The organism is Phytohabitans aurantiacus (assembly GCF_027923225.1).
Classification (GTDB): Bacteria; Actinomycetota; Actinomycetes; order Mycobacteriales; family Micromonosporaceae; genus Phytohabitans; species Phytohabitans aurantiacus.
Window position 1 is genome coordinate 206,840 of the sequence record NZ_BSDI01000001.1, and the last position, 56,149, is coordinate 262,988.

Genomic DNA, 56,149 nt, shown 5'->3' on the forward strand with positions numbered 1-56,149 from the left:
TACCGCCCACGCCGCGTCACGGAGTCGGCGGCTGGCGGCGAGCGAGATCACGAGCGGCCCGGCGAAGCTGATGGTGACCGTCACACCCAGCGGTACCCGCTGGAGCGCGCTGTAGAAGGCGAGGTTCATCCCGGCCATCGCGATGCCGAACGCCCCGATGTAACCGGCGGTACGCCAGCCGAGCCGAAGCGCCGGTCGGGCGAGAGCGATCAGCACGAGCGCCCCGAAGCTCAAGCGGAGGGCGGTCGCCCCGCCCACGCTGGCCGCGCCGAAGAGCTCCTTCGCGGTCGCGGCTCCGACCTGGGTCGACACCATGCCGACCAGCATCAGCAGCGGTGGCGGTACAGCGTCCGGGCCGGCCAGGGCGCGGAGGCGCGCGACGTGCGGGTACATGGCCGACATGATCACCACCGCCTGGCGATGAGACCAGTGGATTCCTGGGTTTTGGGCACATCAGGTACCAGCGGCCTGCATGATCCCTCTGTCGGGGTTTACCCATGAATGGGGGATTCATGAACCTTAGTCGTGTTGTCCCGGTCGGTCTTCTAGCCGCTGCCGTTCTGGTAGCTGGGGCGCCCGCTGCGGCCGCCGCCTCCGAGAACAAGCCCACGGTCAGCGTCGTCGCCCGCAAGCTCAACAACCCGCGCGGCATCGCCGTCGGCGACCACGGCGTGCTCTACGTCGCCGAGGCGGGCAAGGGCGGTCATGGCCCGTGCATAGCCTCGCCGGAAGAGCCGGATGCGGAGGTCTGCCTCGGAAAGACCAGCGCGGTCACGGCCGTCTACGCGAAGTGGCACAAGGGCAAGCCGCACTGGAAGCAGAAGCGCGTCGTCACCGGCCTGCCGTCGGTCGCGGAGGAGGACGGGTCCTTCGCGCTCGGCCTGCACGACATCTCGCCGACACACCACGGCGCGCTGATCGGCACCATCGGCGGCGCCGGCACGGTCGAGGCCCGCAACCAGCTGGGTCACGGCGCCCGCCTGCTCGGGCACGTGGTGGGGCTGTGGCCGCACCACCGGCACGGCAAGGTCAAGGCCATCGCTGACCTCAACCAGTACGAGAAGGACCACAACCCGGACGGCGGCGAGATCGACTCCAACCCGTACGGCGTCCTCGCGACCCCGCACGGCGCGCTGGCGACCGACGCGGGCGGCAACGACCTGCTCGCGATCGACAAGAAGGGCGCGGTCTCGACCGTCGATACGTTCGGATCGCGGCTGGTGCCCGCGCCGCCTGGCATCCCGAACCTGCCGCCGCAGATCCCGATGCAGGCGGTGCCCACCACGGTCACCAAGGGCCCGGATGGCGCCTACTACGTCGGTGAGCTGACCGGCTTCCCGTTCCAGCCGGGCGCGGCGCGAATCTGGCGAATCGTCCCGGGCCAGGCGAAGACGGTGTACGCAACCGGGTTCACGAACATCATCGACATCGCGTTCGACCGCAAGGGCCGGCTGCTGGTGCTCCAGATCACCAAGGACGGCCTGCTCAGCGGCAACGAGGCCGGCGCGCTCTACCGGGTCGAAAACGGTACGAAGACCGAGATCGCCGCGGGCAAGCTCACGATGCCGGGCGGCGTCGCGGTTGGGCACGACGGCGCACTGTACGTGACGAACAAGGCGGTATCTCCCGGCGGCGGCGAGGTGCTGCGTATCTGGGCCTGACCTGCAGCTGAGCAAGTAACCCGGGGCGTCCTTCAAGGAATTTGAGGGGCGCCCCCATTATTGAACCTGTGCGTGGGGTCACACGGGACCGCACTGTTCTGGTAAAAACATTTCACTTAGTGTTGAAATGCGTGAACCGTGGATGAACGCTCGGTGGGGGACGGCGATGGCAGTCACGGAAGGACTCTCGCGGGTCGTTGTCGACCCGCGGCCAACGGCAAGGCCGCCAGAACGGAGGCCGCGCCGCAACCGAGCCACCCATATTCGAGAACTGGTCATCGAGGTGTTGCTGATCGCCTCGATGATGATTGTGTACCAAGGGGTCCGCCACCTCGCCGACGGCCAGGTAGGTCTGGCGTTCCGGCACGCGAATTGGGTCTGGGATTTCGAGCGCACACTGCACCTGCCCGACGAGGCCCTGATCCAGCACTGGGCACTCGCCTGGCCGTCGACCGCCCGCATCGCCAACCTTTATTACGTCGGCGTGCACTTCCCCGGCACGCTGCTGGCGATGGTCTGGCTCTGGATCAGGCACCGCCCCGACTACCTGCGGATGCGCACCGAGATGGCGGTCCTCACCGCCGCCGCGCTGGCGCTCCACGTGGTCTTCCCGCTCGCGCCGCCGCGCCTCGTCTCGTCGTTCGGCATGGTCGACACGATGCTCGCCACCGGCCCTTCGGCGTACCCGGACAGCAGCACCGACGGCGTGGCCAACCAGTTCGCGGCGATGCCGTCGCTGCACGTCGGGTGGGCGTTGCTGGTCGCGATCGCGGTGATCCGAGTCACCTCCAGCCGGTGGCGCTGGCTGGCGCTGCTGCACCCGGCGGTGACCATCAGCGTCGTCGTGATCACCGCCAACCACTACTGGCTGGACGGCATCGTGGCGGCAGCCCTGCTCTTCGCGGCAATCAAGCTGGTGAAGTCCTGGTCCCGCCTATCGATCCCCAACCCCTTACCAGTCTTCTCCCGCAACATGCTCTAACCCCCGCGCTCCGCGCCCTCCGCACCACGCCCCCCGTTGCGCGCCCGCGCCGCGCTCCCCCGCCCGCCGCGCGCCCTCGCGCCGCACTCCCCCGCCCGCCGCGCACTCCCCGCGCCGCGCTCCCCGCGCTCTCCCCCGCCGTGCGCTCTCCCCCGCGCGCCCTCCGCGCGCTGCGCGCTCTCCCCCGCGATCAAGGGCGAATGCACGTGGTTGGATCTCTTCTCCGCGCGCGTCCACCCCCAGGCCGGCCCGGCACGGCGTGTCGCCACGCCCGACGCGCCGATCAAGGGCAAACGCACGCGGTTGGATCTCTTTCCGCGTGCATTCGCCCATGATCGATGCGATTCTCCTTGATCGACGGCGCCTTACGGCGCCGTCTTGTTCGATCGCCGCCGGGCCCGTCGTCCGCAACTCATGCCGAGACCGCTCCCTGGCGTCGGGACCTGGCCGCGCGTGATCAAAATCGAGCTTTGAGCTGCCGCGGCGTCCGTCGCGCTCCATACCGTCGCTCCCGCGGCCGCACCCTCCGCGGCAACACACCCCCAGCCCTCCTCGCGCTGCCCCGCGGCACACATCTTGACAGTGACAAGACGACCTGGCACTGTGGAAGGTGAGCGAAGGAGGGAAACTCATGGCAAACCAGGTTGAACGAGTCGGAACGGTCGAGCGAGAGACCGCGGTCGCATTGCTCGGCGACGCGCTCGCGGGTGGCTACCTGGAGGCGGACGAGTTCACGGAGCGGTCCGCGGTGGCATATGCCGCGCGCACCCGGGGCGAGTTGGAGGCGCTGGTCGCCGACCTGCCGCAGGGGTTCATGCGCGCGCGTGCCCGCGAGCGGCGCCGACTACGGGCGGCACGGGGCGCCCGGCTCGGCATGTGGGCGCACGTAGCTTCGTACGTCGGCGGGTCGCTCCTGATGATCGGCATCTGGGCGGCGGTCGGGCTCGGCACAGGTGCGTGGTACTTCTGGCCGGTCTGGCCGATCCTGGGCTGGGGCGTCGGCCTGCTGGGGCACGTCATCCCGGTGCGCGCGGTCCTGTCCCGCCACACGCCACGCACGCAGCTCTAGAGCTTTCGCGGTGCGGGTCTGTCCGTCCACATAGGCGACCGACTGGCTGGATCAGTGTCCATGCGGTGCTGGTGGAGCGAGGTCGGCGGCGTCTGTGGCGATGCCAGGCCGGTGAACTGGTTGTGTGGCCGCGGAGGGTGAGGCCGCGGGAGCAACGGGCATGGAGCACGACGAGCGTCGCGGTAGCTCGTAATCCTTTCCCTCGGCTAGGTGTTTGCCAACGGCACCGCGAAGCGGCATCACGTCGGGACGCGTGGCCGCGGACGCTGGTGGCACTTCGCGCCGTGCGCGGATTTCCGTCACAGCGTCGACGACGACCCGTTGGTCGCCGCTTCGCCAGACCGGCACGCTCACCGCTGGCATCTCGCGCTGGCCGCCGCCGTCCAGCAGCGGCGTGGCCGCGTGCAGCGGCGTGGCCGGGCGGCCATGTGCGCGGCCGGCGGCCGCCGATCAAGGGCATTCGCATGGATCAAGGGCAAACGCACGCGGAAAGAGATCCAACCGCGTGCGTTTGCCCTTGATCGGCGCGTCGGGCGTGGCGACACGCCGTGCCGGGCCGGCCTGGGGGCGGGCGCGCGCGGAGAAGAGATCCAACCACGTGCGTTCGCCCTTGATCGGCGGGCAGAGGGCGCACCCGCGCGGCGCGCGGCGCATCCGCGCGCGGCGCATGGCGCGGACAGCGCGGCGCGGGGGCGCATCCGCGCGCGGCGCATGGCGCGAGAGCGCGGCGCGGCGCGGACAGCGCGGCGCGCGCGGGGGGCCGCATCCGCGCGGTTCGTGGCGCGTTTGCGGCGGGTGGGTGCAGCTGTTAGCGGTTCCGGGGGCGGCGGGGGGTGGTGGCTCGGCGGCGGTCTCGGAGGCCGAGGAGGACGCCGATCTGGGCGCCCACGAGGCTGGCTGCGGCCAGGACGGCCGATACCGCGAGCGGGACGTTCAGCCGTTCGCGCTGGCCGGGGCGGGCGCTCGCACCCACGCCGCCGGTGTCACCGCCCTCGCCGCGCTCGACCACCCGCGCGGGCGGCAGCGGCGGCACCTCCGGCTCCTGCTCGACCACTGGCGGGGCCTCAGGTCGGGGGGCGGGCGGGGGTTCGGCGTGTGTGCGCGTGGACGGGGGTGTCGCCACGAGGCCGGTCGCGTGTGAGCGGATGCCCTCGTCGCGGGCGGTGGCGGGCAGGTGCAGCTTCTGGCCGGGCCGGATCACGTCGGGGTCGCGGATCTTGTTGAGCTTGGCCAGCTCCGGGTACCGGTCGAAGTCTCCCAGGTACCGGTCGGCGATGTGGCCAAGGTAGTCGCCCTTTTCCACCCGGTAGACCGGCCGCTCGACGGGCTCCTCGACGATCGCTGCCACGGGCATCGGCGCGGCCATCACCGCGGGCGCGGTTGCGGGGTACGGCGCTGACATCTCGGCAGCTGATGCCACCGCCGGGCTCGCCGCGATGATCAGCGCGACCGAGCCGACCAGGGTCGCCGCGGCACGCTGCTGGCGGCGCATGCCGGGCAGCCTGGGAGCCGGTAGACGTAGGACGCGAGCCGGGATCTCCACCAGTACCGACAGCGCGAACGTGGCCCAGCCCAGCCAGCCGACCACGGCCAGCACGCGTAGGAAGAGCTGACCGTCGTCGGGGCTGGTCAGCGCGTCGGTGACTTCGGACAGTGCGGGTACATGGTCGGGCAGCGGGTTGCCGGCCAGGGCGAAGAGCGCGATCGGGGCGCCGACCACCAGTCCAATGAGGACGACGAGCGCGCCAACGCCGGTACAGAACTGTCGGAAACGCATGGCGCAACTCCTTCCTAGGAGTCCGAAGTGGTGAGGAGTGTCGCGGTGGCCGTACCGGTCACCGTGGTGGTGTCCGCGAACCCGAAGACGTCGAGGAACACGTTGTCGTACGTGAGGGTCACCTGGACCTCGATGAGCTGCTCACCGTTGGGCCCGGTGGAGAACGTGGGCGGTGGACCGGTCACGCCGGCTGCCGCCCGGTACGCGTCGACGGCCGCGCTCGCGGCGGGACGGTCGATCTGCTTACCGCCGCCCTCGATGGCCTGCGCCACATCGATCGCCTGACCGCCGGCGCGAGCCGCCTCGGACGCCAGGTTGTGCGCGCGCTGGAGCGACCGCAGGTGCCCGGCGCCGTCATACGCCAGGCCAATGATCATCAGTATCCCGGCGAGCGCAATCGCCAGGAAGATGCTCACCCGCCCGCGGTCGTTCATCCACGACTCCGGTACTGGTCGAGGGGCGAGACGAAGGTGGCCTCGACGGTGGTGCCGCCCGGTACGCCCGGCATGACGAGGTCGGCGAAGGTGACGTGGCAGGTCACGGTGACGGCGACGTTGGCCGGCTGCCCCACCGGCACGGTGAACCCACCGGTCTCGATGTGCACTGCCGGCGTACCCGTGCAGTTCAGACCCTGGTCGGCGAGTGTGGCGCCGGCGGTGGCCGCGCCCTGCGTCTGTGCCGTGCCCGCGGTGCGCGCGAGCGACGCGGTCCGTGCCGCGTCGTGCGCGGCCAGATCGACGGCGTTCTGCGCAATGGCGGTGCGCCCGGCGATCCCGGCGAGCACGACGAGCATCAGGAAGGCGGGCGCCAGGATCGCCACCTCCACCGAGACAGAGCCGCGATCTCTCAAGGCCCCTCCTCGGTGAAGCGCTCGACGGGGCCCTGCGCGGTCTGACTGACCGACCAGTTCACGCCGGGGATCACGGATACGACCGTGCCGGTCACGGTGGCGGTGACCTGCTCCGGGCCCTGGTCGACCTGGATGTTCCAGCCCACCAGCCAGCCGCCCGTGTCGGCGATGAAGCTGCTGGCCTGGGCCTCACCGGCCGCCGGCGACACCCCGTTCAATGTGCGGGTGGAGCTGACCGCCACCTGTGCGGCGTTGAGCGCCACGGCCCGCGCCAGGAACCAGGCGCCCACCTGCACCGACGCGAACGTCAGGAGCAGGATCGCGGGGAAGACGATGGCCAGTTCGACCGGCGTGGCACCCCGGTCGCGGCCGGCCGGATGCGCGCACCGGCGCCGGACCGCGGCGGCGGTCCGTTGGCAGAGGCCCAGTGCGCTGCGAAGCATCGGTCAGGGAGCGATCTTCGACATCCAGCCGTTGGCGAGGGTCGCCGCGGTGGCGGTGACCGCGATGGCGGCGGCCGCGAGCCCGGCGATGATGATCGCGGTCGGCACCGGGCCGTCGCCGCGGTCCCGCTCCGCCTGTGTACGCAGGTGGTCGAGGCGTTCCTTGACGACGCTGTGCAGGTAGTAGACGACGGACATGGCGGTTCCTTCCGGTTGGGGCTCAGATGCGGGCCAGGAACGGGAACATGACGAAGCCAACGAGGACGAAGACCAACATCGCCCCGGGTACGTCGAGCCGGCTGGTGATCGCCTCGGCGCGGGTCAGGTTGTCGGTGCGGATCTGGTCGCGCAGCGAGTCGGCGCGCATCCGCAGCGTCTCGTGCACCTGCGCGCCCTCGGTGCCGGACGCCTGCACGATCGCGCCGACGTCGCCCAACTCGGGCACGCCGATCTGCTCCGACAGGTCGCGCAGCTCGTCCCAGGGCGCGTGCATCTGCATCTGCGCGATCCGCAACGCCTCGCGCAGCCGCTCGAACACCCAGCCGTCACACACCTCGGCCGCGCGTTCCAGCGACTGCACCGGGCCGTGCGCCGCCGAGAGCTGGAGCGCCACCAGGTCTAGGTACGTGCAGACGGCCTGCGTGAACTCGCGGCGCGCCTTTTCGGCCTTGGCCAGTACGTCACGGTGCGCGACGAACATGAAGACGAAGGCCAGGCCGAGGCCGGTCACGGTCGGCAGCACGAACGGCAGGGACAAACCCAAAAGCGAGAGCGCCGCCGTGAGCACGGGCGGGATCGCGAGTCCGATCAGCCCCGACAGCACGAGCGAGAGGGTGTACTGCTCAGGCGTCCGACCGAGCAGCGCCAGCTCCTTGTGTGGCGGCCGGAGGTACCGGGACAGGCCGGTCAGCCAGTCGAGCCCGCCGGTACCCGCGCGCGCGGCGGCCGGGCTCTGGTGCAGCCGGTGCAGCGCGGGGGCGAGCGCGGGCGTGGCCGGTATCGCCTCGCGGATCAGCAGGAACGCGCCGAGGCCGACCAGTGCTCCGGAAACGACCGCGATCACGAGAAACGGGCTGACACTCACGGCTCCACCTCCTCGCCGGTGGGAATGGCGAGGAAGCGCACGGGTGGCGGCGGCAGGCTCATCGACCGGGTCCAGGCGAGCAGCCCGATGAACAGGCTCCCCAGGACGATCAGCACCACCTGCCCGGTAGCGGTGCCGTACGGCTCCATGTACTCCGGGTTCAGCAACCCGTACGCCAGCGTCAGCAGCGTCATCCCGGTCAGGAAGCGCACCGCGAACCGTGGCTGGGTGCGCTTGGCCTCGACCTCGCGCCGCGTCGCGACCTCGGCCGCGGCGGCGGTCGCGATGGATCCGAGCACATCGCCAAGGCGCTCGCCACGGTCGCTGAGGTGCAGGATGAGCGCGGCTACGACCTGGTCGCACACCGGGTCGCCGATCTGCCCGGCGAACGCGAGCAGCGCGTCCTTTCCATGCCAGCCTGCCTGGAGGCGGGACGCCAGCAGCTCGATTTCCGGGCCGATCTCCTCCGGTGCGGTGGCCACGGTCGCGACGATGGCCTGCTGCAGCCCTTGCCCGGTGCCGGAGACGTCGCGCAGCCGGCGGGTCCACTCGCCGACCGCCTCGATCCGGGTGATCGCCCGCTGCTCGGCATGCCCGACCGTGAAGAGCCACGGGGTGCCCGGCACCGCGATGCCGACCAGCAGGCCCACGAGCGGTACCCCGGTCACCAGCCAGGCCAGCGCACCGGCCAGAAACGCCACCACGAACAGGACGCGGTGCCGGCGGCGCTCGCGCTCGTTGAGTCCGGCGCCCGTGAACATCCGCAGGCGCTGGCTCGTCGGGGACGGTGGCCGGGACGGCCGGTCGGTGCCGACGATCGCGACGACGGCCATGATCAGGCCGCCTACACACATGGCGCCGGAGACGACCGCGATCAGCTCAATGTTCGCCGGCAACCTCATGAGCGCCGCCGCAGTTGAGAGCGCCTCGGGCGGCGCCAGGCCCCGGTCTTCGCCTCGATGTACCGGCTGAGAATGCGCGCGTCGTAGCCGACCCGTAGGAGTTGGTCGCGTACCCGCTCCGGCAGGTGCATTGGGACCGCCCGGCCGTCCGCCCCCGGGCCGAAGATGCTGGTGGTGGAGATCCGGGCGCCGTCGCCCACACCCACGATCTCCTCGACGTGCGAGACGAACCGGTGCTTCCGGCCGCCGATCGCGGTCTCGTCTTCGACCGTCACGTACACGATCAGGTCGAGCGCGTTGCCCGCCATCCGCCGGGCCTGCTCGACGGTCATCTCCTTGCCGTGCGACAGCGCCAGCTCGATGATGCGCTCGCTGACGCCGCCCGGGCTGCGGGCGTGGATGGTGCACATCGAGCCGCGGCTCGTGGTCATCGCCTGGAGCATCGGCACGATCTCCCGCGACCGCACCTCGCCGACGATGATCCGAAGCGCGCCCATCCGCAGCGACACCGGGATCAGGTCGGCGATCGTCACCTCACCGGCCGGACGCCCGTCGGGTCCCCGCTCGCCGTGGCCCTCCCGCGACTCGAAGCTCATGACCGCCCGGTGCCGCTCGCCGCGCCGGGCGGGCAGCAGCTCGCGGCTCTCTTCGAGCAGCACGTACGGCTCGTCGGGCGGGATCTCGTTCATCATCGCCCGGATCACCGTGGTCTTACCGGCGCCTGCCAGCCCAGCAACCATGATGTTGAGGCCGGCGCGCATCGCCGCCCGCAGGAAGTCGCGGATCAGCCCGTCCAGCATCTCGTCGAGGTCGGCGCGACTACCGGAGATGTCGTCGAGCGTCACGTCGAGCGTGTTGTGCCGGCGGATCACGGCGTACGGGCGGTGGCTGACCAGGTACACGGCGGCGAGGCGGCTGCCGTCGGGCAACTGGAGGTCGAGGGTGGGCTTCGACGTCGACAGCGAGCGTTCGGTGGCTCCGGCCCGGCGGGCGGCCGCCTGCAGGATCTCGACCAGTTCCTCGTCGCTGTCGGCGATCGGCTCGGCCCACTCGATGCCGCCGCCGTGGCGGGCGATCCGCACGTGGTCGCAGCCGAGCACGTGCACCTCTTCGATCGAGTCGTCGACCAGCAGCGTCTGCAGCCGCCCGAGACCCACCAGTTCGGCGGTGACCTGGTCGAGCAGCATCCGCTCCTCGGCCGCCGGCATCGGCGTACCGGACCGGCGCACCGTGTCGGCGTACTCGGCAACCACGGCGACCGCCAGCCGCTCGCGCTCGGCGTCTTCCTCCCCCGGGGTGAAGTCGCGCCCGCGCTGCCACCGGGTCAGCCGCTCACTGAGCTGGCGTCGCAGGTCGCGTACCACCGCGAAGTCGACCCGGGGCCGGGCCGGTGCGGTCGGAGTGGAGCCGTTCGCATGATGCCGTCCATTGTGGACAGACGGCGGCACCGGGATGGCGGTTGGGAGGGCTGGTTGCTGCGGGACCCGGGGGTCCTGGTACACCGGCTCAAACCGCATTCGGCACCTCCGTCAGCGCTGGACGCCAGCTCAGCCGGGCACGCCGGCGGTCGAGGATGGCGTTGATCGGTACTTCCAGCGCATCGGCCGCCCGCATCAGGGGGCGGTTGGCCTTGATGGTGCCGCCGTAGCTCAGCACCTTGGCCGTGTGAGGGTCGTCGGGTATCCGCGCGATCACCGGCAACTCCAACGCCTTGCTGATCTCGCCGGTGCCGTGGCCCTCGCCCACCAGCAACAGCCGTACCGATCCCGGCGCGACCCGGTGCTCCCGGAAGTCGCGCTGGATCGCGGCGACGGCCGCGCGAGCGCTCGACAGGTCGGGCAGGTGGGCCGTGGTCACCACGAGAACGACCGCGGCGGCGCGCAGCACCGGCCACGGCGGGTTGCTCACGTACAGCCGTCCACAGTCGACAATCACGTCGTACGCCGGCTCGCCCTTCTCCAGACCCGTGAAGAAGTCGGCGAACCGCTGCCACAGCGGCGCGACCGTGCCTGCCTGGGTGGGGTCGACCACGCCCGGCAGCAGCAGTCGCTCGCGTTTCGGGGCGTCCAGGTCGATGAGCTGCGACCAGAAGCTCTCCTCCAGCTTGCCCTCGCGCAGCTCCGCCACGGCGAGCTCGCCGATCCCGCGCGGCCCCGGTACGGCGCCGCCGAGGTAGCCAGCCATGATCGAGCCGCCGGCCGGGTCGCACTCGGCCAGCAAGAGCCTGCGGTGCCAGGAGAGGGTGCACGCCAGCGCCGTCGTGGTCACACCGGGCGACCCCTTCGGCGATACCAGCGCGATGATCGCCATCTCTAGGCCGACCCCGTGAGGATGACGGCGAGCCGGTCCTGGGCGGCGAGCGTGACCACGGCGACGGCGTCGCGGACGGCGACCGCCACGTACACGATCGTCGTGCCGCGGTCGGCTTCGTCTTCGTCGGGGACCGTCGTGTCGACCACGATCCCGTCGTACCGGGTGCTCTGGGGCGCCCGCTCGTTGCTGCCCAAGTTCGGCGGCGGGGTGCTGACCAGCAGGATCTCGTCGCCGGGGCGGAGCTCCTTGGCCGGTACCTGGCTCGCCTTGAGGCCGATCGCCACCTGCTGCTTGCCGGGGCCGAGCAGCGGGGTGTTGGTGAGCTGGTCCATGGTGAGCAGCGTGCCCGGCACCAGCGTCACCGCCGCCCGCTTGCCAACCACCTTGTCGATGTCACCGGCAGGCACCGGCGACAGCCCCTGGCCCCCGGCTACCTGCACGGCCACGACGTCACTGGCGGTCAGCTCGGCGCCGACCGACACCTCCCGCGAGATCGCGAGGTACGAGCCGGTGGCCCGCACCGACGTGACCGCGAACGCGGCACCCAGTCCACCGAGCGCCACCAGCAGGATGGCGAGGCCGAGCAGGCCGGGACGCATGCGGCGCTGGCGCACCACCTTGGGTGGCTCGACGGGCGCGGCGACCGGGCCGCCGCCCACCTTGTGGTTGGTCGCGAGGCTCACCTGGTCACCACCTGCAACTCGTCGATCTGTATGTCGCCGGTCGCGACGCGGGTCGGGTTCTCGTCCAATGTGCCGGAGCCGCCCGCGCTGCTCTCCCAGTCGACGGTCCACGAGGTGGTCGCCTCGATCGTGTACTCGCCCGCTTTGTCGTACAGGTGGCCGCAGTCGGGCGAAGGACCCTTGGCGCCCTTCGGGTACGGCGTGCCGCCGGTCGGGCACTCGATCGTCTTGCCGTTGCCCAGGTCGAAGCTGAGCCTGGTCACGCGCGCGGTGATTTCCACGGTGAGCCCACTGTCTGATGCGGAGTTCCGGATGGGGCCCCAAGTGTTCGGTGATCTCCCGACCCAGAGCCACACCGGGAGTCCGACAAGTCCCGGTCCTTGATCCGGCTTGATGTTGATGTCCGGCACGGCCAGCGTGATGGCGGCCAGCGCGCGGCGCGCAAGCGTCACAGGGCTCGGCGGCGTGCCGCCCGGCGGGTCGGGGAACCAGTCTGGCTCGCCGACTCCCGCCAGGCAGGTGGGCGTGTACCAAGCGCCGTCCGGCGAATCGTCCTTCGGTGGCAGCTGCGGCTCAGTGAGCTTGTAGTAGCAGCCGTCATCCCGGTTGAACCACCCGAAGATCGGGTCGTAGCAGGGCACTTCTTCCTCGCCGCGGAAGCACTTGTCGTTGCCCCCGCTGGAGCCGCCGCCATTGTTACCGCCACCGTTGTTGCCACCACCGCCCGGCGTCTCGTCGACGATCTGGCAGTCGGTCTGGCCCGGCGGGCACTCGACGTCGGGCGGGGCGGCGACCGCGGCCGGCGCCGCGAGGAGCGTCGCGAAAAGAGCGAGTATCGGCAGCAGGCGGCGGGTCAGCATGGCTGGTCCTCGTGAGTCGCGCCGTCGCTGATCAGCCAACGGCCATCCGGGTACCTGGTCGCCGTCGCGGTGGCCACATAACGGCCGCCAGCCGCGCCGGGCACGGGCTTTTTCGAGTTGGCGTAGACCATCTTGTATCCCGTGGAGTCGATGCAGTCCTGAATGGACACTGTGGGCGGCTTGGCGGCCAGGTCGACGGTGGTCACCTGCGGATCGGAAACGAGCTTTCCGGTGCGCATAGCGCCATGCACTTTCAAATCACGAACAGCGTCACGCACCCGCGTCAATAGCGGGTCGGCGACGTATTTCGTCAGGTCGGGGTGTTTGGGGTCTGGCTCGAGCGACGCCGCCCGAGATGCGGTTAAATACCCCGTGTATGCGGCCATTGCGGCCTTGGACGCTTTTGCCGCCTCGACATCGTTTGAGGCGGACGCCGCGGGGGCCGCGGCAGCGGAGTTTGACGACTTACCAGAGGTTGAACAGGCGGTCGCCCCGCCAACGAGTATTACGGCGACGAGGACCGTTGAGGCTCGGCCCAGGTGCTGCATGCGCAACTGTGCACCCTCCCCTGCACTTGCGTCCGGCGCCTCCAGCCGGCCATAGCCATCCCCCCGGGCAGTGTCGAATCGGCTCTCGGCGGTGCGGAAACACCGAGAAGTGCACCCAGATGGGCAGCATAGGCTGACTGCCGCCGATGCAACAGAGGCAATCGAAACGATCACGGTACGTAGCGGGAGCTGAGTGGATGACGATCAATGCGGACGGGGTGCTCATCGTGGTGGCCCTGCTGGCTGGTGCGGCCCTCGGCCCACTCCTGCGTGCGCAGATCCTCCACTTCGCGGTACCCAGTGAAGAAAGCTGGCGACGTGACTGCCCGCAATGCGGCGCGGCCCTGCTTCCGACCGCATGGCGCGCCCTGCCACCCACCGGGCGTTGCCCGCGGTGCCGGCAGCGGATCGGACCGGCGCCCGGCCTCGTGGAGGCCGTGGCCGCCGCGACGCTCGCACTCCTCGCATGGCGGGTTTCCGCGCCGCTGCCGCTCGCGGCGCTGTGCTGGGCGGCGGTGTTCGGCGTCGTGCTGGCGTTCGTCGACGTGGCCGTGCACCGCCTGCCCGACCGCCTGACGCTGCCGGCGGCCGGCGGCACCGCTGTCCTGTTAGGACTGTCGGCGGCGGTGGACGGCGAGCCCCGCCGCTACGTGGTCGCCCTCGCGAGCGCGCTGGGGCTGGCCGCGTTCTACCTGATCCTGGCGCTGATCGCGCCCGCCGGCATGGGGCTCGGCGACGTGAAACTCGCGTTGTGCGTGGGCCTGGCGGCGGGCTGGTTCGGCTGGCCAGCGACGGTGATGGCGGCGATGGCCGGCTTCCTGCTCGCCGGCTTTTACGCGGTGGCCCTCCTGGTCACAGGCAAGGTGGGCCGCAAGGATCACATCCCTCACGGCCCATTCATGCTGCTCGGCGCCCTGGTCGCGGTGACCCTCGCCGCGGTGTAGGGCTCATGGCGAGCCCCACCCGCGGCGAGTGAGATCAACCGCCGGCTACGGCCGTGCCTACCTGGGTACCGGAGACAGTGCCGCCCATGTACAGGCCACCCACGGGAGTACCGGAGACGGTGCCGCCGGTGTAGATCCGGTACGTCTGGCCGCGGACGATCTGGCTCGACGAGAGGAGCACGCCGCGGAAGACCTTGCCGGACCGGTACGCGGCGATCTGGGTACCGGAGGAGTTGACCAGGTGCACGATCGTGCCGGCCGGCTGGTTCGCGCCGAAGGTGTACGACACCCAGCCCTGCCCGGTGGTGGGCAGCCGGGACGTCGAGGCGGTGATGCCGGTCGCCAGCACGGTACCGCCGGTGAAGGTCAGGGCGCCGTTGGAGTCGAGGCCGCCCTCGCCACCGCCCCGGGTGGGCGAGCCGGCGGTGACGACGGTGCCGCCGGAGATGGTGAGCGTGCCGTTGGAGTCGATGCCGTCGGTGCCGCCGCTGACCACGACCTGGCCGCCGGTGATGGTGATGAAGGCGTTCGGCGCCACCTGGGACTCGTTCACACCCTCCTCGGAGGCGTTGAGGGCGTCGTCGGTGGAGGTCGCGTTGACCGAGCCGCCGCTGATCGTCAGCTTGAGCGCCTCCAGCCCTTCGTAGGACCGGGTCACCGTCACGCTGCCGGCCACGACGTTCAGCGTGGTCTCGGCGTGCACGCCGTCGTCGGCGGTGGCCACCGTGTGCGTACCGCCGTCGACGACAATCGCGGCGTCGGAGTGGATGCCGTCGTCCGAGGAGTCCACCGTGGTCTGGCCGTCGCTGAGCGCGAGCAGGACGCCGGCCTTGAGGCCCTTCGACGAGCCGTCGGCCGGTGGCGGCACGGTGCTGCCACCGCCGGTGCGGGCGGAGACGGTACCGCCGGACACCACCACGTCGGTGGTCGCGCTGACGCCGTCGCCGGCCGCGGTGACCGACAGCGAGCCGCCCGCCACGTGGACGTACCCGCGGGTGGCGTCCGCGTCATCGTTGGACTTCACGCCGTCGCCGCCCGACGAGGTGGCGGTCACCGTACCGCTGTTGAGCACCACGTAGTCCTGGCCGCGGACGGCGTCGTCGACCGCGTTGACCGTCAGGTTGACGGAGTCGATGACCAGGCCGTCCTCGCTGGCGATACCGTCCACCGCGTTGCCCTGCACGGTGAGTGACCCGGTGCCGGTGATGGTGAGGTTGTCCTCGCTGAACAGGGCGGCGGTCGAGGTGTCGGTGGTCGCGCGGGTACTGGCATCGGTGAGGCGGTTCGTCGTGCCCGCGTTGACCACCACCATGACCTCGCTCGCGGCGGCGACGTGCAGCGCGGAGGTGGTGGAGTTGGCGATCGTGACGCCGTTCAGCAGGATCCGGACGATCCCGGTGCCGGTGCTGTTCACCACGATCCGGCCGTTGGTCAGCGAGCCGGTGAACTGGTAGGTGCCGGCCGCGGTCACGGTCACGGTGCTGCCGCTGACCGTCACACCGGTGGCGGTGGTGGTGGCACCGCTGCCGGTGAGCTGTACGGCCCGGACGTCGGCGCTGTTCCAGGCGTGGTCGGCGGCGGAGTCGTGATGGGCGGCGTTCGCGGCCATCGCCTGCCCGGCCGCCGGCCCGGCCGCGAGAACGGCCGTGGGGGTACCGGCGACAGCCACGCCGGCGGTGGTGATGGCTGCCGCCGCGGTGAGCATCGCGATTCGTGGGGAGCGTCGCATGTGGTCGGTGTCCTAACTGTCTGGGGTGGACGGTTGGAAGTACCTGCGGAGGGTGCGGCGCCACCGGTTCGATGGCAGGTGCGGGCGCAGCGCGACCAGACCGGTCGCGTACTTGGAGATGGACGTCGGGCGGTGCCCGCGGGCCCAGAGGAGGCGGTCGACGCGGCACGCCGCCGACCCGGTCTTTGTCTCGACCACCGCCATGTCCGGCAGGCACAGCGTGTGGCCGGCGTCGTCCCAGCCCAGATCGACGTCGATGGTGACCCGGCTCGCGGACGCCGGCAGATAGAGCGTGCCGCGCCGGTAGCGGGTGACGAGGGTGGGGCCGAACACCAGCCCCGCGCCGGTGATCGCGCTGCCGGCGAGCACGGTGTCGACGAACGCGCGGCCCGGCGCGACGGTGGTGTGGTCGTCCGGCCGGTACGGGAGCCGGCTCTTGACCGTACCGCCGCGTGCCCCCTCGGTCTTCACCTCGAGCCAGCACGTTGCCGAGTCGAGGTAGCTTCTGGTTCTCACCTTGAATCGGCGGCGGCGCCGGTGTGCGGCGAGCCGGAAACAGGTGAGGTCCGGGGTGTCGAAGTAGACCGACTCGTAGCGGAAGACGCGCGCGCCGCCGATCTCCAGTACCTGGGTGTCCGGGGCGACGTGGGGCAGCAGGGCGGCCAACTCGCCGACCGGGAGCACGTACTTGCGGTCCATCCGGGTCTGCAACTCGGCGCGCTCGGTCAGCTCGGGCAGGTCGATCGGCGCCAGTTGATCCAGAGTGGACAGAGCGGTGTGGACGGTGGCCGCGGTCACCGGGACAGTCCCACCTCGGCCAGCCGCTGGGTGCCGACACCCGCGCGGTGCGAGTACCGCACTTCCACCACTGTGGTCTCGTTGACGAGGTCGACACGGTCCACAGTGGCGGTGTGCACCCGCGCGCCGAGAAGCTGCTCCAGTTGGGCGACGAGCGCCACGTGGTCGGTGACGGCGGAGTCGAGCACCACGACCTGGCGCCGGTAGTTGCGCAGGAGCCGGGGGTGGTCGCCCAGGTACATGACCACGAGGATCAGGGCCATCAGCGCCGGTGCGAGCCACGCTGATCCGCCGCTCAGCGGGCCGAGGATGCCCATGGCCAGGGCCGAGAAGTAGTACGCCACCTCGTGCTGGTCCAGCTCGGTGGAGCGCAGCCGGATGATGGACAGTACGCCGAACAGGCCCAGGCCGAGCCCGGCGCCGACGTCACCGGAGCTCAGCGAGCCGGCGACCGCGAGGACCCCGACGTTGACGCCGAGATACGCGACGACCAGGTCACGCCGGCGGTGGCGGGGGAAGTAGAGGCCGAAGACGAGTACACAGACCGCGACCAGATCGATCGCGAAGAGTGCCAGTCGCGTCATAGGATGAGCCCTCCAAGGTGTCCGCCTGGTGAACGGCCGTCGCCCCCGCGATGAATGATCGATGGAGATCAATAGACTAAGGGACGATGGCGCGGCTCAACCTCAGAGTTACCTCAAAGTTTCGCGGCTCAGGTGACGCCGATTCGGGGGAATGGCGCGGTGGAGAAGATGACTTCCACGGGGACCTCGAAGTATTCGGCCAGGCGCAGGGCCAGGTGGAGGCTCGGGCTGAACTCGCCTCGCTCCAGATAGCCCACCGTCTGGTAGTGCACGCCCAGTGCCTCGGCGAGTTGGCGGCGCGAGATACCGCGCTCCGCGCGCAGCATCGCGATGCGGTTGTAGATCACCTCGCTCATCGGCACCGCCTCACGTTATCCGCTGCATTGCCTTTTCCCGGCGGGCCGCCACGCTGGAACCGGACTCCCGCCGGGCCATGCGCCGCAGCACGATCGGTGCCAGGATCAGTCCCGCGATGGCCCACACGCCCAGCACACCGGCGGTCTCCAGGTGCCGCCACGAGTGGCCGAACTCGACCGCCGCCATGCTGTCCGGCAGGAGCGCGGATCGCATGCCCAGACCCAGCCAGTAGATCGGGAAGGCCTGAGCGACGCCCTGAAGCCAGCCGGGAAAGTTGGTGATCGGGTAGAAAATCCCGGACGTCGCGATGAGGCCCATCATCGGCAGCATGATCAGGCCCATGTTGCGCGGGTTGGAGACTAGCGAGCCGAGGATCGCGCCGATGGGAAACGTGGCCACCATGCCGAGCACCGATACCCAGCCGAGCGTCAGCCACGCGCCAGGGTCGCCCAGGTTCAGCCCGCCGACGAGACCGGCGCCGGTGACCAGGTACAGCGTGATGCTGACGGCTGTTATCCCGGCGACCGACACGATCTTGCCGACCAGATACCCGACCATGCCGTTCGGAGTGGCCTTGGCGCGCAGCAGGGTGCCGTCTTCGCGCTCGGTGGCGAGCGCCATGGCCATGGTGATCAGACCGCCGAACGCCACGGTCATGCCCAGCGCGCTCGGCAGCGTGCGCGAACCCAGCGAGAAGTTGGTGCCCGGAACGGTCGAGCCGCGCATGAAGAACATGACGAAGAACAGCAGGACGGTGGGAAAGAAGTAGTTCCACAGGTCCTGCGCGTTGGTGAAGGTCTGGCGCATCTCGATCCAGCCGCGCGAAACGCCGGCGCGGGCCGCGGTCAGCGTGGGCGTCATCGGATGGCCTCCTCGAACGCGCGGAGGGCGGCGCCACTGCGCCCCGACTCGTACTCCCGCACCAGCGCCACGTAGGTGTCCTCCAGGCTGGCCCGGCGCACCTCCAGATCGGCGATGCCCTCGCCGTACTGGGCGAACAGCTCCCGCACGAACCCGGTGGCGTCGGCCGCGGCGTGCACGAAACGAGCCCCGTCGCGGGTCCACCGGACCTCCGCGTCGGTGGAGACCCGCCGACTCAGCTCGTCTGCGGAGCCGTCCGCGATGATCGAGCCACCGGCCAGGATCAGGATGCGGTCGGCCAGCTTCTCGGCCTCGTCGAGATCGTGCGTGGTCAGCAGGATCGTGGTGTCGTCCAGGTCCGACAGCCGGTGCACCAGGTCGTGGAACTCGCGGCGGGCCTCCGGATCGAACCCTGCGGTCGGCTCGTCAAGAAAGAGCAACTCGGGGCGACCGACGATGCCGATCGCCACATCGAGCCGCCGCCGCTGGCCGCCCGAGAGCTGCCCGACCCGCTTGTGCGCGTGCGGCGTGAGCCCGACAGCGTCGACCAGATCGTCCACCTCCCACGGGCGGCGGACGTGGTCGGTGGAGTAGCTGGCGTAGTACGAGCCGAGGTGCGCCAGCAGTTGGCGCACCCGCCACTTGCTGTGGTCCCGCCACGACTGGAGCACCACGCCAAGCCGGGCCCGCCACGCCTCCGTGCCGTGCCCCGGGTCGACACCGAGCACAGAGACCTCGCCGGCCGAGCGGATGCGAAAGCCCTCCAGGATCTCGATCGTGGTGGTCTTGCCGGCTCCGTTGGGACCGAGCAACGCCAGCACTTCACCCCGTCGCGCGGTGAACGAGACACCCGTGAGCACATCCGTCGTGCCGTACCGCATCCGCAGGTCACGGACGTCGATGACCACGTCAGGCGTCATAGATCTCCACCTCCCCGTATGAGAGATCCCGCAAAATGTAGCAGGTCTACTACGGGTGGAGCCAGATCTATGGACGCGTCCAGGCGATGAAGCGCTCGTACAGCTGCGTTGTCGTGGCGGTGGTCAGCTCGCCGGCCGCGTGACCGAGCTGGGTCGCCATGTAGACCGCCAGGTTGACCCGTTGCTCGCCGTACTCCTCGCAGAGTTGGTCGCGCGCGGATGCGCACGGCCAGTCCTGGCCACATGTCGCACATGTCCAGGCTGGCCGGACCGGCGTATGTTCGCCGGTGGCCATGCTCCTCACCCCCATCGTCCGGTAGCTGTGAAGGACGGTAGGGGCGCCGTTGGGCCGCGCCGTGGGGCGCGATGTACGACCTTGCGGAAACCGTGGCGGTGTATGAGGGACGTGGCGTCCTACGCCGCGATCCCCATCCGCTCAGCCAGGCCCACCAGACCCGGAAGGCGCTGCTTACGGCGGCGCGGCAGCAGCTCGGCGATGATCGTGCGGGCGATGGTCTGGTGCGGCAGCATCTCAGCGGCGAGCGCCTCCACGGTGCGCAGCGTGTCGACGGCGTCCTGCGAACGCCAGTCGCTCATCTGTGCCCAGGCCACATTGAGCAGGTATCGCGCGTGCATCGCGGTGGGCAGCGCGGCCGGCCGCTCGACGCGCTCGGCCAGCCTTATCGCGTGACGCGGGCGATCGGCGGCGATCGCCACGTCGACCGCCTTCATCGCGGCCACCGTCGGCCCGAAGGCCATCCCCACGTACCGGCTGTAGTGGTCGCCGCGCATGCGAGCCGCCGCCGCCTGAACGAGACCCAGCAGTTCCTGCGCCTCCGACTGCCGGCCCGACCGGGCGACCGCGGTGGTCGCGTACCGCAGCAGCTCACCCCAGACCGCCACCTGGTCGGTCGACGCCCGGGAGAGCGCCGGCTCGATCGACTCGGCGGTCGACACCGCGATGTGCTCGGCCTCGGACCAGAGCCCCTGCCGCGAAAGCACCCACGACCGGGTCGCCTGCTGGCTGGCGTGCAGCAACTCGTCACCCGACGCCTCGGCGGCACGCATGCCCTCGGTGAGCGCGAGGTGGGCCAGGTCTTCGTGCGCCAGGTGCGCCAGCAGCGCCGCGGTCACCTGCATCAGCTCGGCCAGCAGCGCGGCCCCGGGCGCACCCGACTCCGAGGCGGCGGCCCGCGCCTCGCCGATCCGCTCGGGCAGCTCGCAGGCCAACTCGCCGTACCGCCCGGCCCAGTACAGGCGCCACACCTCGGCGACCCGCGGCCGCAGCGCCGTCACGGCCGGCGGCGCCACCTCTGCCGGGCGTATCCCCAGCACCGCGCGCCGGATCGAGCCCACCTCGCCGTTCGCGGGGCCGGCCGGCAAGCCGCGCGGCTTGCCGAGCAGGTCGGCGGGCGTGACATCGAGCGCGCGGGCCAGCGCGGTGAGACTGGCGATCCGGGTGGCGTGCCGCTGGCCCTGCTCCAGCTTGCGCACGAGATCGACGGAGACGCCGGCACGCTCGGCGAGGTCACGCTGTGACATCGCCCGCCGGCGGCGGAGGGCGGAGAGCTGAGCACCGAGCGTGGACCGCATCGCAGCTCCTCGGCCGAGGACCGTCTTATATCGACGGTACGCTCTGCTAACCGCATGGCGAAGCCCCTAAAGGACGAATGAATTGCTAACGGCGTGGCGAAGCCCCTAAAAGACGAATGAATTGCTAACCGCGTGGCGAAGCCCCTAAAGGACGAATGAATCCGTCCAGAGCTGGCGCGACCTGCCCGAGAGCGCGTCCAGCATGGCGGCCGCCTGCCCATCGGTGAGCGCCGCCACGAAGTCGATGATCGCCCGGCCGCGGGCCTGCACCGCCCGGTCCGGCGTGGCCGGGTCCAGCTCTGCTTCGCCCATCTCCACCAGGTCGTGCAGCCGCCTCGGCAGCCGCGCCTGCTCGTCCGGGTCGAGCAGCCAGGCGTGCAGCGCCTCGACGAGCGTGCCCAGCAAGTTGGCCTGCCCGCGCTGGTGCAACGCCAGGTCGGGCCGGGCCAGTACGAACCGGTGGTGCACGAACTTCAGCACCTGTACCTCGTGCCACTGCGCCGGCGCCAGCAGCACGTGCCCCGAGCGCACCGGCGGCTGTGCCTCCACGGTGATCGCGTCGATGAACCGGCGGGTCCAGCGCGCCGAGAACCGCGCCACGTACTGCTCCGCCTCCACCGACCCGTCGAACGGCGCCGCCAGCAGGCCATCGACCAGCTCGTGGCGGACCTGCTCCACCGCGTCGGCGAACGCCGTGTCGTCGCTGATCCAGCCGTCTTTGCGGTGCAGCTGGCGGCGTAGTTGCTCGATCGAACGCCCCGGACGGCGAGACCCGGCGTCGAGCGCGGCGGCGGGCAGATCGCGCAGCTCGTCACGCTCGTTCTGCCAGGCGATCAGCTCGGCGGCCACCGCGCCCTGCTGGAGCACGCCGACGCGGTAGAAGTCCTCGACGTCGTGGATGGCGTACGCGATGTCGTCGGCGGTGTCCATGACCGAGGCTTCGACGGTCTGCTGCCAGTCGCTGATCCGGCCGGCGAACGGCTCCCGGGCCTGCCGCAGGTCGTCGACCTCGGTGCGGTACGCGCTGAACTTCGCCGAGCCGCTCGACGGGTCGTCGGGCGGCCCGCTGGCGCCCCGGGGTGGCGGCACGAGCAGGCGCGGGTGCGGCTCGGGGTAGTCGTGCCGGGTCCACGGATACTTGAGCATCGCCGCGCGGACGGCCGCGGTCAGGTCCAGGCCCGTGGCCTCGCCGCGGATCTCGGTACTGGTCACGATCCGGTACGACTGTGCGTTGCCCTCGAACCCGTCCGGTACACCCAGGCGGTGCCGGGCGAGCCGGTCGAGTACCTGCTCGCCGAGGTGCCCGAACGGCGGGTGACCCAGGTCGTGGCCGAGCGCCGCCGCCTCGACCACATCGGGGTCCAGGCCGCCGAGCTTGTCGAGCAGCACCCGGTACCGGTCATCGGCGAGCAGCCGCTCGGCGATGGCCCGCGCCACCTGCGCGACCTTGAGGCTGTGCGTGAGCCGGTTGTGCACCAGCAGGCCCGAGCCGCCCGGGCTGATGACCTGGGTGACGCTGCCCAGCCGGCTGAAGAACGGCGAGCTGACGATCCGGTCGCGGTCGACCCGAAACGGGCTGGCCGCCAGGTCGCCGGGCGCGATCGCCGTGCCACCGAAGAGCCGGCGAGCCCGCGGGTCACCCATCATCTCCATGATCCGACATTAGTACCCACTGTTGCCCTCTGGCCCGTGTTACCTTGGGAGTACGAGCCGGTGACAAGGGGTCCAGGGGACCTCTTCTCGGGAGACCGAGATAGCCGGCTCCTACTATGCCCGGCCCCACGGAGCAAAGATCGATCGCAGGCCCGGCTTCACACACAGATCAAACCAGCTACAGGTGCGTCCTTCTAGCTTTCGCTGGACGGCCCAAAGACCATAATCAGCTACCTGGATTCCCCAGGAACTTGGAGCATCCCAAATGCACGGCACGATCGTGCGATCGTCCACTTGCGCGCATACATCTTCAAGCGCGTGCCTGATGGCGTCACGTTTGTTGTTCGTCTGCAGGGAACCGACGATGACGAACAGGCGGTCTCCTGGATGCGATACCTGCCTAGCTATCTCCTTGAAGTGCAGGTACCAGGCAACCTTATATAGCCGTACGGGTCCGGCCTCGCGGATCGAACGGTACGCGTTGGCCTTCAGAAGGAACGTCGTATCGAACCTTGGGCGCTGCGCCTGGATGAGAGCGAAGACTTCGGACCGCGTGGCGTGAGAGTCGTTCTTCGCGTGAAAGCCTCTCGGAAGCCGCACGCCCCGGCTTTCGAGATCGCAACGTAGCTGGAGGCCCTCCCACAGCTCTTTTCCGTGTCCGTCAGCGAAGACAGCCGTGCCAAAGCCAAAATAGCGACTGGCACCCGCCGTGCCAGCCATGTCAAGGTCGCCTGTCTCGTCGGCGTACATGAAAAGGTCGGCCACCGCGTGCACGCTAGCAGAATGTCTATCCGCAATTTGACCCGTTAATGCTTGCGATCATTTCACGAATTCAAACGCGGATGATCTGGTGCTGTACCGCCCAGGCGCCGGTGTGTGCAGCCGCGCCGCACCGGTCAGCACGAGCCCGGGACGCGGAGTGAACGCGTCGAGCGCGGCGGCGACCAGTAGGCTCTTGCCCATGCCAGCGGCGCCGGTAACAACCACAGGCAGGGGCGCACCGCCCAGCCGTGACCATGCGCGGACCAGCTCCGCGAGGTGGTCCGCGCTATTCGCAGGCTGGATGACATGAGCTTGATCTTGCGTGCGGCCATGCTCAGCCACGTCGGCCTCGTCCGGTCCAACAACGAGGACTCGGCGTTCGCCGGCCGTCGGCTGCTCGTGATCGCCGACGGCATCGGCGGGTTGCCGGCGGGCGAGTTGGCGAGCGATCTGATCGTCAAGATGCTGGCGCCACTCGATGATGGGCCCGAGCCGGAGCACCCGCTCGCCTCACTTCGCGAGGCGGTCGAGGCCGCCAACCGGCAGATCCGCGAGACCGCCGACGCCGAGCCGGGCCGCGAGGGCATGGGGTCGACCGTCACATCGTTGCTGATGGCCAGCGAGCAGATCGCGCTGTTTCACGTGGGCGACTCGCGGGCGTACCTGATGCGCGATGGCGCGCTGTCGCAGCTCACCAAGGATGACACGTACGTACAGACGCTGGTCGACCACGGAGTGCTCACGCCCGAGGAGGCGCGTGCCCACCCGCAGCGCTCGGTCGTGACCCAGGCGGTGCAAGGCGACGAGTTCACGCCGTCCGGCGCCATCCTGAGCCCGCAGGCCGGCGACCGGTACCTGCTGTGCAGCGACGGACTCTCCGACTACGTGTCCGAAGAAGCGATCGCCGCTACCATGCGCACGTACCCCGACCAGCGCGAATGCGTCGAGGGTCTGGTGCAGCACGCCCTGCACGCCGGTGCCCCGGACAACGTGTCGGTCATCATCGCGGACGTGTCCGCCTAGGATCACTGCGTGACGACATCGCTTCAAGAGCGGATCGCCGAGGAGCTCGGCGTCCGGGAACGGCAGGTGGCGGCGGCGGTCGAGCTGCTCGACGGCGGTGCCACCGTGCCGTTCATCGCTCGCTACCGCAAGGAAGCCACCGGCGCGCTCGACGACGCGCAGCTGCGCACGCTGGAGGAGCGGCTGCGCTACCTGCGCGAGATGGAAGAGCGGCGCACCGCGATCCTGGAGTCGATCCGCAGCCAAGGCAAGCTCGACGAGGCGCTCGAAGCGCAGATCATGGCCGCCGACTCGAAGGCCCGCCTCGAAGACATCTACCTGCCGTACAAGCCGAAGCGGCGCACGAAGGCGCAGATCGCGCGCGAAAACGGCCTGGAGCCGCTCGCTGATTTGCTGATCAGCGACCCGAGCCAGGACCCGCGGGCCGCGGCCGCCGGCTTCACCAAGGAAGACCTCGACGCGACGGCCGCCCTGGAGGGCGCGCGCCACATCCTCGCCGAGCGGTTCGCCGAGGACGCCGACCTGATCGGCGCGCTGCGCGAGCAGATGTGGTCGCGCGGCCGGCTGCTGTCGAAGGTACGAGACGGCAAGCAGGACGAGGGAGCGAAGTTCGCCGACTACTTCGACTTCGCGGAACCGTTCACGAAGTTGCCGTCGCACCGCATCCTGGCGCTGTTCCGGGGCGAGAAGGAGGAGATGCTCGACCTGACGCTCGAGCCGGAGGAGCCGCAGCCCGGCCTCGGCTCGTACGAGCAGCGGGTCGCCTCCCACTTCAACATCTCCGACCAGGGCCGGCCCGCCGACCGCTGGCTGCTCGACACCGTACGGTCGGCGTGGCGCACCCGCATCCTGGTGCACCTCGACGTCAACCTCCGCACCCGGTTGTGGCAGGCCGCCGAGGAGGAGGCCGTCCGGGTCTTCGCGGCCAACCTGCGCGACCTGCTGCTCGCCGCGCCCGCCGGCCCGCGTACGACGATGGGGCTCGACCCGGGCTTCCGCACCGGTGTGAAGGTGGCCGTCGTCGACACCACGGGCAAGGTCGTGGCCACCGACACGATCTACCCGCACGTGCCGCAGCAGCGCTGGGACGAGTCGATCGCCAAGCTGGCCAAGCTGGCGGCCACCCACAAGGTGGATCTCGTGGCGATCGGCAACGGCACGGCGTCTCGCGAGACCGACAAGCTCGCCGGCGACCTGATCACGCGCCACCCGGAGCTGAAGCTCACCAAGGTCATGGTGTCGGAGGCCGGCGCGTCGGTGTACTCGGCGTCCGCCTACGCCTCCGCGGAACTGCCCGAGCTCGACGTGTCGCTGCGCGGTGCGGTCTCGATCGCCCGGCGACTGCAGGACCCGCTGGCCGAGCTGGTCAAGATCGACCCGAAGTCGATCGGGGTTGGCCAGTACCAGCACGACCTGTCCGAGGTGAAACTGTCGCGGTCGCTCGACGCGGTGGTCGAAGACTGCGTCAACGCGGTCGGTGTCGACGTCAACACCGCGTCCGCCCCGCTGCTCACCCGCGTCTCGGGTATCGGTGAAGGGCTGGCGCAGAGCATCGTGCTGCACCGCGACGCCAACGGCCCGTTCCGGTCCCGGAAGGCCCTCAAAGAGGTCCCGCGGCTCGGCCCGAAGGCGTTCGAGCAGTGTGCCGGCTTCCTGCGCATCCGCGACGGCGACGACCCGCTCGACGCGTCGAGCGTGCACCCAGAGGCGTACCCGGTGGTCCGCCGGATCATCGAGGCGACCCGCACCGAGGTGGCGGCCCTGATCGGCAACGGCCCGGTCCTACGCGCGCTGAAGCCGACCGAGTTCGTCGACGACCTGTTCGGCCTGCCGACGGTCACCGACATCTTCAAGGAGTTGGAGAAGCCGGGGCGTGACCCGCGCCCGGCCTTCAAGACGGCCACGTTCGCGGAAGGCGTCGAGAAGATCGGCGACCTGCAGCAGGGCATGGTGCTCGAAGGCGTCGTGACCAATGTGGCGGCCTTCGGCGCGTTCGTCGACGTGGGCGTCCACCAGGACGGCCTGGTACACGTGTCCGCGATGTCCAAGACCTTCGTCAAGGACCCGCGCGACGTCGTCAAGCCGGGTGACATCGTTCGGGTGAAGGTTCTGGACGTCGACGTGCCGCGTAAGCGGATCTCGCTGACCCTGCGCCTCGAAGACGCGGCGGAGGCTCCTGCCGAGCGTGCCGAGCGCCCTCGCCGCGAAAGGCCTGGTAAACAGCCTGCGCAGCCCTCGCGGCCGGCGCAGGGCGCGATGGCCGACGCACTGCGACGCGCCGGATTGGATCAAGGTCTAGGCGGTCAGCGCCGCAGCCCTAGATAATTTGCGAGAAGGTTTCTGTTATTCCGCAGGGCGCACCCGCATCTCCTATTGCGCAGGGGTCGGGTGCGCTCGGCCGTACGTGCCGAAGAGACGCGAAGCGAGGGTGTCCGCGCATGACGTACGGGATGACCGCAGGGCGGCATCGTGGCGAAGGTGCCGAAGATGCGCTGGTGCGCGAGCTGTATGAGCAGCACGCGGCACCGTTGCTGCGGTTCGTGCTTCAGCTTGTGGCGGGTGACCGCCAGAAGGCGGAAGACATCGTGCAGGAGACCCTCCTGCGCGGGTGGCGCAATGTCCACCGGTTAGGCGGCGAAGGCCACTCATCCCTGCGGCCGTGGCTCGTCACCGTCGCCCGGCGGATCGCGATCGACGAGCACCGCAGCCAGAACGCGCGACCGCCGGAGACGTACGGCGTCGACCTGGAGACGGTCTCCGAGCAGGACGAGAGCGAGCGGGTGCTGCGCCGCATGACGGTGACCGCCGCGCTGCGCACGCTCACGCCATCGCATCAGGAGATCCTGATGGAGACCTACTTCCGGGGCCGCACCGTGGCGGAGGCCGCCGAGGCGCTCGACCTCCCCCTCGGTACGGCGAAGTCCCGGGTGTACTACGCGCTGCGCGCCCTGCGCACCGCCCTGGAGCAGCGCGGCGTCACCGGCGCCATCTAGAAGGTCACCAGTGGGTCGCCTACGAAGTCGGCGATGAAGTTGACGAAGAAGAAGCCGAAGAAGAGCACGTTCGCGCCCAGCAGCACGTAGTGCCACGGGCGCGGGCGGGCCGGCCTCGGCAGCTTGCTGTTCAGGTACATCAGCATGAACGGGAAGATCAGCGCGCCCAGGTTCGACATGTTCGCCGACCACTGGACCAGGCTCACCGGCAGCGCGAAATGCAGGATCACCGAGATCACGACGATCAGCAGCAGCATGAACGGGTAGTAGAAGCGCCGCGGGTCGCCCTCAATGAGCTTGCGCAGCGCCGGGCTGGTGGCGTGTGCCGCGTCGGTGGTGACCCGCACCATCGCCTCGAAGATGCCCAGCTGAGTGCTGAACAGGATCAGCACGCCCAGGACCAGCGCGACGTAGAACAGGAACCGCCCGTACTCGACATCGAGCACACCGGCCACGAAGGTGGGCACGTTGGCCTGGGTGGGCGTCTCGCCTGACAGCTCCACGGCGCGGGCCATGAGGATCGTCGGCAGCAGCATGCCGAGCATCGCCCCGACGAAGAAGACGCCCCACATGTCGGTGAGCAGCAGCCGGTACCAGCGCCGCCAGCGGGCCGTGTTGGCCTCGTCGTCCGGGAACGTGACGCCGACGGGCAGCAGCTCGCGCTTCTCGCCGCGCAATCCGGAGATGTACCCGGCGCGGAAGCCCATCCCGTAACCCTTGTCGCGGTAGTGGCCCATCACGTACCAGTTGAGGCCGGACGCCAGCGCCGTGAACCCGGCCAGCGCGCCGAGTTGGGTCGCGGTGATGCCCTCCGGCGGCGAAGCCGGGGTGAAGAAGCCGCGGATGCCTTCCCACCACAGCTCGAACGGCACGATGAACAGGTCGATCAGCAGCAGGCCGATCAGGATCGACACGACCATCAGCCAGTTCGCGAGCTCCAGCGCCCGGCTGATCCGGCGGGCGGACGCGGTGATCGCGAACACCACCAGGAGTAATCCGATCGCCCACAGTCGCGGCTCCTCCGCACCGGACCTGGGCAGTTCGCCGTGCACGAGCGCGTACATGCCCTGTCCGGCACCCGCGGCCCAACCGCCGGCGATGAACGCGAAGATGACCAGTGCCACCGAGACCGGTACCCACAACAGGAACCCGGGTGGCACGCGCCCCCAGCCGACGACCGGCACCTCACCGGTGGCCAGCACATACCGGGAGCACTCGACGTTGTAGAACGTCTGCAGCAGCGCGGAGACCAGGATCACCCAGCCGACACCCACGAAGCCGTACTGCCCCACCGCCTGCGGTCCCAGCAGCCATTCTCCGCTGCCGATGGAGATACCGAGCGCGATGAGGCTGGGGCCGATGGCGTACTTGACGAGCTCCTTCGGCCCAAGACGGCGTACCCCGAAGACCTCCTCAGGTTCCGGCAGGTCGGCGAGGCTGAGCGGCGGACGGCTGACCCCGAGCTGGTACGAACGGAGTTCTGTCACATCAGCCATACGATCAAGGATCGTCTATGACGTGATGTTTGTCACTACATCAACAGGCTTCGAGGTCAGCGAGATCGACGGCCTCGGTGGTATTAGCGACGTGCAGGCCCGGGCGCGGACCACCGGAGAGCGTGTAGATCGAGGTGCCGATGGCCACGACACCGAGACCGTGGCGCGGCGTCGGCAGTGGGGGCAGGGCCTGCCACGTGCTGGCTTCAACGTCGTAGATCTCCGCCTCCTCGAAGGTCGCGTCTGCCTCGCCGCCCACCGCGACGATCCGGCCCGAGCAGGTCGCCGCGGCCGCTAGCCCACCACGCCGGGTCGGCAGGTCGGGCAGCTTGCGCCACTGGCCAGTACCCGGATCGAAGACCTCGAAAGCGCTGAAGTTGCCCTGCCCACCGGCCCGGCCACCGACCGTGTAGACGAGCCCGCCGAAGCCGGCGCCACCCAGGTGTTCGCGCGGCGTGGGCGGGCCGGGCGCGGCCGACCAGCGGTCGGCCGCGACGTCGTACACGAGCATCTGCCGGGACAGGCCGCCCGCGTTGACGCCGCCCGCGACGTAGATCGTGTTTTCCACGGAAACGGCCGTGCCGGCGCCGCGGGACTGCGGCATCGCGGCCACCGGCCGCCATACATCACCATCCAGCCGGTACGCCGCGGCGCTCGCGTCGCCACCCTCCTGGAAACCGCCGAAGAGGTACACCGTGCCGCCGGCCGCCGCGGCCATGGCGTGGTTGACGGCGACGGGCAGATCCGGCCCGCGCTCCCAGCGCCCCGTCGCGGTGTCCAGGATCTCCAACGTCGAGACCGTGCCGCCGTCTTCGCGGTAGCCGCCGATCACGTAGATCCTGGTGCCGACGACCGCGGCCGCGACCTCGGTGCGCTCGGACAGCGCCGGTGCGAGCGTGCGCCAGGCGAGCGCGGATGTGACGCGGGGCGCGGGGGTGCCGTCGTCGGGCTCCGGTGGCCGGCTGTCGGAGCAGCCAGCGGCGAGAAGAACCAGCAGTGCGAGCGATACGCGTCGCATCCGGGCAGTCTGCCACGCGCCGGGCCGGTCGGGTATGCGATCGTGCGGGCATGCGCAAGTACGTGGTCATGGGCGTCCAGGGCAGCGGCAAGGGCACGCAGAGCGCTCTGCTGAGCAAGGCGTTCGACCTGGTCCACATCAGCGTCGGTGACATCTTCCGGTGGCACGTCCAGCACCACACCAAGCTCGGCGCCCAGGTACGGCGCATCATGTCGGCCGGTGAGCTGGTCGGTGACGACCTCGTCGAGGCGGTGGTCCGCGACCGGCTGCAGATGCACGACTGGAACTACGGCTTCGTCATCGACGGGTTCCCGCGCAACGGCCGGCAGGCGGAGTTCTTCCTAGAGAGCTACGACATCGACGGCGTGATCCACCTCGACCTGCCGGACGAGGAGGTGCGCCGGCGCGTGCTCAACCGGCGGCTGTGCACGCGCTGCGGCATGGACTACAACCTCATCGCCGACCGCCCCGAGGTCGAAGGCCGGTGCGACGTCTGCGGCGGTGAGCTGGTTACGCGCGCTGACGACACCCCGGAGGCGCTGGCCTCCCGGCTGCGCGAGTACCACAGCAAGACGCGGCCGGTGCTCGACATCTTCCGCCGCAAGGAGTACGTGGTGAACGTGGACGCGCGGCCGGACCCGGAGACGGTCCAGCGCGAGATCCGGAAGCTACTGGGACTCCCCGTCGACTGAGTGCCCGCTACCCTTCCCGGGTGAGCAGACCCGAGTGGGCGCCATACGGAGTCGACCTCGACCGGCCCAACGCGGCACGCGTCTATGACTACTACCTTGGCGGTGCGCACAACTTCGCCGCCGACCGCACGATGGCCGAGCAGGCCCTCGCCGACTGGCCCGAGTTGCCGCTCATCATGCGGGCGAACAGGGCGTTCATGCGACGGGCGGTCAGGTTCCTGATCGACGCCGGTGTCCGCCAGTTTCTCGACCTCGGCTCCGGTATCCCGACAGCCGGCAACGTGCACGAGGTGGCCCGAGCCGCCGCCCCGGACAGCCGCGTCGTGTACGTCGACATCGATCCGGTGGCCGTCGCGCACAGCCGCGCGATCCTCGGTGACGACCCGCGTGTCGTGGCGGCACAGGCCGATCTGCGCGACCCGCCCGCAGTCCTCGACCTCGTGCGTCGTGAGGGCTGGCTCGACCTGTCCCAGCCGGTCGCGGTGCTGCTGGTCGCCGTGCTGCATTTCGTGCCCGACGGCGACGATCCGGGCTGCATCATCGCCGCCTATCGCGAGGCGATCGCGCCGGGCAGCTACCTGGCGATCTGTCATGCGTCCGCGGATGGGCAGGGCGAGCGGGCCGAGAAGCACCGTGCCCTGTACGCGCGCACTCCCACGCCGATGACCATGCGCTCCCGGGAGCAGATCGACGCGCTGATGAAGGGGTTCGAGCCGGTGCCGCCGGGCTTGGTCCACATGACACGGTGGCGTCCGGACGATGTGGACGAAGAGCCGGTAAACGCGAGCAACTTTCCGGGATACGCTGCCGTCGCGTTCCGTCCCTGAGTGGAGGATCAGTGCCCCACGTTCCCGTGCCCGATGGCCTGCCCGGTATCACCGGCCTCCTGGCGTTCAAGCCCGCCACCGGCGTGCGGGTCGCCGACCTGATGCACGAGCTGCTGCGCGGCGAAAGCCCGCTCACCCCGGCCGAGCGCGAGACCATCGGGGCGTACGTCTCACACCGCAACGAGTGCGAGTTCTGCGCCCGGTCACACAGCGCCACGATCCCGCACCTGGGCTCCGGTGCCGAGCTGAGCGAGGCGGCGCTCGTTGGGCCGGCCGCCGAAGGCATCTCGCCGAAGTTGCGCGCCCTGCTCGCGGTCGCGGGAGCGGTCACCGAGGGCGGGCACCGGGTCAGCGACGAGCTCGTCGAGACGGCGCGGGCGGCGGGCGCCACCGACGAGGAGCTGCACGACACGGTGCTGATCGCGGCGGCGTTCTGCATGGCCAACCGGTACGTCGACGGGCTGGACGCCGTCACGCCCACCGAAGACGCGGCGTACGACCAGATGGGCGTCCGCCTGGCCCGCGAGGGTTACCGCCGCGCGCTCTGACTCCGTGATCAGGGCGTCCCTGAAGTCGTTAGGGCGCCTTGAGGGACGCCCTGATCACGGGTTCACCAGGCGAACGGGTCGCTGCGGGCGGTGCCGGGTAGCGCCCTGGCCTGGTCGGGCACCTGCCAGGTCAACACCACGGTGTACCGGCGCCCGCGAGCCGGGGTGGCCTCGAAGCCGCCACAGGTGCGCTCGCGGGCCCGTTCGGTAAACGTGAGGCCGCGGCACAGAAACGGTCCCGCGACCGCCCGGCCGGTCGCGGCATCGACAAGCTTCAGCGTGACGTCGATCCGGGAGCCGACCATGGCGCGCACCTTCCCGGAGAGGCGCACGGCCGGACCGAGCGCGTGACAGGGCTGAGCCATCGCCGGCTGCCCGAAGCTCCACGCGAACCGCCCGCACCGCCACGGGCCGTAGGCTCTCTCCTTGGCCTCCGGGCGATGGTTGCGGTCGGCGGCCTGGGCGAGCGCGGCGGGACGGCGTACGGCCGATGCGGTCGCGCTGGCGACGGCGGTCGGCGTCGCGGCGATGGTGGAAGCCGATTCGGGGCGGGGCGCCAACCGGTGCGCGACCCGGGTGCGGTCGCTGTCCCACTGGAAGACCAGCGCACCGCCGGCCACGGCCAGGCAGGCGGCGATGAGCGCGGCCGGCCACGCGCGGCGGGCGATTCCTGTACTTGTGCCGCGGCGAGCGTGCCTGGGGCCGGGCGGGCGGGAGCTGACAGCGGCCGCCTCGGCAGGCAACGGGGTGAGCGCCGGCAATCCGGCGGTCGCCACGACGAGGGCACGCATCCGGTCGACGAGGTCGGCGGCGGTGGGCCGGCGGTCCGGCGCCTTGCCTGTGCACGCCTCGATCACCTGCCACATCGCGTCGGCGATGCCTTCGTACCGGCGCGGCACGTGTTCCAGGTGCCGGCCGAGGACCGCGGCGGACGGCCCACCCGCGTACGGCGGACGCCCGACCAGCAGCTCATAGAGCAGCACGCCGAACGCGTAGACGTCGGTGGCCGGCGTGGGCTCCCCGCCGTCGATGACCTCCGGCGCGAGGTAGTTGGGGGTACCGACGAGCGCGCCCGTGGTGGTCAGCCCCGGCGAGTCGACGATGCGGGCCACGCCGAAGTCGGTCAGCCGCGCCTGCGGGTCGCTGCCCTCCGGCTGGCCGAGCAGCACGTTGTCGGGCTTGAGATCGCGGTGCACGATGCCCTGCCGGTGCGCCTCGACCAGCGCGGCCGCCACCCCGGTGAGGATGGCGGCCGCTTCGCTGGGCGGCAGGGTGCGCCGCTCGCGCAGCCGGTCCCGAAGGCTTCCCCCGGGCACCAGGTCCATGACCAGCCCGAGCGACGACCCGACGGTGAGCAGGTCGCGCACCCGGACGACATTGGGGTGGCTCAGGGCGGTGAGGATCGCCCGCTCCTGCACGAACCGCATGACGATCTTGGGATCGCCCGCGAGCTCGTCGCGGAGGAGCTTGATGGCCACCCGCTCGCCGGTGGAGTCGTCGACGGCGCGCCACACGGTGCCCGTGGCGCCGCCGCCGATTTGCTCCTCCAGCACGTAACACCCGCCGATGCGCCGCATCCGACCTTCGTACTAGGCGGGGCGTCCGATTGCAACCGACACGTCCCTTATTATCGGAGTCCGAACGATATCGTCCTAGTAAGGGTCGCATTGTCGTCGTCGCCGTCGAGCGACCACACCATCGCGCCGGCCAGCCCCTGCGCCCGGATGTACGCCGTCTTCCGCAGCACCACCTTCGGGTCGTCGTACGTCCAGAACGTCGTGCCGTCGTACAGCCAGGCCGTACCGGCGCGCAGGTCACGATGGACCGTGAAGCCCGCGTCCGGCAGTGTCTTGAGCACCTTGTAGTCCTCGTACCCCGCTTCGTAGGTCGCGGGTGCGGCACCGGTCGAGGTGCCGAAGAGACCGTTGCGGCCACCGGTCACCCCCGTCCAGCCCCGGCCGTAGTACGGGATGCCCACGACCAGCTTGCTCCGGGGCGCACCGCGCTGGAGCCACGCGTTGATCGTGTTCTCGATGGAGAAGTCGGGGTTGTCGGGCGAGCCCGCCGGCACGCGCAGCGCCGACTGCTGGTTGGCGGTCGCCTCCCAGGTGCCGTGGAAGTCGTACCCCTGCACCGTGGCGAAGTCGAGCTTCCTCATGACCTCGCGGACCTCATACCCGGCGTCGATCGTGGCGGGGCTGGCCGGTAGGAACGCGGTGAGCTGGTAGTGCTTGCGGCTCTGCCGGCCCAGCGCGTCGAGCTGCCGCCGGAACTCCGTCACCAGCGCGGTGAAGTTCCGCTTGTCCTCGGGCCGGTAGACGGTGTCGACGTCACCGGCCGAGCCCGGCCACTCCCAGTCGAGGTCGATGCCGTCGAAGACGCCGGCCAGCGACCCCGGCCCGCCGGCGCTGCCGTCCGGGTTGGGTAGGTTGCCCTTCAGATACAGGTCGATGCAGGACGACACGAACGCCTTGCGGGACGCGTCGGTGAGCGCGGCGTCGGAGAAGTACGTCGACCAGCTCCAGCCGCCGAGCGAGATGAGCACCTTCAGGTGCGGGTACTTGGCCTTGAGCTTCTGGAGCTGCCCGAAGTTGCCGTTGAGCGGCTCACCCCAGGTGTCCGCCACGCCGTCGACGCTCTCCTCGGCGGGCACTGGCCGCTGGTAGTCGGCCCACGGGTCGCCCTCGCCCGGGCCACCGTCCACATAGCAGCGGCCGTCGGGGCTGACGTTGCCGAACGCATAGTTGACGTGCGTCAGCTTGCCGGCCGCACCGGACGTGTCGAGCTTCTTGACGGGAAACGCGCGGCCGTAGATGCCCCACTGCGTGAAGTACCCGACCTTGACGTAGCGGCTGCCCTTGCCGGTCGCCTGGGCGGCTGTGGCGGTGCCGGCTATGAGAGTGGATGCGGCCATGAGTACTGCTAGCGCTCTCCGCATGACGTACCTCTTTAGTAAAGAATGTTTCCCGTAACGTAGGGGCGGCCGGGTACCGCGTCAAGGCTTGGTATGAAAGGTGGCGTGAAGCGGATCGGAATCCAGGAGCGGCGGGCACGGCTGGCGGTACGGCACCACCTCGGCGCGGCAGCCGCTGCCGATCCGGTCGAGGCGGTACGCGGTGTGGCCGCGCTGCACTCGACCGACCCCGCCTCGGTCTTCCTGTCGGTGCGGGCGCGGGCCGCCGGGGCCACGCCCGACACGATCGAACGGGCGCTCTACGACGACCGTTCGCTCGTGCGGATGCTCGGCATGCGGCGCACCATGTTCGTCGTACCGGTCGAGCTGGCGCCGGTCATCCAGGCGGGGTGCACGCAGGCGATCGCGGTGACGCAACGCAAGCGGTACAGCCAGCTCCTGGAAGCGGCGGCGGTGGGCGACGGCGCGTTCCTCAAGGAGGTCGAAGACGCGACGGCGGTCGCGCTTGCCGGTCTCGGCGAGGCGACCGGCGCCCAGTTGTCCGCCGCGGAGCCGCGCCTGCGCACGCAGATCGAGATGGCGCCCGGCAAGTCGTACGGCGGCAAGCAGAACATCACCACCTGGGTGCTCTTCATGCTGGCCGCCGACGGCCGGATCGTGCGCGGACGGCCCCGCGGCACCTGGGCGAGCAGCCAGTGGACCTGGTCGCCAGTGGAGACCTGGTTTCCGGCCGGCCTGCCCGAGCTGCCCGCCGAGGCGGCGCGCGCCGAGCTGGTGCGCGCGTGGCTCGCCGCGTTCGGCCCCGGCACGGTCGCCGACCTGCGGTGGTGGACGGGTTGGACCGCGAGCCACGTCAAGCGGGCACTGGCCGACGTGGACGCCGTCGAGGTCGACCTCGACGGCGGCACCGGCGTCGTACTGCCCGGCGACGACGAGCCGACACCTGAGCCCGAGCCGTGGGTAGCGCTGCTGCCCGCGCTGGACCCCACGCCAATGGGCTGGTCGGAGCGCTCCTGGTACCTCGGCCCGCACAGCGCGCCGCTGTTCGACCGGTCCGGCAACATCGGCCCGACGGTGTGGAGCGACGGCCGGATCGTCGGCGGCTGGGCACAGCGCGCGGACGGCGAAATCGCGTACCGGCTGCTCGAAGACGTTGGGGCCGAGAAGGAAGCCGCGGTGGCGTCCATGGCCGGCGACCTGGCGCAGTGGATCGGACCGGTACGAGTCACCCCACGCTTCCGCACGCCACTCGAACGTGACCTTGCTAGCTAGCTGGGTCATAGCGCGCCGTACCTACTCCGAATATTAGTTCTTGTGAATTACCGGACGCGGTGAGAGCCTCATCGCGTCCGGACATTCAGGTCTGCTGATCCCTGCGATGTCCGGCACCCCCGACACATCCAGGAGGACCAAGTGAGATCCACGAGCTTCTCCGCTCGCCGCGCCGCGGTCATCCTTGCGGCGCCCGTCCTGCTCCTCGGCTCAGTTCTCTGGCCGTCCGCTGCGCAGGCAGCCCCCGCACCGCTCCACGCCGATGGCGCCGCGACAGCCACCGCGCTCGCCAGCAAGCTGGGCGCCAAGTCGGCCGGCGCCTACCTCGACGCCTCGTCCGGCCGCATGGTCGTCACCGTCACCGACTCGGCGGCAGCCGACCAGGTACGGGCCGCGGGTGCGGTCGCCAAGACCGTCAAGTACAGCGCCACGCAGCTCGACGCGGTCACCGCGAAGATCGAGAAGGCGGCCGCCATCCCCGGCACGGCCCGCTCCACCGACCTGACCACCAACCAGGTCGTGGTGACCGTCGACAGCACCGTCACGGGCGCCCGGCTCGACACCGTCAAGGCCGCCGTGGCGGCAGCCGGTGACGCCGCACGGCTGGAGCACACCGCTGGCCAGTTCAGCCTCCGGATCGCCGGTGGCCAGGCCATTTACAGCAGCAGCTCGCGCTGCTCGCTGGGCTTCAACGTGCGTACCGCCACCGCCTACTACTTCGTCACCGCCGGGCACTGCACCAACGGCGGCGCCACCTGGTACACCAACTCGAGCCGCTCGACGGTGATCGGCGCACGCGTGGTGTCGAGCTTCCCCGGCAACGACTACGGCATCGTCCGGTTCGACAACGCGAGCGTGCCGCACCCCAGCCAGGTGTACCTGTACGGTGCCGGCAACCGGACCATCACCTCCGTCGGCAACGCGTTCTCCGGCCAGTCCGTCCAGCGCAGCGGCAGCACCACCGGCGTCCGCGGCGGCACGGTGACCGCGGTCAACGCGTCCGTCACCTACCCGCAGGGCACGGTCAGCGGCCTCATCCGCACCAACGTGTGCGCGGAGCCCGGTGACAGCGGCGGCTCCCTCTTCTCGGGTTCGGTCGCGCTCGGCATGACGTCTGGCGGCAGCGGCAACTGCTCCAGCGGCGGCACGACGTTCTTCCAGCCCTTGAACGAGGTCTTCTCGACCTACACCAACCTAACCCTCGCCTAGCGCCGCGCGGCGCCGTGCGGCCCACCGGGCCGCCGGGCCGCCCCCTTGCGGCCGATCAAGGGCGATCGCATGGATCAAGGGCGAATGCACGCGGAAAAGAGATCCAACCGCGTGCATTCGCCCTTGATCGACGTGCGTAGCTCAAAAATCTAGATGCCGAAGAAGCGGCCCGGAGCCAGGCGGGCGTCGGGGTCGAAGCGCGACTTGACCCGGCGCAGCACATCCTGGGTCGCGACCGGACCCCACATGTCGACGGCGTCTCGCACCGGACCCGGCGCCGACACGACCACGCACGAGCCGGCCCGCGCCAGCAGGACTCCGCGCACCGCGTCGAGGATCGCCACCGCCCGGTCCGGCGGCGTGTCGCCGGGCAGCGCGGCGTGGACCACACCGAGCCCGGCCGATCCGCGGACCGGCACGGGATGACCGGCGGCGTCGCGCAAGGCGTAGACCGCGGCGTGCAGGTCAGACGTGGGCACCGTGATACGCAGCGCGATGCCGTGCGGTCGGGCCGAGTATCGCCCCCACCACTCGGGCGCCTCGCCGTAGACCTCGGCGTCGCCGCCCAGCAGCGTCGCCACACGCCGCGCCTGCTCGGCCACCACCGCGGGCGCGCCTTCGAGCAGCACAGACAGCGCGCCCAGGCCACGCGGACCGCGCACCGGCAGGTCGACCTCGATCGCGGCCACCTGCACCGGATCGGCGACCACCACGTCGACGAGGTCGTGCACCTCGAGCGGTGTCCACACCGAACGGTGCACCCAGGCCCGGGCGGCGGGCGCGGGCAGCACCTTGAGCGTCGCGGCGACCAGCACGCCGAGGCCACCGAACGAGCCGCACAGCAGCCGGCCCACCCCGCGCCCGGCGGAGTGGCTGAGCAGCCCGTTGGGTCCGACGTAGCTGACGCCGAGCAGCTGATCGCCGGCCGTGCCGTGGCGGTGTGCCAGCGGACCGGACTCGTCGGTGGCGATCACGCCGCCAACGGTCGCGCCGTCGGACCCCGGGTCGAGCGCCAGCCGCTGGCCGACCCGACCGAGCGCGGCCTGAGCCGCCCGCACCGGCGTGCCCGCACCGATCTCGGCATACGACTCCTCGATCGGGTGGTGCCAGATGCCCGCGAGGCGCGCGGTGTCGACGAGCAGGTCGAGGTGACCGGGGCGGGAGCCCCAGTGAAGCTTGGTGCCGGCGCCCCGCGCCACAACCGTGAGGCCATGCTCGGCGGCCACCCGCATGACGGCCGAGGCGCCGTCGACGGAGGCGGGGACGGCGACCCAGGTGGGCGTCACACCGGCCACCGCATCTGCCGCGGCGCCGCGCCGGGCGAACCGGATGCCGCAGATGCCGACCAGCTCGCGGAAGACCCGACCGCCCATTGCCATCGAACAAGTGTACGACTGGACCCACCTCGCCGCTACCGCCTCTGCCTCGCTTCGCTCGGGTTGTTCGCGCGCTTGGTGCCGCCCTGTAGACCGCAGTCGCTCTGGTCGCTTCGCTCCCGACGCTTTGTGCGGCCTGCGGGCGGCGCGCGCTCACCCGGTAGCGGCCCGGTAACGTGGTGCGGCGTGAGCACCGACACCGCCGCGACCCCGCCGGTCGCCAAGCGCGTCCCCAGCGAGCGCACCCACCACGGCGACACGATCGTCGACGAGTACGCCTGGCTGGCCGCCAAGGACGATCCGGAGACGATCGACTACCTGAAGGCGGAGAACGCCTACACGGAAGCCGCCACCGCGCACCTCGCCGGCCTGCGCGAGACGCTGTTCGAAGAGACGAAGCGGCGCACGCAGGAGACCGATCTGTCGGTGCCGACCCGCAAGGGTGCGTACTGGTACTACACGCGCACGGTCGAGGGCCAGCAGTACGGCATCCAGTGCCGCCGGGCGGTGCGCGACGGCGAGACCGCGCCTCCGTCCACAGCGGACGGTGCACCGCTGGACGGCGAAGAGGTGCTGCTCGACGGCAACGCGCTCGCCGAAGGGCACGACTTCTTCGCGCTGGGCACCTTCGACGTGAGCCCGGACGGGCGCTGGCTGGCGTACTCGACGGACTTCGCCGGCGACGAGCGCTTCACGCTGCGCGTCAAGGACCTCAGCACCGGCGAGGTACTGCCCGACGAGGTGCCCGACGCGTTTTACGGCAGCGCCTGGTCGGCCGACGGCTCGACGCTGTTCTACCTCACGGTCGACGAGGCGTGGCGGCCGTACCGGGTGTGGCGTCACGCCATCGGCACCCCGCCCAGCGACGACGTGGTGGTCTTCCAGGAAGACGACGAGCGGTTCTGGGTGGGCGTCGAGCTGACCCGCTCCGAGAAGTTCATCGTGATCGAGGCGCACAGCAAGGTCACGAGCGAGGCTCGGGTGATCCCGGCCAGCAACCCGACCGGCGAGCCCGCGGTGATCGCGCCGCGCCGGCAGGGCGTCGAGTACTCGATCGAGCACCACGGGCACCGTTTCCTTATCCTCCACAACGATGGCGCGGAAGACTTCGCGCTCGCGTACACGTCGGCGGACGCGCCAGGCGACTGGACCACGCTGATCCCGCACACGCCGGGCACCCGGTTGGAGTCGGTCGACGCGTTCTCCAACCACGTGGTGGTGTCGCTTCGCAAGGACGGCCTGACCGGCCTGCGCGTGATCCCCGACGGCTCCACCGACTCGTTCGACATCGCCTTTCCCGAGCCGCTATACAGCGTCGGCCTGGAGAGCAATCCCGAGTACGACACGGCGAGCGTGCGGCTGCACTACGCCTCGTTCGTGACCCCCGACTCGGTGTACGACTACGACCTGACCACCCGCGAGATGGTCCTGCGTAAGCAGAAGCCGGTGCTCGCCAGTCTGGGTGGCACAGCCTTCGACTCCGCTGATTATGAGCAGCACCGCGACTGGGCGGTCGCCGACGACGGCACCCGGGTGCCGATCTCGCTGGTCTGCAAGGCTGGCACGCCCAAAGACGGCTCGGCGCCGTGCGTGATCTACGGGTACGGCTCGTATGAGGCGAGCATGGATCCCTGGTTCTCGATCCCCCGGCTGTCGCTGCTCGACCGCGGCGTCATCTTCGCGGTCGCGCACATCCGGGGCGGTGGTGAGCTGGGCCGCCGCTGGTACGAAGACGGCAAGATGCTCGCCAAGAAGAACACCTTTACCGACTTCGTGGCCTGCGCGCGGCACCTGGTCAAGGCCGGCTGGACCTCGACCGACCGGCTGGTCGCGCGGGGCGGCTCGGCGGGCGGCCTGCTGATGGGCGCGGTGGCCAACATCGCGCCGGACGCGTTCACGGGCGTGGTGGCGCAGGTGCCGTTCGTCGACGCGCTGAACTCGATCCTCGACCCGTCGCTGCCGCTGACCGTCACCGAGTGGGAGGAGTGGGGCAACCCGCTCCACGACCCCGAGGTGTACGCGTACATGAAGTCGTACACGCCGTACGAGAACGTGGCGGCCGTCGAGTACCCGGCGATCCTGGCCGTGACCAGCCTCAACGACACCCGGGTGCTCTACCACGAGCCGGCGAAGTGGGTCGCCCGGCTGCGCGCGACCTCGCCGGCCAGCGAGTACCTGCTGAAGACGGAGATGGGCGCGGGCCACGGCGGGCCGAGCGGCCGGTACGACGCATGGAAGGAAGAGGCGTTCGTGGCGGCCTGGATCCTCGACCGGATCAAGCCATGATCAGGGCGTCCCTCAAGTCGCTAGGACGACTTGAGGGACGCCCTGATCACGAAGGTCAGACGACGCTGACGAGCAGCGCCGGGTCGACGTTGCCGCCGCTGATGACGGCGACCGTGCGGCCCGGCGGCAGCTTGTCGCGCCGGAAGAGGTGCGCTGCCGTGGCGACCGCCCCGCTCGGCTCCACGACCAGCCGGCTCTCCCGCACTAGGCGGCTCATCGCGGCCCGGATCTCCTCCTCGCTCACGGTCACGATCGCGTCGAGGCGCTCCCGCAGGTGCGCGAACGTCAGCTCGGACAGGTTGGTGCGCACCCCGTCGGCGATCGTCCGGTAGGTCTGCTCGACGGGCCACGTGACCAGCTCACCCGCTGCCAGTGAGTCGCGGGCGTCCGCCGCGTACTCCGGCTCGACTCCGATCACGGCCGCCTCGGGGCGCAGCGCCTTGACCGCCGTGGCGACGCCCGACGCGAGCCCGCCGCCACCGACGGGTACGAGCACCACGTCGACGTCGGGCAGGTCGGCGATGATCTCCAGCCCGATCGTGCCCTGTCCCGCGATCACGTCCCTGTGGTCGAAGGGCGGGATCAGGGTCAGCCCACCCTCGGCGGCCAGCCGTTCCGCCTCGGCGAGCCGCCGCGCGGGCGGTACCAGGACGACCGTCGCGCCCAGCGCGCGTACCTGCTCGATCTTTACCGCGGGGGCGACGTCGGGGATCACGACCATGCACGGCGCGCCGGCCGCGCGTGCCGCGTAGGCCAGCGCCTGGCCGTGGTTTCCCGACGAGTGCGTGACGACGCCCCGGGAGCGGCGTTCAGCCGGCACCGACGCCACCGCGTGGGTGGCGCCACGGATCTTGAAGGAACCGACCGGCTGGAGGCTTTCGGGCTTGAGCAGGAGTTCGCCGTCCCACCGGCACGGCAGCAGCGGGGTGCGGACAGCGACCCCGGCGATGCTCCCGGCCGCTGCCTCCACGTCGTCGATCGAGATCAGGTCCATGCCGCCAAGATTGCCCGTTATCTCGTGCGACAAAAGCCTAGAATCGCCCAAAGGGGGTCGAGCGGATGCGCGGTCGGCTGGCTATCATCGCCGGCGCCGCCGTGGCCGCTGCCGTGCTGTGCTGCGGCGCGGGCACCGGCGTGGTCACCGGGGTGCTGCTCTGGGGCGACGACGTCTACGAACGGATCGCGCGCGTGCGGGCGGACACCGTCGCACTCGGCGAGGCCGGACGCGACGGCAACCTGGAGTTCCGGGTCCACGACGTGCAGTGCGGCGTCGTCCAGGTCGGCGACCCGTTCATCAACCAGACCGCGGTCGGGCAGTTCTGCCTGGTACAGCTCACGGTAAGCAACGTGGGCAGCCGTCCGGCCACGTTCGCCGACGCGCTGCAGCGCGCGTACGGGCCGGACGGCTCCCGCTTCGCCGCCGACAGCGGCGCCGGCATCCTCGCGAACCCGGAGCAGCAGGTCTTCCTCAACGAGATCAACCCGGGCAACCGCGTGGCCGGCGTGGTCGTCTACGACATCCCGCCGGAAGGCCGGATCGCCGAACTCGAACTGCACGAGACCGAGCGCTCCACTGGCCTCCGGGTCACACTCTGAGCTCCTCCAGCGCCGTGCTCGCGCGCAGGAAGAGCAGGCCGACTCCGACGACCGCGAGCACCGCCGCCACGGCGCCGGCCCCGAGCAGCACCAGGTCGCCATAGGGTACTGGCACCGCCAGCGTGAAGCCGTCCTGAACGACCTCGTCTCCGAAGAGGCTCTGGGAAAGCGCGGCCCCCACGGCAAGCGCGACCACGATTCCGGCCGCCGCCGGCACGAGCGACTGCCACAACATGGCCTTCGCCAGCGTCGAGCGGGGCACACCAGTCGCCACGAGTGCGGCGTGCGCCCGCCGGCGCGACACGATCGACTCGGCGACCGCCACGATCAGCCCCCCGGCGGCGATCACCAGCCCCAGCGCGATCGCGACGTTGATCAGGTTGAAGGCTCCGAAGTAGAAGTCCGTGTCGCGCAGCTCGATGATCCCGCTTTCGGGGTTGGAGCGCTCGTACGACTCCTGATCCGCCGCGAACTGCGTGGCGAACGACGAGCGCACGCCAGCGGCCCCGCCGCCGAAGACGAGGCACGCCAGGAGTGCCGCGAGGGTGCGGCTGCCGTTCCAGGGGTCGGCCATCAGGCGGCGTGCCGCGAGCAGGGCCGCTGGCCGGCGACCGAAGCGGTGCATGAGCCAGCCTGTCGCGTACGAGATCCAGCCGGTACCCGCCACCACGCCGACCGTGGCGCATGCCAGTCCCACGAAGAGCACCACCAGGAGCACGCCCGAGTTGCGGGATTCGTCTTCGAGTTGGCGCTCCAACGGCATGACCGAGCCCGTGATGACGAGGCCCACGGCGATCAGTACACCGGACCACGGCAACGGAGCCCGTGTCCGGGTCCGCCGGACCACCCCGAACGGCGTGACCGCGACCCGCCGCAGTTGCAGGATCGCGAACAGCATGGCGAGCACCGGGATGCCCACGCAGACCAGCACGATCCACCAGACCGGAGGCAGGACATCGGTGGGCAGTGGCAGCCTGCCATCCGCATCCGGCCGGTGCAGGAGTGCACGCCCGCCGAAGTACGCGCCCACGCCAACGATCATGCCCAGCACGCTGGCTAGACCGGTCTCGGTCGCGGCGATGGCGACCGCCTGGCCGGGGCTGGCGCCAGCAAGCCGGATCGCGGACAGGCGGCGGTCTCGCGACGGCGCCCCCAGCAGCGCGCACTGACCCGCCAGGGCCAGCACCGGAACAGTCAGCAGCACGAGCACGATCACCACGCCCGGCCGGAGACCGGCTTCGGCGATCAGCGCGGGCCTGTATTGCGGGGACACCCTCCCGCCGCCATTCACTGTGGGTATCGCGATCACCGTCAGCGCGGCGAGGTACGCCAGCGTGGCGAGACCGGCGGCCAGGCCGGTCAGCGCCACCCGGACCGTGTCGCTGCGGGTGCCGGCGAGCGCCAGCCGCACCAGTGTTCCGGGTTTCACCGCTGTGCCGCCACGGTGCCGAGGCCGGTCGGATCGGCCGCGCCGTCGCGCAACATGATCTCCCGGTCCCCGTACGCCGCGACCTGGACATCGTGCGTGACCAGTACGACCGTGGTGCGCTGCTCGCGGGCCAGCCGCACGATGTGGCCAAGCACCTGCTCGCCGGCCAGCGAGTCGAGCGCGCCGGTCGGCTCGTCGCAGAAGAGCACCCGCGGCTCGGTGACGAGCGACCGCGCGACCGCGCAGCGCTGCTGCTGACCACCCGACATCTCGCCCGGCCGCTGGTCGGCGAGGTCGGCGACACCGAGCCGGTCCAGCCAGGACAGTGCCGCGGTTCGCGCCTCTCGCCGCCCCGTGCCGGCGAGAAGCAGCGGCAGCGCGACGTTTTCCGCGGCGGTCAGTTCCGCCACGAGCTGCCCGAACTGGAAGAGAACCCCGAACTCGGTACGCCGGAGGGCCGCCCGCGCGCCCTCCGACAGGGTGTCGATGCGCTGGCCCCGGTAGGAGACCTCACCGGCGTCCGGCCGGAGGATCCCGGCCAGGCAGTGCAGCAGGGTCGACTTGCCGCAGCCGGACGGGCCGGTGACGGCGACGATCTCGCCCTCTTCGACATCGACGTTGACGCCACGGAGGGCAGGTGTCCGCCCGTACGACCGGACGAGGCCGCGGGCACTCAGGTAGCTCATCGGGTGGTCACCTCTCTGTGCAGGTCGGCGACCCGGTCCAGCGTGGTTTGCAGCCAGCGCAGGTCCGCGTCGAGGTGGGCGATGCCGAAGTCAGCGGCGATCACGTCGCTGAGGCTGGCGGCCGCGTCTGTCTTCACGCCGGTCAGCTCGCGCAGCCGGACGGTGTGCGCCGCGCGTTGGGCGGCGAGGTACTCGCGTGCCTGGTCCGCGTCGCCGACCAGCAGGGCGACCACGACCTTGGCGAGCAGCACGCTGGAGAGGTGTGGCATCGGCGCCTCCACGGCGGCGATCCACTCCTTCAGCGCGTTGCGCCCCTCCTCCGTCAGCTCGTACGACGTGCGATCCGGTCCCGCGTCCCGGTCCTGGCCGGCCGGCACGACGAGACCGTCCCGCACCAACCGGCCGAGCGTCGCGTAGACCTGCCCGAACGCCACGGGCTTGGCGCGCGGCAGCTTGAGGTCGTGCGCCCGCTTCAGGTCGTAGCCGTGCTTGGGTCCGTCGGCGAGCAGGCCGAGGAGGACGTGGGGCGTGGACACACGGCCAACTATTCATCGAGCGAATAGTGGCTGTCAACCCTCACCCTCAGTTACGCCGAACAGCAACCACCGCGATGTCGTCGAGGGCGGCGGGCGGCGCGAGCTCGCGGACCAGGCGCTCGCAGAAGCGGTCCAGGTCCGCGTCGACACGGGCCGCCGCCCTGGAGAGCGCGGCCAGGCCCGCGTCGATGTCGGCGTCGCGTCTTTCGATCAGGCCATCCGTGTACAGGATGAGCGTGCCGCCGCGGGGCAGCGTGAACCGCAGGTCGTCAGGGCGATCGGCTGCCACGCCCAGCAATGGCGCGATGTGTTCCTTGTACCCGATCCCGCGACGAGCGGCGACCAACGGCGGCGGGTGACCGGCGCTCGCCATCCGCACCTTGCCGTTGCGCGGATCGATGAGCAGCAGGCACAGCGTGGCCAGTTCACCCGGCAGCAGGCGGCGCAACAGGGTGTCGACACGGGCCAGCACCGCGGCCGGCGGGTGCCCGTCCACCGCATACGCCCGGACCGCGTGCCGCACCTCGGCCATCACGGTGGCCGCGTGCAGCGAGTGGCCGGCCACGTCGCCGATCGCGACAAGCAGTTGACCGTCGATCACCGTCAACTCGTAGAAGTCCCCGCCCACCTCGGTGTCCGCGCTGGCCGGCTCGTATCGCACAGCGACGTCCCAGCCCGCAACGTCGGGCAGGCTTCGCTGCAGCAGGCTGCGCTGGAGAGTCAGGGCGATCCGGTGCTCGTCGTCAAACGAGCGCTGCGCCGCCGTCGCGGCGGCCACCGCCTGCGCGAGCTGCCGCAGCACCGGGTACCCAGGCATCTGGGTCCTGGTCGGCACCGCGACGCAGACCGGCGGCTGGTCGGCCCGCAGCCGCGCCACCGCGACCGTCACGGTGTCACCGGCCGGCCAAGCCACGAACGGCCACGCGGCGGGCTCGTCCACGCGGATGGTCGTGCCCACCGCCGCCGGACGGTTGTCGGCCTTCCGCAGGTGCACGGTGGTGGGTGCGTCCCGGCCGTTGGTCGCCGCCGCCAGCAGGTCACCCTGGGCGGTCTCGGCGGTCGCTACGACCGGCCCGTCGAAGATTTTCGCGGCGCCGGCGGCCGCCGCCTCGACGAGGCGCGCCACCGAGGGCGCCAGGTTGATCGCCAGGGTGGTGTCGGCGAGCCGACCAAGGCGCTCCGCGAGCCCTTCCGCCTGCTGCCTGGCCCGGTAGTACCGCAGGACGGACTGGACCGTGACGATCAGGTCATCCGGGTCGATCGGCTCGGTGAGATACGCGTCCGCGCCGCTGGACCGGTCGGCCGAGTCGACCGGGAACTCCGACACGTGAACCACCGGCAGCGCGGCGTGCCGCGGGTGCTCCTTGATCCGCTCGCAGACCTCGAAGCCGCTCTGATCGGGCAGCTTGACGTCGAGCAGCACCAGGTCGACGGACTCCGCATCGACGCAAGCCAACGCCTCCGCCCCGGTGCGAGCCTCGATCACCGCGTATCCTGATCGGGCGAGCGCGCTGGCGAGCAGCTCCCGTTTGGCGGCGCTGCCGTCCGCCACGAGGATGGTCGCTGACTCGCTCACACGCTCAATGTACGGCGCTTTTGCGCCCCTCTACTGCGCGTACCTGGCGGGTGGAGTACCTTTCATCCCGTACGGGAGGTCGCGAATGTCGTTGACGGTGAACACCGAACAGCGCGGTGACGTTGTGGTCGTCGCGGTTGGCGGGGAGCTCGACATGGCCACGGCGCCGCAGCTCCAGGATCAGATCACCGATTTGCTCGACAAGGGCCGCAACCGGCTCGTCTTCGATCTGTCCGAGCTGTCGTTCTGCGACTCGACCGGGTTGTCTGTGTTTGTCCGGGCGAAGAACAGCTGCGACGAGGCGGGTGGCGAGGTACGCATCGCCGCACCCCAGCGCGGTGTGCTGCGCATCCTCGAGGTGAGCGGCCTGGTAGAAGTCCTCAACACCTACCCAACAGTGGCCGAGGCCGCCGCCCCCGAGCCCGCCGCCGACTAGCGGAGCTCCGCTCCGCTTTCCGGGCCGCGCTTTCGCGCGGCCTTGCCGCCCCCTCTCTTTTCGTCGATCAAGGGCGAATGCACGTGGTTGGATCTCTTTCCGCGTGTATTCGCCCTTGATCCATGCGATCTCCCTTGATCGGCGCGCGGTCAGTCGACCTCGATCCAGTCCAGGGTGCGCTGTACGGCCTTCTTCCACTTGGCGTACCCCTCGGCCCGCCGCTCCTCCGACCAGGTCGGCTGCCAGCGCTCGCTCTCGTTCCAGTTCTGCCGCAGCTCGTCGGTGTTTTTCCAGAAACCCACCGCCAGCCCGGCCGCATACGCCGCGCCCAGTGCTGTCGTCTCCGCGACCACCGGCCGGCTCACCGGTACACCGAGGATGTCGGCCTGCAACTGCATGCACAGCCGGTTGGCGGTCACCCCGCCGTCCACCTTCAGCACGTCGAGCCGCACCCCGGAGTCCGTCGCCATCGCCTCGGTGACGTCGCGACTCTGGTAGCAGATCGCCTCCAGCGTGGCTCGGGCCAGATGCGCGTTCGTGTTGTACCGCGACAGCCCCACGATCACCCCGCGCGCATCGGAACGCCAGTACGGCGCGAACAGCCCCGAGAACGCCGGCACGAAGTACACGCCCCCGCTGTCTTCGACCTGCGCCGCCAACGCCTCGCTCTGCGCGGCGCCGCTGATGATGCCAAGCTGATCACGCAGCCACTGCACGGCCGAGCCGGTCACCGCGATCGAACCCTCCAGCGCGTACACCGGTGGCTCGTCGCCAAACTTGTAACACACCGTGGTGAGCAGCCCAGACTCCGAGCGCACGATCGACGTACCCGTGTTGAGCAGCATAAAATTGCCCGTGCCATAGGTATTCTTCGCTTCGCCCTCGGCGAAGCACACCTGCCCGACCATAGCCGCGTGCTGATCACCGAGATCGGCCGTCAACGGCACCTCTCCGCCCAGCGGACCGCCCGCCCGGGTCACCCCGAAGCGGTTCGGATCCGACGAAGGCCGGATCTCGGGCAACATGGCCCGCGGGATGCCGAAAAACGACAGCAGCTCGTCGTCCCAGTCCAGGGTCTCGAGGTTCATGAGCATCGTGCGACTGGCGTTTGTCACGTCTGTGACGTGCACGCCACCGTCGACCCCACCAGTGAGGTGCCACAACAACCACGTGTCCGTGGTGCCGAAGATCGCGTCGCCGCGCTCGGCCGCCTCCCGTACCCCGTCCACGTTTTCGAGGATCCACTGCACCTTGCCAGCGGAAAAGTACGTCGCGGGCGGCAGGCCAGCCTTCGCGCGGATAACGTCGCCACGCCCGTCGCGGTCGAGAGCCGCAGCGATCTGATCGGTACGCGTGTCCTGCCAGACGATCGCGTTGTAGTACGGCCGGCCGGTGCGCTTGTTCCACACCACGGCGGTCTCGCGCTGGTTGGTGACACCGAGCGCGGCCAGGTCTGACGCGCTCAGGCCGTGCGCGTTCATGACGGTACCGATGACGGCCGACGTGCGCTCCCAGATCTCCAGCGGGTTGTGCTCCACCCAACCGGCCCTGGGCAGGATCTGCTCGTGTTCGAGCTGGTGCGCCCCCACAACGTTCCCTGAATGATCAAAGACCATGAATCTCGTACTGGTAGTCCCTTGATCGACCGCTCCAACAACCCGCGCCACGCCATCTCCTCCGTTCCACTCCACCGCACCGCACCACCCGGCGCCCGCGCCACGCCGCCCGCCGCGCCCGCGCCACGCCGCCCGCCGCGCCCGCGCCACGCCGCGCCGCCCGTTCTCGTCGATCAAGGGCAAAAACACGTGCTTCGATCTCTTTTCCGCGTGCGTTCGCCCTTGATCGTGGCAAACCTCCTTGATCGGCGTCGCCACGTCAAGCAGCGCCGTGGGTTTGAAGGCCCCGGAGCGCCGCGGATGGCAGGGCCGGGAGCGCCGCGCTCCGGCAGCCATTGTCTGCCGATGCCGCCGTTGCGTTCAGTACCCTCCGGCACCGAAGCGTCTTGGCTATGGTGCGCGACCGCACCTGATGAGGGCTCCGACCCGCTCGATGCGTCGCAGGGGATCTTGCGCCCAGGCAGTCGCGTCACAACCGCCAGATCTTGGAGCGCCACCGTCGTCATAGGCGACGGTCGAGAACCAAGATCTGGACAACCAGAGCGAGGCTAGAGTCGGGCAGGCTTGGGTGCGTCCAGCACGACCCCGAACTCGTTCGCCTGCCGCTCGTCGCGCCACGGCGCGCACGTCCAGGTGCCGCCGGCGGCGAGCGTCGCCTCTCGGACCTCGCCGAGGAACGCGTTGAGCCGGGCCCCGTTGAGCCTCGACAGCACCCGGTTGTCCAGCGGCTCGCCGCGCGGCACACCGGAACGCCCCATCGGCGAATTCCACGGAAACCAAATATCCGTCGACGTGCTGAAGGTCGCCCAGGTCTCTTCCATATCGGGTGAGCCTTCGTATCCGTGGTCGACGTCCACGTCAAACGGCCGATATGGAAACGCGTGAGGAAGACCGACGGCGAGCCCGAACTCCCGCATGTCTTGAACCCAACGGTCGGCCACCTCGTCATCGGAAGCCATGTAGTCGAGGCGCGTCGACACAATCAGCTTGTGTTCGTCGTAACGCATGTCGTCACCAAACAGAAACCCGGCAGGAAATCGCGGGTTCGAGATGGAGAGTCGGTCAAGATGCGCCTTGATAAAGGCGCTGATCGAACCGTCCAGGTGGCGGCGGTACTCCATCCATTCGGCCGCCTCCACTCGATATATTCCAGTACGCTCTCCGGCGTCAAGTACAGCATCCTGCCAGGGGATCAGTGCACCGGCGTCTAGCGCCCAAGGGAAGGTAGCGGTCCACCAGCAGACCTCGTCGCTGTCGAAGCTGTTCCAGTTGTTAACAGGGAGGTCCGAAGACATGGAACTCCTCCTTAGGCCACTGAAAGACACCCCGCGCACTCACCAGGACCAACTGATCTATGAGAGGCGTTCCATCTTTGCATACCTGCAATTGCACCTTGTTATGCAGGAACGCTTGCAACGTCTCCTTCGTGCCCTGGTGAAATTTCAGACTCCGGGGCTCAAGGTAGATGACCGCAATTTTCGTGTATCCCGGCGGGGCGTCCTGAATCACTTGGGTCGCACCATGCGGGTTGCCCCTACCGTTGAGTTGGTCAACGGCGGCGTTGACGTTTGCGATCAACTTACTCGAGCTTACGGATTTGAGTTGGTAGGCGCGTTTGTTGCTGGTGTCGAAGACGTCGGCGCCATACCTCGTGCCATCCACCTCGATGTAGCCGTCGAGGATCACTTTGGCTCTTGGGTCTTGACGCAGAATCTCGGCCGCCTGTTCGATCTCACGGCGCACACCGATCTTGCCTGGGTCGGGCTGCTGGGTGGAGTTTGGGAGGGTGTTTGTGTCGGCTTGTGGCAGGCGGGCTGTCAGGCCTTCTGGGTTGAGGAGGCGGCCGGAGTCGACGATGACTTTAAGCTCGGGGAGCATGCCGAACCTGACCGCGTCGTGGACTGCGTCGACCGCCTTCTTTAGGCCTTCCGTTTGGTCTCGCCTCAGGTTGCGGGTCATCAGGTCGGCGGCGCGGAGCACAGTGGACTGGTAGGCCGGGTCGATCTGCGGCAGGTCCTGGTTGGGGTTGATGCCGAGCGACCCGAGCCTTCGCAGCACATCGCTGTCATCGCCGTACAGGGTTGGGCTGTCGACCCACGCCAGGTAGTCGACGAAGACTTGGGTCCGTTGGCCGCGCTGTGCTCGTGGGGCCGGGTTGTCGAAGGGCATCACCGTCGTGGTCTGCTCCGCGCCGGGAGCGAGGGTGCCGAGCGGGAACGACTTCGGACCCTTCATGCCGGGTGTCGCGAACGCATGCACCGTGGCTTGGCCGGGTGCGGTGCCGACGTTGGTCACGGTCACCGACCAGGTGCAGACCGGGGAGGTGCAGTCACTTGAGTTGATTTTGGTTTCGAAGATGGGCAGAGCGGCCGGCAGGTTGGCGATCGCGGGCGGGCCGGAGGAGCCGCCATCGGGCATGACCTTGGCTACGGCCTCGCGTACTCCTTCGGCCGCCGTTGCTGTGGTCGGCTCGGGCAGGATCGCCGCGTACGGCGGCCGAGCGATCGGGTCAGCGGGCGCCGGCCCGCCCAGCGCAGCGGACGCAAAACCCGGCCGCCCCAGCGCAGCGGACGCAAAACCCGGCCGCCCCAGCGCAGCGGACGCAAAACCCGGCCGCCCCAGCGCAGCGGGGGCGAGGGCGACGGGTTTGGAGAGGGCGCGGTCGTGGATTGGGCCGCCGAGCCACACCAGCCGGCGTGGCTTGTCGGCGGTTAGCAGGGCGGTCCAGTCGCCGGCGGTGACGGTTACGACGCGTTGGCCGGCGACCGTGTCGGTGGTGTCGGCGGTGGTGTCGGCGGTGGAGCCGTGCTGGCCGACGGATTCGACCAGGTCGGCCAGTGCGCGTGGGTTGAGCGCCGCCGCCAGGTCCAATGGGTACGCCATGTCGGGCTCGGGCCTGATCCAGCGGTCGGTCACGCGCTTGAGCGGTCGTGGCGCGCGTCGGGCCCAGAAGGAGGCGTCGCCGCGGACGGCGATTCCGCCCGGGCCGGCGAGTAGTTCGGCGCGGCCGGCCGTAGGGTCGGTGATGGTGCCGCTGGCGTAGCGGTCGGCGGTCACCACGAAGTTTCCCGTTATGTGGCGACCGTCGGGGGCCTCGTAGACCACGGCCAGTTTGACCGCGGGCGCACCGCGCAGGGTGTCGGCGGCCGCCCCGATGTCAGGGCCGGTCAGCGCGCGCCAGACAAAGGCCGCCGCGGTCGCGGTGAGCACCAGCGCCAGCCCGGCGCACACCATACCGATGACGAGAAGACGGCACGGGCGCATGACGGCTCACGCTACTACGCGTACCCCGTTGATCGCCGCCCGCAACGATGTCCTATTTGGACTCGGTCACCGTCGTGGCGGTGACAGTACCCTCGCTGTCGGTCTGGCCTTGCACAGTGACCTTGTCACCGGCCTTGAGGTCCTTCAACGCCCCTGCCACCGCGACGGCGGTCTCGCCGTTGGTGCGGATGGTGACCATCTCACCGGATTCGGTCTGCACGTAGACGGTGGTTCCGTCGACCAGCTTCACGGTGCCGGTCGTGGGACGGGACGCGGCCGTGGATGGGACGGCGCCGCCACCGGGAAAACCGCCATAGCCCCCGTTGCCGCCGCCGCGCTGTCCCTGTGGACCGGACGCGGCCGGCGACGCCGACGAGCCGTACGCCTTCTGCATCTCGATGCCGCCGATGAAACCGCCGAGCACCAGTGTGGCGCCGACGAGGTACACGGTCCACCGGTTCCACCACCGCTGGCTCGCGGCGGCGGCCAACTCCACCTCGAGTGAGGTCACAGCGTGCTCCTATTCGTAACGGAGAGCGTCGATCGGCCGGAGCCCGGCGGCACGGTTGGCCGGGACGCTGCCGAAGAAGAGCCCGATGGCGACGGAGACGCACAGCGCCAGCGCTATCGAGCTGGGAACGATGACCGGCTGGATGCCGACGATGGTGAAATTGCTGCCGATGAGCGCCGCGGCGACACCCAGTCCACCACCGATGAGGCTGAGCATGGTGGCTTCGGCGAGGAACTGGGTGAGGATGACCCGGCGGGGCGCGCCGAGCGCTTTGCGGATGCCGATTTCGCGGGTCCGTTCGGTGACGGTCACCAGCATGATGTTGGTGATGCCGATGCCGCCGACGAGCAGGCTGATGCCGGCGACGGCGCCGAGCAGGGTGGTGAATGTATCGGCGGTCTCGGTCTGCGTCTCCAGCAGTTGAGACGCGTTCTGGATCCGGTACGGCGTCGAGGTGGAGGTGGCTTCGACCTTGAGTCGTTGGTTGAGGATCGTCGTTATCTGAGCCTGTACGTCGGAGACCCGCTCGGGCGCGGAAGCCTCGACGACGATGGAGGTCAGCGAGCCGTACCCGGTGAGGGCCTGCTGCACGGCGGTGAGCGGCGCGATCGCGACGTCGTTGGCGTCCTGGAAGCCACTGGATGAGCTTTTCTCGGCGAGCACGCCGACGATGGTGAAGAGCGCCCCGCTGACGGTGAGTTCCTGGCCGATCGGGTCCATCCCGGGAAACAGCTCCTCGGCGACTGTCTGTCCAATGACGACAACCCGCCGGCCCGCTTCCACATCCGCTGTCGTGAAGCCGGATCCGCGGCCGATCGGCGAGTTCGAGGCGGTGAAGTATGTGGCGTAGCTGCCGACGAACTGCTGCACCGAGTGGTCAGTCCCCTGGTACGTCAGTGTGGCGGAGGTGCTGACGACCGGCGATACCGACGCCACGTCCGGTGCCAGTACCGGATCCTTGAGCGCCTGGGCGACCTGCACGGTCAGCGGCGACGACCCACCACGCGATGTGCTTTGCACGGTGAGCGTGTTGGTGCCAAGCGCCTCGATGCGGTCGGCGACCTGTTGCGCGGAGCCGTTTCCCACGGCGACGAGCAGGATCACGGCGGCCACGCCAATGAGGATGCCCAGCATGGTCAGGCCGGAGCGAAGCTTGTTGGCGCCGATGCCGCGTACCGCGAACCGGAACACCTCCCACACGTTCATGCCGCGACCCTCATCTGGCGCTCGTCGGAGGCGATCTGCCCGTCGAAGAGCTTGACCAGCCGCGTGGCGCGCGCACCGACGTCGGGTTCGTGCGTGATGATCAGGATCGTGCGACCGGCGGCGCTGAGCTGATCGAAGATCGCCAGGATGTCCTCTGTGGACCGGCTGTCGAGATTGCCGGTGGGTTCGTCGGCGAGCAGCAGCGCCGGCTCGGTGACCAGCGCCCGCGCCACCGCGACCCGCTGCTGCTGACCGCCGGAAAGCTGGTTGGGTTCGTGGTCCGCCCGGTCCGCCAGACCCACCATGTCGAGGGCTACCCGCGCACGGCGGCGCCGCAGCGCCGGTTTCACGCCCGCGTACGCCAGTGGCAGCTCCACATTGGCCAGTGCCGTGGTACGCGGGATGAGGTTGAACGACTGGAAGATGAACCCGATCCGGCGGTTTCGCACGAGCGCGAGTTGACGGTCGTTGAGGCGGCTCACGTCGACCCCGTCGAGCAGGTACTGGCCGCTGCTGGGCACGTCGAGACAGCCGAGAATGTTCATCAGGGTCGACTTGCCCGAGCCCGACGAACCCATGATGGCCACGTAGTCGCCCTGTTCGACGCTGAGCGATACGCCCCGCAGGGCGTGCACGGCCGCCTCACCTTCGCCGTACACCTTGGCGACGCGGCGGACGTCGAGAACCGTCATCGCCCACCGCCGGTCCGCCCGCCGCCGCCGGGGCCAGAGAAACCGCCACCGGGCGCGAGGCCCCCGCCCGGGAAGCCACCACCGGGCGCGTTACCCGACGTCGACGTGGTCGAAGACGTCCGCACCACGACCCGCTCGCCAACCGTCAGCCCGGACTTGATCTCCGTGGCCTGGTCGCCTTCTAGTCCTATCTCGACGGTGCGGGCGACCTGCTGGCCGTTCTCCAGGACGGTGACCGTATGCCGGTTGCCGACGCTGGTGAGCGCCGCCGAGTTGACGTAGACGGCGTTTTCGACCTGGCCCACGGTCACGCTGACCTCGACGCTCTGGCCAGCCTTCACGTTGTCGGGCACGTCCTGGAGCGAGAAAAGCACACCGTACGTCACGACGTTGTTTTCGGTCGTCGCGTTCGGGTCGATCGACGACACTTTGGCGGTCGCGGTGGCGTCCGGCAGGGCGTTCCAGGTGACCGTGGCCGCCTGGCCGCTCTTGAGCTTCGTCGCGTCCGCCTCGGCCACCGACGCGGAGACCTCCAGCTTGGTGAGATCGGCGATCTCCACAAAGCCATCGGAGTCCTGTGAGGAGGTCGCCGAAGAGCCCACGGTGCCGTTCACCGCGGTCACCGTGCCGGCCATGGGCGCTTTGAGCACCGTGCCGGCGACCCCGTCCTCGGCTTCCTCGACCGCCAACTCGGCCTGTGTCACCTGGGCTTCGGCGTCGGAGGTGTCGCTGTCGGCCTCTTCCGCACGGTCGAGCGCGTCTTCGGCGGCTTCCAGCTCAGCCTTCGCCGAGTCCAGGTTCCGCTGCGCGGCCGTGTCGTCCACTATGGCCAGTACGGCGCCCTTCTTGACGGTGGCGCCGACCTTCACCTTGATCTCGGTGACGGTGCCGGAGGTACCGAACGTGGCGGTGGCGGTCGAAGCGCTCTGTACGCTGCCCGAGGCGGTCACGGTGGAGGTCACCGTGCCCTGCTGCACGGAGACGGTGCGCGTACTGCCGGTGGTGGATTCGGCCGCCTCGGCCGTGCTGAACGACGTGTACGCCCACACCGCACCGCCGGCGATCACCACGGCGAGCCCGGTGTTGACAAAGACAGCACGCGGTAGACGCATGGGCGACAGCCTGGTGTGGGCTGCTCGGAACAACCCCCGCGCTAGCTCAAAGCTGACTGAGAACCCGTCGGCAGCAACACCCGGAACGCCGAACCGCGCCCGGGAGCGGTGTCGAGCTCGACCCGACCGCCGTGGCTGCTGACGATCGCGGCCACGATGGACAGTCCGAGCCCTGAGCCGCCGTTGCGCCGGTTACGGCTGGGATCGGCACGGTACAGCCGCTCGAAGATCCGCTCGGCGTGCATGCTCGGTACGCCCGGCCCGGTGTCGACGACCTCCAGCACGGCGACCGGCGTCGCGGGCGGCAACTCCGCGCCGATCGCCGCCGCCGGGTTGTACCAGGGCCGGAGCCGCGCCAGCCGGCCCACCCGCACCGTGATGGCGGCCTGCGACGGCGTGTGCTGCAGCGCGTTGGACACGAGGTTGGTGGCGACCTGCCGGAGCCGGTGCTCGTCGCCGAAC

General features: G+C 70.0%; 56 protein-coding genes (2 of these 56 cut by a window edge). 15 read left to right on the plus strand and 41 right to left on the minus strand.

Annotated features, from left to right (window positions below; translation table 11 throughout):
* On the minus strand, positions 1-402 hold the start of the coding sequence (locus QMG73_RS01070; RefSeq protein ID WP_281891786.1) for an EamA family transporter. Its footprint begins 492 nt before the window's first position; only the first 402 of its 894 coding nucleotides appear in the window; it begins with the start codon at positions 400-402; the stop codon falls past the left edge of the window.
* A 110-nt stretch (positions 403-512) separates the two neighbouring features.
* Here QMG73_RS01070 and QMG73_RS01075 point away from each other — a divergent pair, with 110 nt between their 5' ends.
* The 3 genes from QMG73_RS01075 (at position 513) to QMG73_RS01085 (ending at position 3,712) form a co-directional block, all read left to right on the plus strand.
* The gene (locus QMG73_RS01075; protein ID WP_281891788.1) at positions 513-1,661 is read left to right on the plus strand and encodes a ScyD/ScyE family protein; all 1,149 of its coding nucleotides are present in this window, start codon (positions 513-515) and stop codon (positions 1,659-1,661) included.
* A gap of 301 nt (positions 1,662-1,962) precedes the next feature.
* The gene (locus QMG73_RS01080; protein WP_281891789.1) at positions 1,963-2,643 is read left to right on the plus strand and encodes a phosphatase PAP2 family protein; all 681 of its coding nucleotides are present in this window, start codon (positions 1,963-1,965) and stop codon (positions 2,641-2,643) included.
* A 631-nt stretch (positions 2,644-3,274) separates the two neighbouring features.
* Positions 3,275-3,712 carry a DUF1707 domain-containing protein gene (locus QMG73_RS01085; protein ID WP_281891791.1) on the plus strand — a complete coding sequence of 146 codons (438 nt, stop codon included), beginning with the start codon at positions 3,275-3,277 and terminating at the stop codon, positions 3,710-3,712.
* A gap of 808 nt (positions 3,713-4,520) precedes the next feature.
* Here the strand turns inward: QMG73_RS01085 and QMG73_RS01090 are convergent.
* From QMG73_RS01090 to QMG73_RS01145, 12 genes are read right to left on the minus strand one after another with little or no spacing between them, the layout of a single operon-like run.
* Positions 4,521-5,489, minus strand: coding sequence for a LysM peptidoglycan-binding domain-containing protein (locus tag QMG73_RS01090; RefSeq protein WP_281891792.1), 969 nt, complete (start codon positions 5,487-5,489; stop codon positions 4,521-4,523).
* Between the two features lie 14 nt (positions 5,490-5,503).
* Positions 5,504-5,923 carry a pilus assembly protein TadG-related protein gene (locus QMG73_RS01095; protein WP_281891793.1) on the minus strand — a complete coding sequence of 140 codons (420 nt, stop codon included), beginning with the start codon at positions 5,921-5,923 and terminating at the stop codon, positions 5,504-5,506.
* On the minus strand, positions 5,920-6,339 hold the full coding sequence (locus QMG73_RS01100) for a TadE/TadG family type IV pilus assembly protein (RefSeq protein WP_281891794.1): 420 nt from the start codon (positions 6,337-6,339) through the stop codon (positions 5,920-5,922). The genes QMG73_RS01095 and QMG73_RS01100 overlap by 4 nt, the downstream gene beginning before the upstream one ends.
* A complete protein-coding gene (locus tag QMG73_RS01105; protein WP_281891795.1) occupies positions 6,336-6,782 on the minus strand; it encodes a TadE/TadG family type IV pilus assembly protein in 447 nt (148 codons plus the stop codon). Before QMG73_RS01105 ends, QMG73_RS01100 begins: the two co-directional genes overlap by 4 nt.
* A gap of 3 nt (positions 6,783-6,785) precedes the next feature.
* Positions 6,786-6,980, minus strand: a complete 195-nt coding sequence (locus QMG73_RS01110; protein WP_281891796.1) for a hypothetical protein — start codon at positions 6,978-6,980, stop codon at positions 6,786-6,788.
* Positions 6,981-7,002: 22 nt separating this feature from the next.
* Positions 7,003-7,866: a type II secretion system F family protein gene (locus QMG73_RS01115; RefSeq protein ID WP_281891797.1), complete on the minus strand. Its 864-nt coding sequence runs from the start codon at positions 7,864-7,866 to the stop codon at positions 7,003-7,005.
* On the minus strand, positions 7,863-8,768 hold the full coding sequence (locus tag QMG73_RS01120; protein WP_281891798.1) for a type II secretion system F family protein: 906 nt from the start codon (positions 8,766-8,768) through the stop codon (positions 7,863-7,865). The genes QMG73_RS01115 and QMG73_RS01120 overlap by 4 nt, the downstream gene beginning before the upstream one ends.
* Positions 8,765-10,285: a CpaF family protein gene (locus tag QMG73_RS01125; RefSeq protein WP_281891800.1), complete on the minus strand. Its 1,521-nt coding sequence runs from the start codon at positions 10,283-10,285 to the stop codon at positions 8,765-8,767. Before QMG73_RS01125 ends, QMG73_RS01120 begins: the two co-directional genes overlap by 4 nt.
* Entirely contained in the window at positions 10,275-11,078 is an 804-nt protein-coding gene (locus tag QMG73_RS01130) for a P-loop NTPase family protein (protein ID WP_281891801.1), read from the minus strand. Before QMG73_RS01130 ends, QMG73_RS01125 begins: the two co-directional genes overlap by 11 nt.
* Positions 11,079-11,080: 2 nt before the next feature.
* On the minus strand, positions 11,081-11,764 hold the full coding sequence (locus QMG73_RS01135) for an SAF domain-containing protein (protein ID WP_407676723.1): 684 nt from the start codon (positions 11,762-11,764) through the stop codon (positions 11,081-11,083).
* Positions 11,761-12,624, minus strand: coding sequence for a hypothetical protein (locus tag QMG73_RS01140; protein ID WP_281891802.1), 864 nt, complete (start codon positions 12,622-12,624; stop codon positions 11,761-11,763). Before QMG73_RS01140 ends, QMG73_RS01135 begins: the two co-directional genes overlap by 4 nt.
* Positions 12,618-13,172: a hypothetical protein gene (locus tag QMG73_RS01145; RefSeq protein ID WP_407676724.1), complete on the minus strand. Its 555-nt coding sequence runs from the start codon at positions 13,170-13,172 to the stop codon at positions 12,618-12,620. Before QMG73_RS01145 ends, QMG73_RS01140 begins: the two co-directional genes overlap by 7 nt.
* A 197-nt stretch (positions 13,173-13,369) precedes the next feature.
* On the opposite strand from QMG73_RS01145, the gene QMG73_RS01150 reads away from it, so the two are divergent.
* Positions 13,370-14,116, plus strand: a complete 747-nt coding sequence (locus QMG73_RS01150; RefSeq protein ID WP_281891804.1) for a prepilin peptidase — start codon at positions 13,370-13,372, stop codon at positions 14,114-14,116.
* Between the two features lie 34 nt (positions 14,117-14,150).
* Here QMG73_RS01150 and QMG73_RS01155 read toward each other — a convergent pair whose 3' ends face one another.
* The 10 genes from QMG73_RS01155 to QMG73_RS01200 form a co-directional block, all read right to left on the minus strand.
* The gene (locus QMG73_RS01155; protein ID WP_281891805.1) at positions 14,151-15,845 is read right to left on the minus strand and encodes a carbohydrate-binding domain-containing protein; all 1,695 of its coding nucleotides are present in this window, start codon (positions 15,843-15,845) and stop codon (positions 14,151-14,153) included.
* Positions 15,846-15,857: 12 nt separating this feature from the next.
* Positions 15,858-16,643 carry a polyphosphate polymerase domain-containing protein gene (locus QMG73_RS01160; RefSeq protein ID WP_281891806.1) on the minus strand — a complete coding sequence of 262 codons (786 nt, stop codon included), beginning with the start codon at positions 16,641-16,643 and terminating at the stop codon, positions 15,858-15,860.
* A complete protein-coding gene (locus QMG73_RS01165; protein ID WP_281891807.1) occupies positions 16,640-17,227 on the minus strand; it encodes a DUF4956 domain-containing protein in 588 nt (195 codons plus the stop codon). The genes QMG73_RS01160 and QMG73_RS01165 overlap by 4 nt, the downstream gene beginning before the upstream one ends.
* Positions 17,228-17,355: 128 nt before the next feature.
* Complete coding sequence (locus tag QMG73_RS01170; protein WP_281891808.1) at positions 17,356-17,583, minus strand: helix-turn-helix transcriptional regulator; 228 nt, start codon at positions 17,581-17,583, stop codon at positions 17,356-17,358.
* 10 nt (positions 17,584-17,593) lie between these two features.
* Entirely contained in the window at positions 17,594-18,445 is an 852-nt protein-coding gene (locus QMG73_RS01175) for an ABC transporter permease (protein ID WP_281891809.1), read from the minus strand.
* Positions 18,442-19,365, minus strand: coding sequence for an ABC transporter ATP-binding protein (locus QMG73_RS01180; protein WP_281891810.1), 924 nt, complete (start codon positions 19,363-19,365; stop codon positions 18,442-18,444). The genes QMG73_RS01175 and QMG73_RS01180 overlap by 4 nt, the downstream gene beginning before the upstream one ends.
* 67 nt (positions 19,366-19,432) lie before the next feature.
* Positions 19,433-19,660 (minus strand): flavin reductase, encoded by a 228-nt coding sequence (locus QMG73_RS01185; protein ID WP_281891811.1) that lies wholly within the window; start codon positions 19,658-19,660, stop codon positions 19,433-19,435.
* Positions 19,661-19,779: 119 nt separating this feature from the next.
* On the minus strand, positions 19,780-20,958 hold the full coding sequence (locus tag QMG73_RS01190; RefSeq protein ID WP_281891812.1) for a helix-turn-helix domain-containing protein: 1,179 nt from the start codon (positions 20,956-20,958) through the stop codon (positions 19,780-19,782).
* A 144-nt stretch (positions 20,959-21,102) separates the two neighbouring features.
* Entirely contained in the window at positions 21,103-22,611 is a 1,509-nt protein-coding gene (locus QMG73_RS01195) for a deoxyguanosinetriphosphate triphosphohydrolase family protein (protein ID WP_281891813.1), read from the minus strand.
* Between the two features lie 114 nt (positions 22,612-22,725).
* Positions 22,726-23,376: a DUF3800 domain-containing protein gene (locus QMG73_RS01200; protein WP_281891814.1), complete on the minus strand. Its 651-nt coding sequence runs from the start codon at positions 23,374-23,376 to the stop codon at positions 22,726-22,728.
* A 303-nt stretch (positions 23,377-23,679) separates the two neighbouring features.
* On the opposite strand from QMG73_RS01200, the gene QMG73_RS01205 reads away from it, so the two are divergent.
* From QMG73_RS01205 to QMG73_RS01215, 3 genes are all read left to right on the plus strand, one after another.
* Positions 23,680-24,396, plus strand: coding sequence for a PP2C family protein-serine/threonine phosphatase (locus tag QMG73_RS01205; RefSeq protein WP_281891815.1), 717 nt, complete (start codon positions 23,680-23,682; stop codon positions 24,394-24,396).
* Between the two features lie 9 nt (positions 24,397-24,405).
* Positions 24,406-26,721, plus strand: coding sequence for a Tex family protein (locus tag QMG73_RS01210; RefSeq protein WP_281891817.1), 2,316 nt, complete (start codon positions 24,406-24,408; stop codon positions 26,719-26,721).
* A gap of 113 nt (positions 26,722-26,834) precedes the next feature.
* On the plus strand, positions 26,835-27,389 hold the full coding sequence (locus tag QMG73_RS01215) for a sigma-70 family RNA polymerase sigma factor (protein ID WP_281891818.1): 555 nt from the start codon (positions 26,835-26,837) through the stop codon (positions 27,387-27,389).
* Here QMG73_RS01215 and QMG73_RS01220 read toward each other — a convergent pair.
* Both QMG73_RS01220 and QMG73_RS01225 read right to left on the minus strand, forming a co-directional pair.
* The gene (locus tag QMG73_RS01220; RefSeq protein ID WP_281891820.1) at positions 27,386-28,885 is read right to left on the minus strand and encodes an Nramp family divalent metal transporter; all 1,500 of its coding nucleotides are present in this window, start codon (positions 28,883-28,885) and stop codon (positions 27,386-27,388) included. The genes QMG73_RS01215 and QMG73_RS01220 overlap by 4 nt on opposite strands.
* A gap of 40 nt (positions 28,886-28,925) precedes the next feature.
* Positions 28,926-29,903 (minus strand): Kelch repeat-containing protein, encoded by a 978-nt coding sequence (locus QMG73_RS01225; protein WP_281891821.1) that lies wholly within the window; start codon positions 29,901-29,903, stop codon positions 28,926-28,928.
* A gap of 50 nt (positions 29,904-29,953) precedes the next feature.
* On the opposite strand from QMG73_RS01225, the gene QMG73_RS01230 reads away from it, so the two are divergent.
* From QMG73_RS01230 to QMG73_RS01240, 3 genes are read left to right on the plus strand one after another with little or no spacing between them, the layout of a single operon-like run.
* Positions 29,954-30,595 carry an adenylate kinase family protein gene (locus QMG73_RS01230; protein WP_281891822.1) on the plus strand — a complete coding sequence of 214 codons (642 nt, stop codon included), beginning with the start codon at positions 29,954-29,956 and terminating at the stop codon, positions 30,593-30,595.
* A 20-nt stretch (positions 30,596-30,615) separates the two neighbouring features.
* The gene (locus QMG73_RS01235) at positions 30,616-31,422 is read left to right on the plus strand and encodes an SAM-dependent methyltransferase (RefSeq protein WP_281891824.1); all 807 of its coding nucleotides are present in this window, start codon (positions 30,616-30,618) and stop codon (positions 31,420-31,422) included.
* Positions 31,423-31,433: 11 nt separating this feature from the next.
* A complete protein-coding gene (locus tag QMG73_RS01240) occupies positions 31,434-31,970 on the plus strand; it encodes a carboxymuconolactone decarboxylase family protein (RefSeq protein ID WP_281891825.1) in 537 nt (178 codons plus the stop codon).
* 62 nt (positions 31,971-32,032) lie between these two features.
* Here QMG73_RS01240 and QMG73_RS01245 read toward each other — a convergent pair whose 3' ends face one another.
* Both QMG73_RS01245 and QMG73_RS01250 read right to left on the minus strand, forming a co-directional pair.
* Entirely contained in the window at positions 32,033-33,547 is a 1,515-nt protein-coding gene (locus QMG73_RS01245; protein ID WP_281891826.1) for a serine/threonine-protein kinase, read from the minus strand.
* Positions 33,548-33,597: 50 nt separating this feature from the next.
* Positions 33,598-34,884, minus strand: coding sequence for a glycoside hydrolase family 18 protein (locus QMG73_RS01250; RefSeq protein WP_281891827.1), 1,287 nt, complete (start codon positions 34,882-34,884; stop codon positions 33,598-33,600).
* A 105-nt stretch (positions 34,885-34,989) separates the two neighbouring features.
* Between QMG73_RS01250 and QMG73_RS01255 the strand changes: the two genes are divergently transcribed.
* On the plus strand, positions 34,990-36,156 hold the full coding sequence (locus QMG73_RS01255; protein WP_281891828.1) for a winged helix DNA-binding domain-containing protein: 1,167 nt from the start codon (positions 34,990-34,992) through the stop codon (positions 36,154-36,156).
* Between the two features lie 141 nt (positions 36,157-36,297).
* Entirely contained in the window at positions 36,298-37,365 is a 1,068-nt protein-coding gene (locus QMG73_RS01260; RefSeq protein ID WP_281891829.1) for a S1 family peptidase, read from the plus strand.
* 149 nt (positions 37,366-37,514) lie between these two features.
* On the opposite strand, the gene QMG73_RS01265 is transcribed toward QMG73_RS01260, so the two are convergent.
* Positions 37,515-38,744: an FAD-binding oxidoreductase gene (locus tag QMG73_RS01265; protein ID WP_309299411.1), complete on the minus strand. Its 1,230-nt coding sequence runs from the start codon at positions 38,742-38,744 to the stop codon at positions 37,515-37,517.
* A gap of 183 nt (positions 38,745-38,927) precedes the next feature.
* Here QMG73_RS01265 and QMG73_RS01270 point away from each other — a divergent pair, with 183 nt between their 5' ends.
* Positions 38,928-41,027 carry a S9 family peptidase gene (locus tag QMG73_RS01270; RefSeq protein WP_281891831.1) on the plus strand — a complete coding sequence of 700 codons (2,100 nt, stop codon included), beginning with the start codon at positions 38,928-38,930 and terminating at the stop codon, positions 41,025-41,027.
* A gap of 55 nt (positions 41,028-41,082) precedes the next feature.
* Here QMG73_RS01270 and QMG73_RS01275 read toward each other — a convergent pair whose 3' ends face one another.
* A complete protein-coding gene (locus QMG73_RS01275; RefSeq protein ID WP_281891832.1) occupies positions 41,083-42,021 on the minus strand; it encodes a threonine ammonia-lyase in 939 nt (312 codons plus the stop codon).
* Positions 42,022-42,086: 65 nt separating this feature from the next.
* Between QMG73_RS01275 and QMG73_RS01280 the strand changes: the two genes are divergently transcribed.
* Entirely contained in the window at positions 42,087-42,623 is a 537-nt protein-coding gene (locus QMG73_RS01280) for a DUF4352 domain-containing protein (RefSeq protein ID WP_281891833.1), read from the plus strand.
* Here QMG73_RS01280 and QMG73_RS01285 read toward each other — a convergent pair.
* The 4 genes from QMG73_RS01285 to QMG73_RS01300 are packed head-to-tail and all read right to left on the minus strand — an operon-like array spanning position 42,613 to position 46,850.
* Positions 42,613-44,052, minus strand: coding sequence for an ABC transporter permease (locus QMG73_RS01285; protein WP_281891834.1), 1,440 nt, complete (start codon positions 44,050-44,052; stop codon positions 42,613-42,615). The two genes, QMG73_RS01280 and QMG73_RS01285, sit on opposite strands and share 11 nt — an antisense overlap.
* A complete protein-coding gene (locus QMG73_RS01290) occupies positions 44,049-44,738 on the minus strand; it encodes an ABC transporter ATP-binding protein (RefSeq protein WP_281891836.1) in 690 nt (229 codons plus the stop codon). Before QMG73_RS01290 ends, QMG73_RS01285 begins: the two co-directional genes overlap by 4 nt.
* A complete protein-coding gene (locus tag QMG73_RS01295) occupies positions 44,735-45,274 on the minus strand; it encodes a PadR family transcriptional regulator (RefSeq protein ID WP_281891837.1) in 540 nt (179 codons plus the stop codon). Before QMG73_RS01295 ends, QMG73_RS01290 begins: the two co-directional genes overlap by 4 nt.
* A gap of 46 nt (positions 45,275-45,320) precedes the next feature.
* Entirely contained in the window at positions 45,321-46,850 is a 1,530-nt protein-coding gene (locus QMG73_RS01300; RefSeq protein WP_281891838.1) for a fused response regulator/phosphatase, read from the minus strand.
* Positions 46,851-46,935: 85 nt separating this feature from the next.
* On the opposite strand from QMG73_RS01300, the gene QMG73_RS01305 reads away from it, so the two are divergent.
* Positions 46,936-47,286 (plus strand): STAS domain-containing protein, encoded by a 351-nt coding sequence (locus QMG73_RS01305; protein ID WP_281891840.1) that lies wholly within the window; start codon positions 46,936-46,938, stop codon positions 47,284-47,286.
* Between the two features lie 149 nt (positions 47,287-47,435).
* On the opposite strand, the gene glpK is transcribed toward QMG73_RS01305, so the two are convergent.
* The 8 genes from glpK to QMG73_RS01345 form a co-directional block, all read right to left on the minus strand.
* A complete protein-coding gene (gene glpK / locus QMG73_RS01310; RefSeq protein WP_281891841.1) occupies positions 47,436-48,953 on the minus strand; it encodes a glycerol kinase GlpK in 1,518 nt (505 codons plus the stop codon).
* Between the two features lie 497 nt (positions 48,954-49,450).
* Entirely contained in the window at positions 49,451-50,197 is a 747-nt protein-coding gene (locus QMG73_RS01315) for a hypothetical protein (protein WP_281891842.1), read from the minus strand.
* On the minus strand, positions 50,175-52,166 hold the full coding sequence (locus QMG73_RS01320) for a hypothetical protein (RefSeq protein ID WP_281891844.1): 1,992 nt from the start codon (positions 52,164-52,166) through the stop codon (positions 50,175-50,177). Before QMG73_RS01320 ends, QMG73_RS01315 begins: the two co-directional genes overlap by 23 nt.
* 52 nt (positions 52,167-52,218) lie before the next feature.
* The gene (locus tag QMG73_RS01325; RefSeq protein WP_281891845.1) at positions 52,219-52,677 is read right to left on the minus strand and encodes a hypothetical protein; all 459 of its coding nucleotides are present in this window, start codon (positions 52,675-52,677) and stop codon (positions 52,219-52,221) included.
* A 9-nt stretch (positions 52,678-52,686) separates the two neighbouring features.
* A complete protein-coding gene (locus tag QMG73_RS01330) occupies positions 52,687-53,883 on the minus strand; it encodes an ABC transporter permease (protein WP_281891846.1) in 1,197 nt (398 codons plus the stop codon).
* A complete protein-coding gene (locus QMG73_RS01335) occupies positions 53,880-54,575 on the minus strand; it encodes an ABC transporter ATP-binding protein (RefSeq protein WP_281891847.1) in 696 nt (231 codons plus the stop codon). Before QMG73_RS01335 ends, QMG73_RS01330 begins: the two co-directional genes overlap by 4 nt.
* Entirely contained in the window at positions 54,572-55,687 is a 1,116-nt protein-coding gene (locus QMG73_RS01340) for an efflux RND transporter periplasmic adaptor subunit (protein ID WP_281891848.1), read from the minus strand. The genes QMG73_RS01335 and QMG73_RS01340 overlap by 4 nt, the downstream gene beginning before the upstream one ends.
* Positions 55,688-55,728: 41 nt before the next feature.
* Positions 55,729-56,149 carry the end of a sensor histidine kinase gene (locus tag QMG73_RS01345; RefSeq protein WP_281891850.1) on the minus strand. The gene runs 1,079 nt beyond the window's last position, so 421 of the gene's 1,500 nt are visible here — the last part of the coding sequence; its start codon lies beyond the right edge, outside the window — the gene reads right to left on this strand; the stop codon is at positions 55,729-55,731.

Coding starts and splice junctions, on each gene's coding strand:
- QMG73_RS01075 (WP_281891788.1), top strand. CDS start 513: ATGAACCTTAGTCGTGTTGTCCCGGTCGGTCTTCTAGCCGCTGCCGTT.
- QMG73_RS01080 (WP_281891789.1), top strand. CDS start 1,963: ATGATGATTGTGTACCAAGGGGTCCGCCACCTCGCCGACGGCCAGGTA.
- QMG73_RS01085 (WP_281891791.1), top strand. CDS start 3,275: ATGGCAAACCAGGTTGAACGAGTCGGAACGGTCGAGCGAGAGACCGCG.
- QMG73_RS01090 (WP_281891792.1), bottom strand. CDS start 5,489: ATGCGTTTCCGACAGTTCTGTACCGGCGTTGGCGCGCTCGTCGTCCTC.
- QMG73_RS01095 (WP_281891793.1), bottom strand. CDS start 5,923: ATGAACGACCGCGGGCGGGTGAGCATCTTCCTGGCGATTGCGCTCGCC.
- QMG73_RS01105 (WP_281891795.1), bottom strand. CDS start 6,782: ATGCTTCGCAGCGCACTGGGCCTCTGCCAACGGACCGCCGCCGCGGTC.
- QMG73_RS01110 (WP_281891796.1), bottom strand. CDS start 6,980: ATGTCCGTCGTCTACTACCTGCACAGCGTCGTCAAGGAACGCCTCGAC.
- QMG73_RS01120 (WP_281891798.1), bottom strand. CDS start 8,768: ATGAGGTTGCCGGCGAACATTGAGCTGATCGCGGTCGTCTCCGGCGCC.
- QMG73_RS01125 (WP_281891800.1), bottom strand. CDS start 10,285: ATGCGGTTTGAGCCGGTGTACCAGGACCCCCGGGTCCCGCAGCAACCA.
- QMG73_RS01130 (WP_281891801.1), bottom strand. CDS start 11,078: ATGGCGATCATCGCGCTGGTATCGCCGAAGGGGTCGCCCGGTGTGACC.
- QMG73_RS01140 (WP_281891802.1), bottom strand. CDS start 12,624: ATGCTGACCCGCCGCCTGCTGCCGATACTCGCTCTTTTCGCGACGCTC.
- QMG73_RS01145 (WP_407676724.1), bottom strand. CDS start 13,172: ATGCAGCACCTGGGCCGAGCCTCAACGGTCCTCGTCGCCGTAATACTC.
- QMG73_RS01150 (WP_281891804.1), top strand. CDS start 13,370: ATGACGATCAATGCGGACGGGGTGCTCATCGTGGTGGCCCTGCTGGCT.
- QMG73_RS01155 (WP_281891805.1), bottom strand. CDS start 15,845: ATGCGACGCTCCCCACGAATCGCGATGCTCACCGCGGCGGCAGCCATC.
- QMG73_RS01165 (WP_281891807.1), bottom strand. CDS start 17,227: ATGACGCGACTGGCACTCTTCGCGATCGATCTGGTCGCGGTCTGTGTA.
- QMG73_RS01170 (WP_281891808.1), bottom strand. CDS start 17,583: ATGAGCGAGGTGATCTACAACCGCATCGCGATGCTGCGCGCGGAGCGC.
- QMG73_RS01175 (WP_281891809.1), bottom strand. CDS start 18,445: ATGACGCCCACGCTGACCGCGGCCCGCGCCGGCGTTTCGCGCGGCTGG.
- QMG73_RS01180 (WP_281891810.1), bottom strand. CDS start 19,365: ATGACGCCTGACGTGGTCATCGACGTCCGTGACCTGCGGATGCGGTAC.
- QMG73_RS01185 (WP_281891811.1), bottom strand. CDS start 19,660: ATGGCCACCGGCGAACATACGCCGGTCCGGCCAGCCTGGACATGTGCG.
- QMG73_RS01190 (WP_281891812.1), bottom strand. CDS start 20,958: ATGCGGTCCACGCTCGGTGCTCAGCTCTCCGCCCTCCGCCGCCGGCGG.
- QMG73_RS01195 (WP_281891813.1), bottom strand. CDS start 22,611: ATGGAGATGATGGGTGACCCGCGGGCTCGCCGGCTCTTCGGTGGCACG.
- QMG73_RS01205 (WP_281891815.1), top strand. CDS start 23,680: ATGAGCTTGATCTTGCGTGCGGCCATGCTCAGCCACGTCGGCCTCGTC.
- QMG73_RS01215 (WP_281891818.1), top strand. CDS start 26,835: ATGACGTACGGGATGACCGCAGGGCGGCATCGTGGCGAAGGTGCCGAA.
- QMG73_RS01220 (WP_281891820.1), bottom strand. CDS start 28,885: ATGGCTGATGTGACAGAACTCCGTTCGTACCAGCTCGGGGTCAGCCGT.
- QMG73_RS01225 (WP_281891821.1), bottom strand. CDS start 29,903: ATGCGACGCGTATCGCTCGCACTGCTGGTTCTTCTCGCCGCTGGCTGC.
- QMG73_RS01230 (WP_281891822.1), top strand. CDS start 29,954: ATGCGCAAGTACGTGGTCATGGGCGTCCAGGGCAGCGGCAAGGGCACG.
- QMG73_RS01245 (WP_281891826.1), bottom strand. CDS start 33,547: ATGCGGCGCATCGGCGGGTGTTACGTGCTGGAGGAGCAAATCGGCGGC.
- QMG73_RS01250 (WP_281891827.1), bottom strand. CDS start 34,884: ATGGCCGCATCCACTCTCATAGCCGGCACCGCCACAGCCGCCCAGGCG.
- QMG73_RS01265 (WP_309299411.1), bottom strand. CDS start 38,744: ATGGCAATGGGCGGTCGGGTCTTCCGCGAGCTGGTCGGCATCTGCGGC.
- QMG73_RS01275 (WP_281891832.1), bottom strand. CDS start 42,021: ATGGACCTGATCTCGATCGACGACGTGGAGGCAGCGGCCGGGAGCATC.
- QMG73_RS01280 (WP_281891833.1), top strand. CDS start 42,087: ATGCGCGGTCGGCTGGCTATCATCGCCGGCGCCGCCGTGGCCGCTGCC.
- QMG73_RS01290 (WP_281891836.1), bottom strand. CDS start 44,738: ATGAGCTACCTGAGTGCCCGCGGCCTCGTCCGGTCGTACGGGCGGACA.
- QMG73_RS01305 (WP_281891840.1), top strand. CDS start 46,936: ATGTCGTTGACGGTGAACACCGAACAGCGCGGTGACGTTGTGGTCGTC.
- QMG73_RS01315 (WP_281891842.1), bottom strand. CDS start 50,197: ATGTCTTCGGACCTCCCTGTTAACAACTGGAACAGCTTCGACAGCGAC.
- QMG73_RS01320 (WP_281891844.1), bottom strand. CDS start 52,166: ATGCGCCCGTGCCGTCTTCTCGTCATCGGTATGGTGTGCGCCGGGCTG.
- QMG73_RS01330 (WP_281891846.1), bottom strand. CDS start 53,883: ATGAACGTGTGGGAGGTGTTCCGGTTCGCGGTACGCGGCATCGGCGCC.
- QMG73_RS01335 (WP_281891847.1), bottom strand. CDS start 54,575: ATGACGGTTCTCGACGTCCGCCGCGTCGCCAAGGTGTACGGCGAAGGT.
- QMG73_RS01340 (WP_281891848.1), bottom strand. CDS start 55,687: ATGCGTCTACCGCGTGCTGTCTTTGTCAACACCGGGCTCGCCGTGGTG.